This window comes from Sporolituus thermophilus DSM 23256 (genome assembly GCF_900102435.1).
In the GTDB taxonomy this organism is placed as follows: Bacteria; Bacillota; Negativicutes; order Sporomusales; family Thermosinaceae; genus Thermosinus; species Thermosinus thermophilus.
This window is the reverse complement of sequence record NZ_FNBU01000014.1, coordinates 1-56,813: the sequence shown is the minus strand read 5'-3', so window position 1 is coordinate 56,813 and position 56,813 is coordinate 1. Positions and strand designations below refer to the sequence as shown.

The window sequence follows — 56,813 nt, the reverse complement described above, 5'->3', positions numbered from 1 at the left end:
CATGGACTGCGTAAAGGTGTGTACCAGCGGGGCTCTAAAAGAGCTACCGAAAGAGCAAGTGCGGATGGGACTTGCGGAAATAAATAAGGATACCTGCCTGGCGTGGCAGGGCGATGAATGCAAGGTGTGCTACACAAGCTGCCCCTTTTATAACCGAGCTATCAGGCTGGAAGAGCACAAACGCCCGGTCATTGACCACGCTGTATGCGTTGGCTGCGGGATTTGCGAGCATGTCTGCATCGTAAATCCGCCGGCGGTCACGGTGAAAGCGAGGCGGTAGCCCTTGCGTTTAGACATTAAAATATTGCGAAAGCTCATCCAATTTTCCGCCGTGGGGATATTGACCCTGCCGCTATGGTGGCCGGGAAATCCCATATGGTTGGGCACTTATCTTTCTTCCCGCTTTTTCGGCGTTGCTTTCACCGATCCGCTCGCCGCGCTGGAAGTTATGCTGGCGAGCCGCGAGTTTATCTGGCCGCTTTTCTGGTCGGTCCTCCCGCTGGTTGCCGTGGCGATTGTTCTCGGACGGATATTTTGCAGCTGGATTTGTCCGCTAAATACTGTCTTTGAACTGGCGGCCGCAATCAGAAAGCCGGCTCGCAAGTTGGAAAACGGTTGGCAACCGTACTTACTGCTGGGAGGATTTGTTCTGTTAGCAGGAGCGGTAAGTCTGCCGGTTTTTACCATGATGTCGCCGATTGGCATTTTAAGCAGAGCCTTGGTTTTGGGGACGGGCCTGGAAATAATCGTGCCGATTTTGCTTGTCGCCTTGGAGCTGGTGTATGCCCAAAAGACCTGGTGCAAAAAAGCCTGCCCGGTTGGCGCGTTGTACGGAATCCTCAGCCGGTTTAGAATTCTCCGGTTAAAAATGGACGATGCAAAGTGCAACAACTGCGGAGCCTGTTACTCAACCTGCAGCATGGGGGTCGATGTCGGCAGTGCAAAACCGCTTGACATCATGAACTGTACCAACTGCGGCGACTGCATCGGCGTTTGCCCGAACGATGCTATAAATTATTGTTGGTTCGCCAGACAGAAAGGAGGTGCGATTAAGGATGAATCTTTTACGAGCGATAGCAGGTAAAGAAAAGCTGACAGGTCAACATCTCGTCATTTTAGGCTGCGCAGTCGTTTTTTTCCTCATCTTTACCGCCTGGTCGGTCGGTTATACGTCGCGTTCCGAATTCTGCGCATCCTGCCATGAAATGACGCCTATGCATCAGACCTGGCAAACTTCATCCCACAAGAATGTAGCTTGTTTCGACTGCCATTCTGAACCCGGGGCCATGGGGGTAGTGAAAGCCAAGGCCAAGGGCTTAAAAGAAGTTTGGCTGCACATAACCAGCGCTACCATGGACATTAAAGCCGATGAACGGGACATCAACTGTTTCAGCTGCCATCAGGACAAGGTTAAAACCAACGTCGAGCGGGCCCTGGCAGCCAAAGACCCGCATACCAAAAAGCATTTTGATAACGGCATGACCTGTATCTCCTGCCATACCGGAATAGTACATAACGCTAAAATCAATAACGTCGGATTGAATCGTGACAATTGCGCGAATTGCCATCTCGACCAAATGAGAAAATAGAATAGATTTTTCCAGGAGGGAAAAAGATGAAGTTTTCACGCCGGGAGTTCTTGAAATCGCTCGCCGTCGCCACGGCAGTTGCGAGTTCTGGCTGTTCTTTAGAATCCGGCGGCACAAGAATGCAGGGCCCCACGTCCCAGCAAGATGTAGAAAAATGGGTGAAAGGCGTTTGCCGCTATTGCGGTACTGGCTGCGGCGTCCTGGCAGGTGTAAACAAAGGAAAAATTGTAGCGGTTAAAGGGGATCCTGACTGTGCCGTAAATAAAGGGAAGTTGTGTGTAAAAGGCATTCTGCTGCCAAAAATCATGGATGCAAAAGACCGCCTGCTTCATCCTCTAATTAAAAAGAACGGCCAGTTTGTCCGCGCCAGCTGGGACGAGGCGCTTGATTTGGTCGCCGCCAAATTTAAAGAGGCAATTGCTCAGTATGGGCCGGATTCGGTCGGCTATTACGGGTCCGGACAAAATACGGCCGAGGAAGCGTATATAGCCAATAAGCTTTTCAAAGGCTGCATCGGCACCAACAACATTGACGGCAATCCCCGAACCTGCATGGCCAGCGCAGTTGCAGGTTACGTAAGCACTTTCGGCAAGGATGAACCTATGGGTACATACGCAGATATCGAAAAAGCGGATGTATTTTTCATTATTGGTTCTAACATGGCCGAAGCCCACCCCATTATTTACTCCCGGATTGTGGACCGGAAGAACAGCGACCCGAACGTAAAAGTGATTGTCGCCGACCCGCGCCGCACCCGCACTGCCGACATTGCCGACATCCTGCTCCAGTTTATTCCGGGGACTGACTTAGCGCTGTTAAACAGTATGGCCTATGTGCTGATTGAGGAAGATCTTATCGATAAAGATTTTGTAGCCAAACACACCAACTTCATGCAAGGTGAGAAGAAGATTACTTTTGAAGAATACAAGGCCTTTCTCGCCGATTATTCGCCCGAAAAAGTGGCCGAAATCACCGGGCTTGCCGCCGACCAAATCAGGACAGTGGCACGCCTTTTTGGCGCCAAAGGCAAAAATACAATGTCGCTCTGGACAATGGGGCTAAACCAGCGAATCCGGGGCACTTGGGCCAATAACCTTGTGCATAACCTCCACCTGCTTACAGGAAAAATATGCAAGCCCGGCAATACGCCCTTTTCACTCACTGGTCAGCCAAGCGCCTGTGGCAGTATTCGCGAAGTTGGCGCCTTGTCGCACTTGCTTCCTGCCCACCGGGTGGTAACCAACCCTCAGCACAGGGAAGAAGTCGCCAAAGTTTGGGGGGTAGACCCCGCAAAAATGAGCCCTAAACCGGGGTATCATACGATCGAGCTTTTCCGAGCTGCTGCTGACGGCAAACTCAAGGTGCTTTGGGTTATCTGCACCAATCCCGGTCAGTCCATTCCCAACCTTGAACTTTACCGCAAAGGAATGGAAAAAACGTTCCTCGTGGTTTCCGAGGCTTACCATCCCACACGGACAAGTGAACTGGCCGACGTTGTCCTTCCCTCCGCTCTTTGGATGGAGAAAGAAGGCATTTACGGCAACGGCGAAAGACGAACCCAGCATATTGCCAAAGCCGTTGAGCCCCCAGGCGAAGCCAAACCTGACGTGTGGCACCTGATGGAAGTGGCCAAACGGCTAGGTTTCGGCAATCTTTTCGCCTACAAGGATAATGAGGAAATCTGGGAAGAATACCGGAAACTGACCATCGGAACCAAGATGGACCTGCCACCGTACGCACGGCTGCGAAAAGAGCATGGCCTGACCTGGCCTGTGCCGGATCCGAACGGGCCCGATACCTATATTCGCTATGCCGCGCCATGGGATCCGTTCGTTAAGAAGGAAGAAGGCATAAAATTCTACGGTAAACCTGATGGCCGGGCTGTCATCTTTGCCAGGCCGCACGCCAATCCGCAGGAAATGCCTGACAGCGAATACCCGTTCTTCTTGTCCACCGGGCGGATTTTAGAGCATTGGCATACAACGACAATGACGATGAATGTACCGGAAATTAAGCGGGCCATGCCGGAAATGTATGTTGAAATCAATGCTGCCGATGCTGAAAAACTTGGCATAAAGGACGGTGACTATGTTAAAGTCGTCTCCCGCCGCGGTCAGTGCCGGCTGAAGGCCAAAATAAACGGCCGCGGTCAACCGCGGCCCGGAATGGTCTGGGTTCCTTTCCACGATACGGAAATATCGCGGATGATCAATTTTGTAACTATTGATGCTTTCGACGATACTTCCAAACAGCCTGAATATAAGATTTGCGCCGTAAGAATTGAAAAAGCCTAGTCATCCTCTGCATAAACACAGGTTGGGAAAACTCCGGCAACTCCGGGAATTGACTCCATGGTCTTGGCAAGAAAGTTCACGTCATCCAGATTCGGCGCTTCAACAACAACAATGATCTGGTTGTTCGGGGTGGTAGTATGGACCGTGACGCCGGAAATATCGGTCAGTTCTGCTATCACCCTGTCCACCGCATCGTTAGCCGGCTGTACAATCATGCTTGCGATTGCCATCAACTCGCCCTCCTCTCGTTTACGGCTCTAAGTATAAAACTGCCACAGCGAGCGTGCAACAAGGGAAGTATTAATGAATTATTAAGAAAGTATTACAAAATTGCGGCTTACAGGGCTCCAGCAAATTCCTGGCGAATTTTACCAGATAAACAATTAGAAGGAGCATGGCAATGAACGTAAGGGTGAATGTAGAGCTGATTAATGTGGGGAAACGTTTTAAGGACAAGGAACTTTTTACCGGGATCACCCAGGCGGTCCGGCCCGGCCAGTGCTTGGCCATTACCGGCAAAAACGGCTCCGGTAAATCTACCTTGCTGAAAATTATTGCCGGAATAATGCGCCCTACCACCGGCGCCGTACAGATAACCGCGGGTGGACAGGTGCTGGGAAAAGGCGAACGTCTGCAGCATATCGGGATGGTATCGCCGGAAATCATTCTATACAATAACCTGACAGGGTGTGAAAACATTAAATTTTTGGCAGGGGCGCGCGGCGCAGCCTGCGGTGAGGCCCAAGCCCGGCGATTATGCGGTATGGTAGGTTTGGCTAGTCATGGGGATAAGCTGGTCGGGACTTATTCAACAGGGATGAAGCAACGGCTGAAGTTTGCCCTGCTGCTGGCGGTAAACCCCGGTCTTTGGCTACTCGACGAACCATCGTCCAATCTTGACAGCGATGGCAAGGCCTTGGTTGACGAACTAATCCATACAGCGCTAGCGCAGGAGAAAACGCTTATTGTTGCGACCAACGAAGCCATGGAGGTGCGGCATGCAGAAGCAGCCATCAGCTTGGGTTAGATCGGTAGCTGCGATTATTGCCAAGGACGCGGTCAGTGAGTTTCGCTCCCGTTACGCCGCCGGCGTATTGAGCATGTTTGCGCTTGTTACCCTCGCCAGCATTAGCATGACTGTAGGCGGCATCGGGCTATCGCCGACGCTACTTGCCGCCCTGCTTTGGGTGATAATATTTTTTTCGGCCATGGCCGGTCTGTGCCGGGTTTTTGTTCAGGAGCAAGAGGCAGGAACTCTGTTCACGCTGCGAATGTTTGCCAAGCCTCAGGCCGTCTTATTTGGCAAACTTATTTTTAACATTATTCTCTTAACTGGTTTAACGCTGCTGATTGCCCCCTTGTTTATCATTTTTTTCAATGTCGAAGCCTTCAGCTGGCAAAGCCTGTGCGGCATCCTGCTCCTGGGCGATATTGGCATCGCTGCTGTCGCTACATTGACGGCAGCGATGGTGGCCCATACCGAGGGGAAAGGATCCCTGTTTACCGTACTCTCCTTTCCGCTCCTGCTTCCACAATTTTTGACGGCCATTCAAACGACGGAAAAAGTTTTTTCCGGTGCTTTGCCTGTCTGGAACCAGCTTGTTTTTATGGCCGGATATGACGCGACCGTCATTATTGCCGCATCCATATTGTTTGATTATCTATGGAACGATTAGAGGAGGATACATATGTGGACGTATGTATTGGCAATTTGGACCACTGGCGTTGTCTTAGCCGTCTTCTTCATCGTCCCTCCGGCCGAAGGGCTTGGCAATCTTGTACGCATCGCTTTTTTCCATATCCCTATGGCCTGGGTTTCGGTACTTGCCTTTTTGCTTGCCGCGTGGTGGGCAGTCCAATATCTCCGGACACGCGACATCGCTTTTGACCGGAAAAGCTCAGCCTCAGCCGTTCTCGGCCTTGTCTTCTGCCTGCTGGCCACAATAAGCGGGGCGGTTTTTGCCAAACTCACCTGGGGCGCTTATTGGAACTGGGATCCACGGCAAACAACGATTTTTGTCCTCCTGTTAATTTACGGCGCCTACCTTGTGCTTCGCTCGACTATCGAAGACGAAGAGCAGCGGGCGAAAATTTCCTCGGTATACGCGCTGTTTTCCTCGCTAACAGTACCGTTTCTCGTTTTCATCATTCCCCGCTACTACTTTTCGCTTCATCCGGAACCAGTGATTAACAGTGCCGGTAAGATCCACATGGATTCCGTCATGCTCTATGTTCTTCTGGCCGCTGCCATCGCCTGCACCGGGATTTTTTGGCGGCTGCTGGCTTACAGCATCAGGCAAAAGGACCACAAGATAATGCAAAGATTAGGCATGAAAGGAGCTGAGTAGCGGTATGAAACGGCGTCACTTGCTTGGGATCGCGGCTATAGTTATTTTTATTGCCTATAGCGCCATTACTTTTAGCAACTCGCTTACCCCTTATGTAACTTTTGCCCAGGCCAAGGCCGCTAAAGGCAGCGTACAAGTCCGGGGCGTGCTTGTAAATGACAAAATTGCGGTGTCCACAGACGGAAGAAAAGTTCAATTTGTCCTACGCGATGAAGCCGGTGAAGAAGCAATAGTTACTTACAACGGGGTTAAGCCTGACGGCCTCGAGCAGGCAAGCAGCATCGTTGCCGTGGGAAAATACAGCGACGGACAATTTCAGGCGGAGAAACTGCTCGTAAAATGTCCTTCCAAATACCAAGGGAGCGTGAAAAAATAATGGTTGGCTTTGCCGCCTTATTCCTTGCCTTAATTGCAACAGGCATCTCCGTTTTCTCCTACTTTAACGCGCACTTTGCCCAGGTTAACAGGCCCACGGGCAAAGTCGGACCGCGTGGCAACTGCGCGCTTTATTATCTCGTCTCGGCAGTTTTTATCGGCATAGCGGCGATTTACCTGCTGATCCTGATTTTGTCCAACCAGTTCCAGTATGCGTACGTTTTTAGCTATTCGGCCAAAGACCTCCCTCTTGCTTATAAAATATCCGCCTTCTGGGCGGGACAGGAAGGTTCATTCCTGTTGTGGCTGGTATTCCACGCGCTGTTCGGTATAATTCTGTCCCGGCAGCAAGCAGTTGCGGCGGGGACGATGGCCGCATACGGCCTTGTCCAGCTGGTGTTGCTGACCATTTTGCTTGCCAAGAACCCTTTCATGATGCTGGTCGAACCAAGAGCCGACGGCGCAGGTCTAAACCCCCTGTTGCAGGACCCGTGGATGGCGATTCACCCGCCGCTAATTTTCTTGGGATATGCCGGGCTTACTATTCCCTTCGCCTATGCCATGGGGGGACTGTTAGCCAATGAACACCGGCGCTGGATTGAGCAGGCCCTGCCCTGGACATTGTTTGCCTGGTCGGTTTTAGGAGCGGGGATCTTTATCGGCGGTTTTTGGGCTTATAAGGTATTGGGCTGGGGCGGATACTGGGCATGGGACCCGGTTGAAAACTCATCCCTGGTTCCGTGGCTGACCGCTGGCGCGCTTGTCCATTTCCTGTTAATCGCCAAAGTCCGGCCGGCAGCAGTCAAACCGTCTTGCCTGGCGTCGGTTTTCACCTTTGTTCTTGTTCTCTACGGCACCTTTTTGACGCGCAGCGGCATCTTAAGCGATTTTTCCACCCACTCTTTTACTGACGAGGGGGTCGGCGGCCTCCTTGCCGGGATGGTCATGCTCGTAACCGCCGCCGCGCTGGTGCTCCTGATCATTCGCTGGCCTGGCCTGCCCGCGGGCGATATTTACCCGGCGGTAAAAAGCCGCGAGTTTATGATGGCCGCCGGAGCGTTAACCCTCGCCGCCCTCGCCGCGCTGGTGCTTGTCGGCATGTCGACGCCGCTCATCACAATGCTGCTCGGCAACCCGCAGAACGTCAGCGCCGCTTTCTACAACACCTCGTCGCTGCCGCTCGCCGCTCTGCTTCTCCTGTTTTTGACGATTGCTCCTTTAGTAGCCTGGGGGGAAAACCGCACCAGTCTTTTAAAAAAATATTGGTGGCTTCTAGCGATTGGTCTTGCCGGACTACTACTTAGCATATGGTTCGGAATCCGCGACGTTATTATTATGACTGTGCTGAGTCTAGCCCTCACCGCCCTTTTAATCAATCTTGGCGGCAACAGAAGAGGGTTGACCTGGGCCGGTGCTATTACTCACGCCGGGGTTGCCGTGATGATTATCGGGATTATTGCTTCTTCCACGCATAGCCGGACAGAAGTATTAGACTTTGCGCCGGGACAAACCCATTCTGTTTTTGGCAAGAAAATTACCTATGCCGGGATTGAGCCTGCCGCTGACGGAAAAGGCTTTTTTCAAAGCTTTCAGCTTGAAACTCAGGACATGGTGCGGGTATTGACCAAATTAAACTGGGAAGGCAGGCCTGCCGTCCGGGAACCTGGCATTCACCGGGAATTGGGCGCCGATTTGTATTTTGCGCCAGTAATGAAAGACGAACGTGTTGACGGCAAGGAAATTACCCTCGCCAAAGGGGAAGAGAAAAGCGAAGAAGGGCTAACGATAAAATTCAGCCGTTTCGGCATGACCGGCCATGACGCGCAAACAATGCGGGTTTATGCCCTGCTGGAAGTAGCAAAGGAAGGCCGTACCGAAGAAGTAAAACCCGAACTCGCTTACGTCAATGGCCAGTTTAAGCCCTTGCCGGCCAAAGCCTTTGGCGACTACGAACTCGCTCTCTATGCCGTGAACACGGCTGAAGGAAAGATCCGGGTGGCAGTGCGAAACCTTGCGGCCGCGGCCAAGCCCGATGCAATTACCGTGGAAATCAGCCATAAACCGCTAATAAATCTGGTTTGGCTGGGAGCAGCCGTTATCGCTTTTGGAACGCTTTGGGCCGGTTGGAACCGTGCCAGGCATATCATTCCCCAACGAGAAGCCGACCCGTCCGGACCCAATCTTGCCGTTCGTTAAAAATGCTTAAATTAAGGGAGAGATCAGGAAATGATAGGTTGCACCAAACTTTTGTGCGGCACGGCAACGGTATCAGCTATTGTAAAATACGGACGCGACTCTCGCAATTTACCCCCGCACATGCTGCAGTTTTCCTCAGATGCTACGCCTATTGTCGTCTGGAACAGCACTAACCGGTGCAATCTGTCCTGCCGCCATTGCTACATCGACGCTCACGACCGGACGACCGGGCGTATGCCGGCGAACTGTCTACTGCGGAAGCGAAATATTTTATTGAACGATTTGGCCCAAATGAAAGTTCCCGTTCTGCTTTTCTCCGGCGGGGAGCCTCTCGTCCGCCCCGACTTGTTTGAACTTGGCGCCTACGCGCAGAAGCAATATCCGGCGACATTTGGGGCGAGGACCCGGCTTGCTACCTTGCCGACTGGAAGGAGGGAAAAGGGTGATTATAATCCAGAGCAAATTTGCTGAAGTTTGCGGTGGATGCAGGGCGCGAGCTTACTACTACTCCTACGGTGATTACATGGCAGAGGAGCCGTGGTGTGCGTATGGGCGCTGAAAAAACTGTGGAACTGAATGAATTTGAATGTAAGCTGCTGCACATTCTCCAGTACGATTTCCCGCTGGCGCCAAGACCGTATAAGGAGATTGCCGACAGGCTGCAAGTAACTGAAGAAACAGTTCTTGCCCGGGTAAAACAATTATTTGCCAAAGGTCTGATCCGGCGCCTGGGGGCAAGCATAAACAGCAGGCAGGTGGGTTATTCCAGCGTGTTGGTGGCGCTTAAGGTAGCGTCAAACTATATCCCTGACGTCGCAAGGGTAGTTAACAGCTTCCCAGGCGTAACTCACAACTATTTGCGCGAGGGCGAGTACAATATGTGGTTTACCGCGATCGCACCTGATCAAGATAGTTTGGACACTATTTTAAATACTATCGGCAGCACATGCGGAGTTGAAGCCATGATCCGGTTACCCGCCAAGCGAGTATTTAAAGTTAGCGTCAAATTTCCGTTAGTTGCGGGGTGCAATTATGACCGACCTTGAGCGCAAGATAATCCGGGAGCTTCAGAACGATCTTCCTGTTACCGCTCGCCCGTACAGCTTAGTGGCAAGCAAAGTCGGTATTTCTGAGCAGGAGTTGCTCGACAGGGTGCGCAGCATGCTGCAGCGGGGCATTATCCGCAAAATCGGCGCGATTCTGCGTCACAGGCGCGTCGGATACAAAGCGAATGCCTTATGCGTCTGGATGGTCCCCGCCGAGAGAGTGGCGGAAGTGGGCGAAATGTTTGCTGGTCTGCCGGTAGTAACGCACTGCTATGAACGGCATACTTGCCGGGATTGGCCTTTCAACCTTTATACCATGGTTCATGCCATGTCGAGGGAAGAATGCGAAGCTCATATCTGTTTAATGAGCCAGATGAGCGGTATTTCCCATTACCAGGTATTTTACAGCACTAAAGAACTTAAAAAAACGAGCATGCGCTATTTCTGACTTACTTTTTTATTCTTTGCTTTGGGGTCGGGTCCTGCTGCCGGGACTGCATAGTTATGCCCAATAAAAAAGGAGAGGAGGGATAGTTTGGATACTGGTCAATTCTTAAACCGTAATGCGCTTAAGCTGATTGCCATAGGTTTTGCCATTGCGGTTTTGGTGATGGCCGTGACAGCCGGAGGTTATGCATACGCGGAAACACCGTCCTTCTGCGGTACTTGCCATTCCATGGAGTATGCCTACTCCAGCTGGCAGGCGTCAAACCATAAACAAATCGCCTGCACTGACTGCCATCTGCCAAACAGTAATGTGGCGACGAAATTGATCGCCAAAATGCGGACCGGTATTAACGATGTGTATCATGAAACAATACGAGATTACCCGGCAACAATTAAGATAACGACCCAAGGAAAGCAATATTTGGCAGACAACTGTCTCCGCTGCCACCGCTCAACGGTGGAGAACACCAAGATGCTGGCCGGTGGGCAGGACTGCACCAAATGCCATCGTGGCTTGGTCCACGGCGCTAACAAAAGCAAAGGAGGGATAAAGGTTGAATAAAACGCAAAAGGCTTTGGTTGCTTTGTTAAGTGCGCTGCTGCTGTTCTTTGGGTTTGTTATTATCCGCGTCGGGGTTGCCAAGCCCACCTCCACCGTCAAGTTGAATAAAATTCCGGCAGGGGAATATGACCCGGCGGTGTGGGGGCAGTATTATCCCTTACAGTATGCAAGCTTTAAAAAGAATGCTGAAATGGCGCCCTCACCGGGCGGTTTTGGCGGTAGCGCAAAAGTCCAAAATTCTGAGCGTCAGCCGGAAATTCTCACTAACTTCAAAGGCATGCCGTTCAGCATCGACTACACGGAAGACCGCGGCCACATTTATTCCCTTGAAGACCTCCGGGAAACCAAACGGATCAATGCCAAGTCTCCGGGCGCCTGCATTACCTGTAAAACGCCCTATCTCGAAAAGTTTTATCAGGAAGCGGGCTGGGGATATGCCAAGACCCCTCTGGCCGAGCTCCTGGCCAAGACGCCTAATCACGGTTCGATTAGCTGCGCCAACTGCCACGACCCGGCGACAATGAATCTTAGGGTTATCAACCCCGCATTTATTGAAGCGCAGCAGCGCCGCGGCATCGACGTCAGCAAGGCCACGCGGGAAGAAATGCGCAGTTATGTTTGCGCCCAATGCCATGTTGAGTACTACTTTGAACCTGGCACAACCAAGGTCGTATTCCCGTGGGATAAAGGGCTCAAGCCTGATCAGATGTATGAATACTACGCCGAAAAACCCAGCAACTTTATTCAGGACTGGCAACATCCCGATTCCAAGGCGGCAATGCTGAAAGCCCAGCATCCGGACTTTGAAACCTGGTCGACCGGCGTGCACGGCAAAGCCGGCGTTTCCTGCGCCGACTGCCATATGCCGTATATGCGCCAAGACGGCCAAAAATACACCTCTCACTGGGTGACCAGTCCGCTTAAGCACCTCGATGCTTCCTGCTCTACCTGCCACGATCAGGGGACGGCATGGCTTAAGGAGCAGGTACAGACGATCCAGAATCACAGCTGGCAACTGCAGCACTCTGCCGGGCTGGCGGTAGCGAAGGCTCACGAGGCAATCAAGAAAGCTGGCGAAGTTCCGAACGTTGATCAGGCCGAACTGGCTAAGGCCCGCGAGCTTGTGCGCAAAGCCCAATGGTACTGGGATTTTGTGGCTGCCGAAAACAGCATGGGATTCCATAATCCCGACCAAGTCCTCAATACCTGCGGCCAGGCTATTGAAATGAGCTATAAAGCCATTGAAGCTGCTAACAAAGCCGCTGGAGTAGGAATACTGTAAAAAAGAGAAACCCTGCATGGTTAGGTTTAACCAGGCAGGGTTTTTCCTTGTTCAATCCATTACTTGGTATCAAAAACGCCCGTCACCATAACATCCGCTTCATTAACAAACAATCATTTACCTTTCCTTTGCGCCGCCTGAATGACGATTTCGGCCACTGCCCTTGCGGCCTGGGGCCGCGCCAGCCGCCGGCAGCTCTCCTGCATCTTGGCGCGGCACATGCTGTCATTCAGAATGGTTTCGGTACAGCGCGCGGCGGTCTCGGCATCGTGAGCCCACAGCGCGGCGCCAGTGGCGGTGAGAAACCGGGCGTTATCCTCTTCCTGGCCACCAATGGCATCGACCAGCACCATTGGCAGGCCGGCCGCCAGTGCTTCGCTGGCCGTAAGTCCCCCTGGCTTGGTAATGAGAACTTCAGCGGCGGCCATCAATTGCGGTACCAGACTGGTATATTGATACAGATGAAGACGAGGGTTAGTACTAACCATTGCCTGCAACGACCGGTACAGGCGGACATTTTTCCCGCACACCACATGGATGGCGGTGACGCCCTTGGCATCCATCAGGGCCTGAACCACTTCCTGTGCCGGCCCCAGTCCCACCCCGCCGCCCATGACCAGCACATGCCCCGGCCGCCGCGCCGTGCCGTCCAGCTCGGCAAAAACCGGCCGGATAGGAACGCCGACGCCGTGAACGCGGCTTAGGTCATACCCTTTGCGGACAAGATGGCTCACCAGTCCGTCGCTGGCCACACAATAATCGTCAACCTCGGGATATTCCCATAGGCGATGGACAGCAAAATCGGTAACAACGGCCACCAGCGGCACATTGATCAGGTCGGCCCGTTTCAAACCGGCTGCTGCGCCACAAGGAAAAGGATGGGTAAAGACAAGGACATCCGGCCGGTACCGACGGATAAGCCTGCGGATATAGCGGCGCGACAAGCGGTCCAAGAGTCCTTTGATACTTTCGCCGTACCGCGACGCATCGGTGTAATGATAGAGATAATCATATATTTCCGGAAACAGGCGGAGCAGGCGAAAATAGGCCGCCTTTATCAGTTTGCCGGCATAGCGGTGCTCACCGCCAAAAAAGTCAACAACATCCACCCGGCAGCAGCGGCTAAGCAAAGCCTGGCGCAGCGCCTGCGCCGCCTGGTGGTGGCCGCTGCCCACCGAAGCGGAAATGATAAGAATACGATAGGTGTTTGTCATAGCCCACCCCCCTCTCTGTTCGTATTATCTCCGTCATTGGCAGGAAAAAAACCGGACCCTAAAACATATCATATCTACCTGGAAAATGGCAATTGGAAAGTAGAAAGTGGAGAGTGGCGAAACGTCTTGCTTTCCGTTGCTTTGTGGTGACATTTATGTCATGAACATCTTTGCGTCCTTCGTGGTTATATCTTTTAGAGTAGGACGCGGAGAAAATTGATTTATATGATATTCTTCGCGTGATGGATATCACGCGCTCTGTGTCCTCCGTGGTTAGACTTCGATAGTATCATGTTTTGTAATGACATTTTTGTTATGATCCTCTCCGCGTATCAAACCGCAAAAAAAGCCTCTTCCCCACGGAAGAAGCTTTACTGTGCCCCAGACTGCCATTGAGAAAATACCAGCAGTTATTTTCTTTTCGGAATGCGCAGATTTATCGTAATAAAATCGTCATCCTGGCTCTGGCTGATCTTGACCGGCAAGCCCGTTTTCTTCAGTTCATTGACAACGTTATTGATGGTATTAAGAAAAATGCGTACATCTTTAATAACCTTGACAACATTTTGCTTTGGCGCTTTTTTCGCCATTTCCCGGGAAATATCGTCAAGGATTTCCTCGATAAATTCCTCGGTCTGCCGCACATTGAGCCCTTTTTGACGAACAGCGTCAAGAACTTGCATCTGCAGGGCAGGATCGTCTAGTTTGAGGAGGGCCCGCGCATGGCGCTCCGTCAGATTTTCGGCGACAATTACCGCCTGCACTTCGGGCGCAAGACGCAATAGCCGCAGCTTATTGGCGATGGTCGATTGGTTTTTGCCAAGCCGCTTGGCCAGTTCCTCCTGGGTTAGGCCGAAATTAGCGATGAGCTGTTGAAAACCTAGCGCCTCCTCCAAAAAATGCAGGTCTTCGCGCTGTAGGTTTTCAATCATGGCCAGTTCGGCCATTTCTTTATCGGTCAGCTCTTTGACAATGACCGGCACAGTCGTCAGCCCGGCCAGCTTGGATGCCCGCAACCGGCGCTCCCCGGCCACCAGTTCATACCCGGACGGCGCCCGCCGCACCAGCAGCGGCTGGATGACGCCGTGCTCTTTGATTGACGCGGCCAGTTCCTGCAGCGACTCGTCGCTGAATGTTTTCCGGGGTTGAAAGGGATTAGGAACAATCTCGGCCACGTCGACCTGGACGACATCATATATATTATCATCTTCGCTGTTTTCCGTTACGGTCGTCAAAGCGGGATTCTGCTGCGGGACAGGCTGTGTATCCGTCTTGGCCGGCTGCGCCGTTTCCGGCTCATTGCCGCCTAACCTCAAGAATCTGGCTATGGTCTTCATCAGTCCACTCCCTCACCGTAAATCACCGTTTAGTGTCTATTCGTCATCGGCGAAGAAAGTTCCTCCAATTAAAGCGGCTTTTTTTCGGGCATGCCGGGGCGCCGCGGATAGGCGGGCGGCGTGGACGCCGTTTTTTTAATATAAATGACGGCCCGCTTGTCCGCTAATTGCGGCAGCCTGACTGGCCGGACAGCGGCAATTTCCCCGCCGAGCAGCCCGATTGCCCGGCCTGCCTCGGCCGCCTCTTCCTCGTACTGGGCGCCTTTGAGGGCCACAAAATGGCCACCTACCGCTACCAAGGGCAGGCACAGTTCGGCCAAAACATTAAGCCGGGCAACCGCCCGCGACACCGCCACCTGGTAGTATTCGCGCCGCCCCTTGGCCCGCCCGGCTTCTTCGGCCCGGGCGTGAACTACCTCTACGTCGGCAAGGCCAAGTTGGTTCACCACTTCCCGCAGAAACAGCAAGCGCTTATTTAGGGAATCAAGGAGCGTCAATTTGATATCCGGACGGTAAATCTTCAGCGGAATACCGGGAAAACCGGCGCCGGTACCTACATCAATAACCGAACATCCCGGCGCAAATACGCCGGCATCATAACAGGACAGCGAATCAATCATATGTTTGACGGCCACCTCCCGGGCGTCGGTGATCGCCGTAAGATTCATTTTTTCGTTCCACGCGATCAGAAGGTGAAAATAACGGTCAAACGCGGCCACCTGCGCCGGCGACAGCACCAGGCCGTAGCTACTGGCCGCCTCGGTCAGATATTCAGCGAAGCTCATCTTATTCCCCCTTGCGCCGCCGCCACTGTTCCAAGTAAACCATGAGGATGGAAATATCGGCCGGCGATACGCCGGAAATCCGCGCCGCCTGTCCTACCGATAGCGGCCGGATTTTGTTCAGTTTCTGCCGCGCTTCCCGCGACAGGCCGGCAATCTGTTCATAATCGATATCGTCCGGCAGGCGGTTGGCCTCCAGTTTGGCCGCCCGTTCCACCTGCTCAATCTGTTTCTTGATATATCCTTCATACTTGACGGCGATTTCCACCTGCTCACGCACCGCCGCCGGAAGTTCCGGCACGACAAAGTGCTCACCGAGTAATTCGTAGGTAATCTCGGTGCGCTTTAAGAGGTCGTATAAAGTAGCGCCGGTACGCAGTTCGGCCGAACCCATGGCCGCCAGTTTCGCCTGCACCTGGGGGCTGGGGGTGACAGGCGTGTTTTTCAGGTAAGTGAGGGTGCGCTCGATAGCGTCCCGCTTTTCGCAAAAGCGTTTGTAGCGCTCATCGGTGACCAGACCGATCTGCCGCCCCTTTTCGGTAAGACGCAAATCGGCGTTGTCCTGACGCAAGATTAAGCGGTACTCGGCCCGGGAGGTCATAATGCGGTACGGCTCATTGGTGCCTTTCGTCACCAGGTCGTCGATGAGCACGCCAATATAGGCTTCCGCCCGGGTCAATACGAAGGGAGGTCTCGCCTGCACGGCCAAAGCGGCGTTAATCCCGGCGATAATGCCCTGGGCGGCCGCTTCCTCATACCCGGAGGTACCGTTAGCCTGGCCGGCCGAATATAGCCCCTTAATTTCTTTAAACTCCAGCGTCGGCAACAGTTGGGTCGGGTCGATGCAGTCATACTCGATGGCATAGCCGGGCCGCATAATCTGGACATTTTCCAAGCCAGGAATAGTGCGCAAAAAGGCATACTGGACATCGACCGGCAGACTGGTAGACATGCCCTGCACATACATCTCGTTAGTGTGCAGACCCTCGGGCTCGATAAACAACTGATGAGCCGGCTTCTCCGCAAACCGAACCACCTTGTCCTCAATCGAAGGGCAGTAGCGGGGACCGGTCCCTTCAATCAAACCGGTGTAGAGCGGTGCCCGGTGGAGGTTGGCGCGGATGATTTCATGGGTCTTTTCATTGGTATAAGTCAGCCAGCACGGCACTTGCGCCCGCGTGGCAATGTCGCTCATAAACGAAAAGTTATGGACTTCCTCGTCGCCGGGCTGAATAATCATTTTGCTAAAATCGAGCGAACGGCGGTCAACGCGGGCCGGAGTGCCGGTTTTAAACCGCATCAGCCGGATGCCCAGCGCGCTTAAACTTTCGGTTAGTTTTTCCGCCGGCCGCTGCCCGTTGGGCCCGCCAGGATAAGCCACTTCGCCGATAATGATTTTGCCGCGCAAATAGGTGCCGGTAGCGATAATGGCGCATTGACAGGCATAGACTTCGCCGGTCTCGGTCGCCACCCCGGTCACCCGTCCGCCTTCAACCAGGATTTTCTCAATAAGCAGCTGCTTGACATCGAGATTGGGTTGGTTTTCCAGCGTCTCTTTCATCAACGTCTGATACAGCCGCTTGTCGGCCTGGGCCCGCAAGGCATGGACCGCCGGCCCCTTGCCGGTGTTAAGCATGCGCATCTGGATCGCCGTCTTGTCGGTATTAATCCCCATCTCGCCGCCCAAGGCGTCAATCTCTCTCACCAGGTGGCCTTTCGCTGGCCCCCCTACGGCGGGATTGCAGGGCATCATGGCAATATTGTCCAGATTAAGGGTAGTCAGCAGCGTGCGGCAGCCCATCCGGGCTGCCGCCAGCGCCGCCTCACAGCCGGCATGGCCGGCGCCGATTACGATAACATCATAGGAGCCTGCCGTAAACAAATCCTTCACCCCCTATTTACCGATGCAGAACCGGGCGAAGATCTGGTCGATGATATCGTCACCCACCGTCTCCCCGGTGATTTCACCCAGTTTCTCCCAGGCGGCCCGCAGATCAATGACGACAAAGTCAGGCGGCATACCGGCGCTAGTGGTAGCCAGCGCATCGGCCAGGTGCTGGCGCGCCTGGCGCAAGGCAGCGGCGTGACGCACATTGCTGACAAAGGCGCTGTCCGACGGTGCCGCTTTGCCGGCGTAAACCATATCCACGATCGCCTGCTCCAGTTCGTCCAGACCGGTTCCCTCCAGGACGGAAATGCGCAGCACCCGGCGCCCGGCCATGCGCGCCGTCACTTCGTCCAGTTCCAGCCGCACCGGCAAATCGGTTTTATTGATTAGGACAATAACTTGCTGCTGCTGAAGCATGTCCAGCACCTGCCGGTCTTCTGCCGACAGCGGCGCAGACGCGTCAAGAACCAAGAGGACCAGATCGGCGCGCCGCATGATTTCCTGCGCCCGCTCGACGCCGATTTTCTCGACCAAATCGGTGGTCTCACGGATGCCGGCCGTGTCGACAATCTTCAGCGGCACGCCGCGGATATTGACATACTCTTCGATAATATCGCGGGTAGTACCCGGGATGTCGGTTACGATCGCCCGTTTTTCCCGGAGTAGCGCGTTTAAAAGACTCGACTTTCCGACATTGGGCTTGCCGATAATGACCGTCTCCAGCCCTTCCCGCAGGATGCGGCCCGTCTGAGCGGTGGCCAAGAGTTTATCAATGGCCGCCAGCAAACCGTTAATCCCGGCCGCGGCCTGCTCGGCGGCCAATTCCTCAATATCTTCCTCGGGAAAATCAATGGCCGCTTCCAAATGGGCGATCATCGCCAGAATATCGTCCCGCAAGGTGCGGATTTGGGCCGACAGGCCACCGGCGAGATGATTCACCGCCATGCGCAGCGACGCGTCGGTTTTGGCCCGGATGATATCGATGACCGCCTCGGCCTGGGCCAAATCCAGCCGGCCGTTTAAAAACGCGCGTTTGGTAAACTCCCCGGGCTCGGCCAAGCGAGCGCCATGGGCCAGGGTTAGGTCCAGAATTTTCCGCAGCGGCGCCGGCCCGCCGTGGCAGTGAATTTCCACCACATCCTCGCGCGTATAGGAACGGGGCGCCCGCATAACCAGCAGCAGCACTTCGTCGACTACCGTCTCCGTTGCCGGGTCGACGATCCGCCCATAGGCCACGGTATGGCTGGCCACATCGCTCGCCCGCCGCCCTCGGACGCCGCGAAACAGCGCATCAGCTACCTTCAGGGCCTGGGGTCCGCTGAGGCGGATAATACCGATCCCGCCTTCTCCGACGGCCGTGGCGACCGCACTTATAGTGTCCTCCTGATACATCGTTGCCACCTCAACATTAAAACCCAGTAAATTCCTTACTGGGCTTTATCATGCACCAAAATCTACTTTTTTAACGCAATCACGACTTTGCGATACGGCTCTTCGCCTTCGCTGTAAGTAACAATGCGGTGATCATGCTGCAGCGCCATGTGGATAATCTTGCGTTCATGCGGTGTCATGGGCTCCAGCGTCACCCGCTCGCCGCGGCGTTTAACCCGTTCGGCCACCCGTTTCGCCAAATTGGTCAGCGTCTCGGCCCGACGCTTGCGATAGTCTTCGACGTCGAGGATAATGCGGACCTTCTCCTCGGCATCCTTATTGGCGGCCAAATTGGTCAGATATTGCAGCGCATCCAGCGTCTGGCCGTGCTTACCGATTAGCACGCCTAAATCTTCGCCGCGCATATTAAGAATGACCTGGCCATCCTGGGTCATCTTCTCAATACATACCTCAAGCCGCATGGCTTTGAACACATTTTGCAGAAAATCCCTGGCGACCGCGACCGGGTCAATTTTCTTCAGCCATACCCGCACGCGCGCCGGTCTGCCGCCAATGAAGCCAAATAACCCTTTGCTCGGCTGTTCCAACACCTCAAATTCGATACGGTCAGGTCCAACGCCAAGTTCGGCTCGGGCGAGCTCTATCGCTTCTTCGATTGTTTTGCCCGATTTTTCTACCGCAGTCATAGATTAGCGAGCCTCCCCTTGTACTGTCGCCGGTTTCCGGTACATCCACCATTGCTGGATAATCTGCACAATATTGCTGACCACCCAATACAATACCAGGCCGCCTGGAAACGATAAGCTAATATAGCCAATAAACAGCGGCATAAAAATCATCATCATCTTGTTCTGCTGCGTCGCATCCGTCATGGTCTGTTTCTGCTGAATCCAGGTTGTCGCCGCCGCCAGAACAGGCAGAATATAGGTCGGATCGGGCTGGGCCAGGTCTTTCATCCACAAAAAACCAGGTTGGTGAAGATATTTGTAATCCCGGATGGCGAAAAAGATGGCGATGAGGATTGGCATTTGCACCAAGAGCGGCAGGCAGCCGGAAAAAGGATTGACCCCCGATTCCTTATACAGGACGGCCAATTCTTTATTCAGTTTTTCCGGATTGCCTTTATACTTCTCCTGGAGTTCCTTAATCTTCGGCTGCAATTCCTGCATAGCCTTCATGGATGTTACTTGTTTGGCCGTGAGCGGATACAGGGCAATCTTAATCACTATGGTCAGCAGAATAATCGCCACACCATAATTGGCAACCCCCAGAGCCGCCGTAAGGTTATAGGCGTATGTAAGGGCTGTCTGCATGATATTGCTCAAAAAATCCAAAGTAAAGTCACTCCTCATTCACACGCAAAGTATGGATCAGACAGGATCATACCCTCCGGGATGGAAAGGATGACAGCGCAAGAGGCGCCGCACGGCCTTCCAGCCACCTTTAACGAGTCCGTATTTTGCGATCGCCTGGGCAGCGTATTCCGAACAGGTGGGTACAAACCGGCAAGACGGAGGTTTTAGCGGTGATAGAAATTTCTGGTAAAGGCGGATTAAAAAAATAAATAAGCGTTTTAACATCGTAAGACTACTTATTAAATAACTGAGCTTTACCGCATAACTCAAGCAGGGCTTTGCTCACTGCGGCAAAATCGGCTTTGACAATCGGCTGGCGGGCAATAAACACCATATCGACACCGGTGGTCAGCTGATGCTGATTTAAGCGGTAAGCTTCCTTCATCAACCGTCGCGCCCGGTTGCGGACGACCGCACCGCCCAGGCGTTTGCCGGTAACAAAGCCGGCCCGGCGCAGCCCTTCCCGGTTAGGCTTGACGTACAGCACGAGCAGCCGGTTGGCATATGACTTGCCTAGCTTGTACACGGTCTGAAAATTTTTATTCTTGCGCAGGATGCCGCCCTTACTTAGTTTATACATCACATTTAATCATCTCTGCTGCTCTAAACTGTCCATATGGAAAAAATAGGCCACATATGGCGGCCTACTATGCAGATAATCTCTTTCTGCCTCTGGCACGTCTTCTCTTTAAAACGAGACGACCGCCTCTGGTTTTCATGCGGGCCCGAAACCCATGGGTTCTTTTTCGCCACAGCGTGTTGGGTTGGTAAGTGCGCTTCATCTATTACACCTCCTTAAGAGACTGAACTGCTGCCGAATAAGCAGAATGAGCCATGCTACATCATGAGAGTACAACTATTTAGATTATAGAATAGACCAGGGTCAGTGTCAAGAAAATTGCCGTGTCGCCCTGTGGATAAATTTGTCGGCAAATGGGCAGACTTTGGTGAATAGGGAAAATAATTGTTGATAACTCCCCGCGCATTTGTTAATATAAAAAGTGTGTACTTATCCACATTTTTAGCTTACTCTTGCAGTTATATACATATTTTTCGATTTTATTCACATATTCCCCAAGTTATTAACAGAGTTATCCACAACAGTGAATATCTTCACCAACCCTGTAAACATAACGACTGTGGAGCGCTTTTTCTCCGCTGCCGTCTTTTTTTTCGGCTAAATGGGCCGGTTTTGTTCAAGTTATCAACATTTGTGTATAACTATGTGGATAAGTTATGTTGCGCGGATAATTTCTTTGTTAATTTTTTCAGTAGTGCGGCGGTCAATAGTCCGTATTTATAAAGAAAGGGTTGAGGCTAATGAATCCATCGCAACTGGCGGCTCTCTGGGAACAGGTGCTATCCATGGTGCAAAAAGAGATTGCCAGGCCGATTTTTGACAATTGGGTCAAGTCATCGATGCTGCCGTTAGGATTAGTCGATTCGACCCTTGAAATCGGCGTGCCCAAACAGTTTGTCAAAGAATGGGTAGAAACACGCTACGCCGGCCTCATCAGCCGAACTGTATCAACCATTTTGCAGCGGCCGATTGACGTCCGTTTTATCAACATGGACGAAAACGCCGATACTCTGGAAGAAGCAATTGCCACGGAAACAGCCGTTACCCGTACCGACGATGCGCCAAAAGATACTTCCCTCCCGCCTGCCGCCCCATCGCCCGCTCCGGCCGCCAAGCCGGAGACAACTCCGCTGCGCATTACCGTCAACGAGGACCCGCCGACCAATCTTAATCCGAAATATGTTTTTGAAACGTTTGTTATCGGCAATTCCAACCGCTTTGCCCACGCAGCCGCCTTGGCCGTGGCCGAAGTGCCGGCGCAAGTGTACAACCCCTTATTTCTCTATGGCGGCGTCGGTTTGGGCAAGACTCATCTCATGCATGCCATTGGCCATCGCATCCGGCAAAACCACCCGCACCTGAAAGTGCTCTACATTTCCAGTGAGAAATTTACCAACGAATTGATCAGTTCCATCCGCGACGGTAATCCGGAGTTGTTCCGGCAAAAATACCGCAACATCGACGTGCTGCTGGTAGACGACATTCAATTCCTCTCTAATAAGGAACGGACCCAGGAGGAGTTTTTCCATACTTTCAACACCCTCCATGAAGCCAGCAAACAGATTATTATTTCCAGCGACCGGCCGCCGCGGGAGATTCAAACCTTGGAGGACCGGCTGCGCTCGCGCTTTGAGTGGGGCCTCATCACCGACATTCAGCCGCCCGACCTGGAAACGCGCATTGCTATTCTGCGCAAAAAGGCGATGCTGGAAAACCTTAATATACCCAATGATGTCATGGTCTACATCGCCAGCCGCATCGACAACAACATCCGCGAACTGGAAGGCGCCCTCATCCGGGTAATGGCCTACGCTTCGCTGACCAATCAGCCCATCGATATCAACCTGGCTACCGAAGCCCTTAAGGACATTTTTCCCCACGGCAAACCCAAGCAAATCACGCCCGAACTGGTCCTCGACGTGGTGTGCTCCTATTTCAAAATCAAAAAAGAAGACCTGTTGGCGAAGAAACGGACCCGCAATGTGGCCTATCCCCGCCAAATCGCCATGTATCTCTGCCGCGAGCTGACCGACACGTCGTTGCCGCGCATCGGCGAAGTCTTTGGCGGCCGGGATCATACTACCGTCATTCATGCCAACGAAAAAATCAGCCGCGAACGCAATGAGGACCCTAAGCTTAATAATACCATCAAAGAACTTATTAAACGCATCGAAAGTGCATAAAGCTGTGCATAAGTAGGTGCGTAAGCTGTCAACGGTTTGTGAATAAATTTTTCCCCAGCTAAAAATGTGAATTTGTGGATACAGGCTTTGTACTTTATCGACATTTTATTAACACACACTATCCTTTTTCGACAAGCATTTACCCTCTTTTTCAACATATCGACAGCGCCTACTACGAATACGGCTATTCTATGATTCTATGATTTAAACCGTATTCTTATACCAACATTTTAGGAGGCCGAACAATGAAAATAACCTGTCGGAAAGACCTGCTTAACCATGCGGTACAAACGGTGCAAAAAGCGGTCGCCACCAAAAACCCCCTGCCCATTCTCACCGGCATTTACCTTGCCGCCCAGGACAACCGCCTGCAGCTGCAAGCAACCGACTATGAAATCGGCATCAGCTGCTCGATTGAAGCCCAGGTGGAAAAACCGGGCGCCATTGTTTTGTCGGGCCGTTATTTTCAGGAACTGGTCCGGCGTCTTCCCGGCGAAACGGTCGAAATTGCCTCAAATACGGAAGACCGGACCATTCGGATTGCCTCCGCTTCGGCCCAGTTCAACCTTCTCAGTCTGCCGGCCGAAGAATTTCCGGTCTTAAAACCGCTGAGCAGCGATCAGTCGTTTACGGTAAAAGACAATATTCTGCGCGAACTGATCAAAAAGACGGTTTTCGCCTGTGCTACCGACGAAGCCCGGCCGATTTTTACCGGCGGACTGTTGGAAGCCGACGAGCTTGGCATCCGCATGGTCGCGACCAATACGCACCGGTTGGCCCTGAAGAAAGACGTGCTCGACGCTTTTGGCCAGCCTGGCATAAACAGCAAAGTCAAAATGATTATTCCCGCGAAATTTCTGGCTGAGGTCGCCCGTCTGCTGGTTTCCGAAGTGCCAATGGATGTAAAAGTATCGTGGCATAAAAATCAGGTTTCCTTTGAATTTGATAATGTCTATATCATTGCCCGCATTATCGAAGGCCAGTTCCCTGACTATAACAAGGTTATTCCTACCAATTTCGCGACGGTTGCGGAAATTAACACCGACCAGTTTGGGGCGGCCGTCGAACGGGTGGCGCTCTTGGCTAAAGACGGTGATTACAATATTATCAAGTTTTCGTTTAAGCCCGACCATATTATCATTACCTCGAACAATCCCGACGTGGGCAAAGCTTGCGAGATGGTGGGCGCAACGATGACCGGCAACGAAATTGACATTGCCTTCAACGCCCGGTATGTTCTTGACATTATCAAAAACATCGACAGTGAACTGCTAAGGTTCTCCCTTAATACTCCGCTCAGCCCGGCTTGCATAAAACCGGTGGACGATGAAAATTATACCTATGTAATAACCCCGGTGCGGACAAGCTAGGAGGATTTTCATGGAAGAAATTTCCATAAAACCACCCGCCATTCAGCTTGATCAACTCCTTAAATGGCAGGGAGTAATTGAAACAGGCGGTCAGGCGAAATTTTGGGTTGAAGCGGGAAAGATACGCGTAAACGGCACAGTGGTAAGCGAACGGCGCAAAAAAATCCACCCCGGCGATGTGGTGGAAATTGAAGGTGTGGCGGTATGGAAAGTGGTCGCTGGCTCCGACAGGTGACATTATGCGGGTAACCCGGCTAGTTTTGAGGAATTTTCGCAATTACGCCGGTTTAACCTTAGAATTTGCCCGCAACATTAATATTTTTATCGGCCGCAATGCCCAAGGCAAAACCAATATTCTCGAAGCTTTATATCTTGGTGCGATGGGACGTTCCCATCGCACCGCCGTTGATAACGAGCTGGTACGGTGGGGGCAAGGGGCCGCGCTAGTGGAAATTGCTTTTACCAAGCAAGAAGTAGAGCACAAATTGGCCATCCGTCTTATACCCAGCCAAAATAAGGAAATACTACATAATGGGCACCCCATCAAACAGCGGGAACTGGTCGGTACGCTCAACGCCGTTTTGTTTTCGCCCGAGGATTTGCAGCTGGTCAAAGGGGCGCCGGCGCTGCGCCGCCGCTTTTTGGACGGCGAGATTTCCCAGGTCAGCCGCGCCTACTACCGCGCGCTTATCCAATATAACCGGGTTGTGCAGCAACGCAACAGCTTATTAAAAAAAGTGCGCGAAAGGGAGGCCAAGGCCGACCTAATTGACGCCTGGGACGAACAGCTGGCCGCCGGCGCCGCGTTTTTGGTCGGCAAACGTTTTGAGGCGGTGCGGAAGCTGGCCATGTTGGCCAACTTGATGCATCGCCGCATTACCGCCAGTAAAGAAAATTTGTCGCTTAGCTACTACCAGCCTTATCTGCATCCGGATGACGAGGCCCCAAAGCCGCTTTCCAGTGAGTGGTACCGCCGGCAGCTCACGGCGCGGCGGGCTGAGGATATTGCCCGCGGTACGACAACGATCGGCCCCCACCGCGATGATTTGCTGCTGGCCGTCAATGGCCATGACCTGCGCGTCTTTGGCTCCCAGGGCCAGCAGCGGACCGGGGCGCTGGCGCTTAAGCTCGCGGAATTGGAATTCATTAAATCCGAAACCGGCGAATACCCGCTGCTTTTACTCGACGACGTCATGAGCGAACTGGACGAGGAGCGGCGCAGTCACCTGCTCTATTTCATCCGTGAACGGATTCAGACTTTTATCACGGCCACCGACGCCAAGTATTTTCCGGATGATCTGTCCGGGCAATACTATCAGGTCGCCGGTGGCGCCGTAAGGGAAGTGACGCCATGATAAGGCTTGGGGAGACCATTGGGCCTACCTTGGAAAAACTAGGTTTGGCGAAGAAATTCAAAGCCCAGTCGGTCATTTATCACTGGCGCGAAATCGTGGGCGACGATATTGCCGCCCATGCCCGGCCGGCCGCGGTGGAACGCGGCACCCTTATTCTGGTAGTGACTAGTTCGGTCTGGAGCCACCATCTCTCCACCATGAAGCAGGTTTTGCTTGACAAAATCAATGCCTTTCTCGGCGACAAAGTCATCGTCGCCATTCGCTTTCAGGCAGGATATTTCAAAGATTGCCCGAATTATGATGAAAACGGCGAAATTCAGGAAGAACCGCCCTTGGCTTATAAACTGCGGGCCATCCGCCTGGAGGCCGACGAAGTAAAGAAGGCGCAGGAAATGGTGACGGCGATCGCGGACGAACAGTTGCGCAGCTGCCTGCTCAGGCTACTCTTAAAAGATTTTGCCTATACCAAACTCAAGCGGCTCAGCGGTTGGCGTCCCTGCGCCGGGTGCGGCGTGCTTTGCCGGCCGGAGCATAAATATTGCGTCGCCTGCGGCATTGCCGAGAAGGATCGCCGGCAGCGGGAGATTACCGGCATTTTACAGGAAGCGCCTTGGCTGACGTATACCGAACTAAAAGAGTATTTTCCCTGTTCGGCTTACGAATACTACCAGGCGAAAAAACATCTTATCAATAAACTGCTGGCTAATGTCAAGTCCGGGCAAGCAGACAAACTGACGGCGGCTACGGTGGTCATGCTGGCCACCGGCCAGCGACCGCAGGATCTTGATCAAGGAATGATTGCCCGCGAAATAGAGAAAATCGGGAGGAACCAGTATGTTTTTACACCTGGGGGGTGACACGGTAATCCCCCTAAAAAGCGTTATCGCCATCGGTGACCTTAAATTTTCCCGCTCGCCGGTGAATGACGAGTTTCTTCGCACCATGCGCGAGGAAAATATGATTGTCGATATATCCGAGGGCAGTCCGAAAAGTTTTGTCGTAACCGATAAGGTCGTCTACTTGTCGGCTATTTCCTCGCTGACGCTAAAAAAACGGGCCGGTTACCTCTTTGACGTGGACGAAGAGGAAGAATAAATTGGTGATGACCCGGTCGAGGCTGTTGAAAAAGTCTCTGCTTTTTGAACAACCTCTTTTTGTTTTTTTCATTGACCGGTCAGCCTGGCTAAGAGGAGGTAAGAAATGAATACAAACGGCACAACGGTTAACGGCAACTACGGAGCCCAGCAGATACAGGTGCTAGAAGGGCTGGAGGCGGTCCGCAAGCGTCCGGGCATGTATATAGGCAGTACCTCGGCGCGCGGTCTGCACCATTTGGTTTATGAAGTAGTGGATAACAGCATTGACGAAGCGCTGGCCGGTTACTGCACCAAAGTAGACGTCATCATCCATAAAGACAACAGTATTACCGTCATCGACAACGGCCGCGGCATCCCGGTGGAAATGCATGAGGTGGGCAAGCCGGCGGTAGAAGTCGTGTTAACCGTCCTCCATGCCGGCGGCAAATTTGGTGGCGAGGGGTATAAAGTTTCGGGTGGTCTTCATGGCGTGGGCGTTTCGGTCGTCAATGCCCTCAGTGAATGGCTGGAAGTGGAGGTCAAGCGGGACGGTAAAATCCACCACATGCGGTTTGAACGGGGCCGTACCGTCTCAGGTCTCAAGGTTATTGGCGCCACCAATGAAACCGGCACGACAGTAAGGTTTAAGCCGGACGGGGAAATTTTTGAGGACACGGTCTTTAATTTTGATACCCTAAAGCAGCGTTTGCGCGAACTGGCGTTTTTGAATCGCGGCATCAGTATTACCCTTACCGATGAGCGGACGGATACGCGCAAGGAATTTCAGTATGAGGGCGGTATTGTTTCGTTTGTCGAGCACTTAAATAAAAATAAAGACGTTCTCCATCCCGAACCGGTATATTTGAGCGGCAGCCGCGACACGACCGTGGTCGAAATCGCTTTTCAGTATAATGACGGTTATGTGGAGAATATCTTTTCGTTTGTCAATAACATCAATACCCAGGAAGGCGGCACCCATCTCAGCGGCTTTAAAATCGCCCTTACCCGGGCCATCAACGATTTTGCCCGTAAATTAAACATGCTGAAAGAGAATGAGGAAAATTTAAGCGGCGATGATGTGCGCGAAGGCTTGACGGCCGTCATCAGCGTCAAAATCCGCGAACCGCAGTTTGAAGGCCAGACCAAAACCAAACTGGGCAACAGCGAAGTGCGCGGCATTGTCGACGCCATCGTCAGCGAAGGTTTGAGCGAATTTTTTGAGGAAAACCCAGGCATCACCCGCAAAATCATCGAAAAGGCGCTGCTGGCCTCCCGGGCCCGCGAGGCGGCGCGCAAGGCGCGCGAACTCACCCGCCGCAAAAACGCCCTGGAAGTGAGCTCCTTGCCCGGAAAACTCGCCGACTGCACAGTCAAAGATCCGGCGCAGGCCGAGATTTACCTGGTGGAAGGCGACAGCGCCGGCGGTAGTGCCAAGCAGGGGCGCGACCGGCGGTTCCAGGCCATTCTCCCCTTGCGCGGCAAAATCCTTAACGTGGAAAAGGCCAGACTGGATAAAATTCTGAACAACGAAGAAATCCGGGCGATCGTTACCGCCGTTGGCAGCGGGATTGGCGAAGACTTTGACATTGAGAAGGCCCGCTACGGCAAAATCATCATCATGACCGACGCCGACGTGGACGGCGCCCATATCCGTACCCTGCTGCTCACCTTTTTCTACCGCTATATGCAGCCCTTAATCACCGCCGGCCATGTCTACATCGCCCAACCGCCGCTCTACTTGGTGAAAAAAGGGCGCGAACACTGGTACTTATATAGCGATGATGAACTTAACCGCCTGCTGACCCGCATCGGTCGCGACGGTATTACCGTACAGCGGTATAAGGGCCTGGGGGAAATGAATCCCGACCAGCTATGGGAAACAACCATGAACCCCGAAAACCGCACCATTCTCCAGGTTACCCTGGAAGATGCCATGGCCGCCGACGAGATTTTCTCCATCCTCATGGGCGACAAAGTAGAACCGCGGCGCAAGTTTATTGAGGAGCACGCCAAGGAAGTAAGAAACTTGGATATATAGGGAATAATAAAACAGCCCGGAAAGGGCTGTTTTATTATTCCCTATATTTAAATTAGGGGCGATGGAGCTTGCCATAAGTCCGCGTAAGCGGTGATGACTCCTACCAGGAGATAGAGTTGGTAGGATTTTTTTGCTTTTATACGGCGGTGAACACCGTCCTTAAATTCTTTTAATTACAAGATGGAGAAATCGGCGTGCTGCCCGCCACCAGGATATTCCGGTACCGTAGTAGAACAGGTATTTATACCACCCTGCTGATGAGTACCGGGCTAACGTTCGGCACGATTTCCGCTCTTTACGGCCTATCTAATAATTATATCGACGTTAATCAGTATAGTGTGCTGGTGGCGGCAGTCATCCTAAGCGCCGTGATACCGACGGTAATTGCCCAAAAGTTTTTCTTTCCTGTTCCTGGTGACGCAGAAGATACTGCTCAGCCAGAGCATATACCTGTTATAAGAGGGCAATTGGAAAGGAGCGCGGAAGATGGACGTTAAGAAAATCGTTGTCGCTTATGACGGCTCGAAGCAGAGCCAGAAAGGGTTAGAATGGGCGGTAGCCATGTCGGCCAAGTTTGGCGCTGAGGTTATCGCCGTCACCGTCGTCAAGCCACCGGAGTTTAGTCCGACCATCAGTGAAATCGACGAATTTTACGCCTATGCCGAGAAGCACTACCAACCAATGCTGGAAAAAGTCCGCAAATATGGGGAAGAATATGGCGTACCGGTAAAGACGGAACTTTTAAGAGGTCATCCCGCGGAAAGCATCGTCAAGTACGCTTTTGAAAAGAAGGCTGACCTCATTGTCACGGGAACGCGGGGGATGGGGGGCTTCAAAAACCTGGTTATCGGCAGTGTGGCGCAAAAAGTAGTTTCTTACTCGCAAGTACCGGTGCTGGTCGTTAAGTAGTAAAATATATTTAAACGGAATATAAAACGGAGGTTAGCGTCATGCCGAAAATCACTGGACAGGCAAAACGGCTTCGCATTTATATCGGCGAAACCGACCGGTATAACGGAAAGTCTTTGTATCATGCCATTGTTTTAAAAGCTAAGGAATTGGATCTGGCAGGAGCGACGGTATTTCGAGGCATAATGGGCTATGGCGCCAACAGCAGGATTCACACGGCACGCATCGTCGATTTATCGGACGACTTGCCTATCCTTATCGAAATCGTCGATAGTGAGGAATACATCAATAAAATTCTACCGTTTCTTGATGAAGTCGTTACGGAAGGGCTTGTTACGCTTGATGACGTAGAGATAATAAAATACGGGCATAAAGAGCTGAAAAGATGATCATGCCAACAAATGAAACGCCGATTTTTAGGATAGATAATAGTAAGAAGCTAATTTTAGGCTTAACGTAGCAAAAGAGGTGTAATAGATGCTGAAAATATTCTTAGTTGCGCTCGGTGGAAGCATCGGAGCAACTATGCGCTACCTTGTTTCCGACTGGACCGCCCAAAGATGGGGGGCGGATTTTCCTTATGGCACTTTGATCGTAAATGTTGTCGGCTGTTTTATTATCGGCCTGTTCATGTCACTGGTGACGGAACGCATCATCGTAAGCCCATATTGGCGGCTGCTCGTGACGGTCGGCTTTATCGGGGGGCTTACGACTTTTTCGTCTTTTAGTTATGAGACAATTAAGCTGATCAATAATGGTCAAATGACCTTTGCCCTGTATAATATCATTGCTAATTTCGTGCTGGGTTTCTTTGCCACCTGGACAGGCATCAGCCTGGCGAAATTATTTTAAGACAGAAGCCTGATTGCTTTCAGGTATCTTTTTTTATATAATATATATGAACATATATTCATATATTGGGGGTATAACGATGAAGCCATGCGAGTGCGATGTATGTGAGGAGTTGTGTGAGCATCCCCAGGTCATATGTCTGGCGAAAGCGGAGATCATTGCCGATGAGGACGCCCAGCGGGTGGCCGACCTGTTTAAAATTTTAGGGGATACGACCCGGGTAAAAATTTTACAGATTCTAGCAAAACGGGAACTGTGCGTGTGCGATATCGCCGCGGTCGTTGGCATGGGGCAGTCGGCCGTCTCCCATCAGCTGCGGCTGCTCAGAAACGCCCGGTTGGTCAAATTTCGCAAAGAAGGCAAAATGGCCTGGTATTCGCTCAACGATGAGCATATTGCTACCCTCTTGGCGCAGGGTATTGAGCATGTCAAACACGAATAAATGACAAAAAGAGAGGATGATAACGGTGACGCAGGCAGCGGGCGCGGCGCAAGCCGGGACAATGGTGTTTCAAGTCACGGGCTTTACCTGACTGGATTGCGCCGTGAAGTTTGAAAAAGACGTAGCGGCTCTCCCTGGTGTAACCAGGGCGAAAGTTAATTTCATGACCAATAAACTCGTTGTTGAAGGGGCTAGCGACATAGAAGCCATTCGGCAACTGGCAGTCAAACACAATTATACTGTCCACCCCGTTTTCGACCAAAAACCGCAGGCAGCCGTTCGGCCTAAAATTCACTGGGAGCGCCGCCGGGCTGTAGCTTCCGGTTTAACGCTGGCCATAGCCTATGGCGTAGAGAAGCTGGGCGGTTCGGCCATGGTTTTTATTCCGCTGTATATAGCGGCCATGGTGCTGGGCGGCTGGGGCAATTTCCAGAAGGCGGCCCGCTCGCTGCCGCGCGGCAGTTTTAACATGAGCGTCCTCATGAGCCTGGCCGCTATCGGCGCTTTGGCGATCGGCCAGTATGAAGAAGGCGCCTCGGTCGCCTTTCTGTACGCCATCTCGGAAATGCTCGAAGCCTGGACAATGGAAAGTGCCCGCCGCTCCATCCGCGACCTGATGGATATTATGCCGAAAGCGGCCCGGATCCGGCGCGGCGCGGCCGAAGTGGAAATACCGGTTGAAGAAATTACGGTCGGCGACATCATGATTATCCGTCCGGGCGAGAAAATCGCCATGGACGGAGTGATTATCAAAGGTCAATCCGCGGTCAACCAGGCGGCAATCACCGGCGAATCCATCCCGGTCGAAAAAGGCCCCGGCGCCGAGGTCTTCGCCGGCACGCTCAATATACACGGCTCGCTGGAAGTCCGGGTCACCAAACTGGTCCAGGACACGACCATTGCCAAAATTATTAACATGGTGGAGGAGGCCCAGGGACAGCGGGCGCCGTCCCAGGCCTTTGTCGATAAGTTTGCCGCCGTCTATACACCCATCGTCATGGCGCTGGCTGTAGGTATCGTTTTTATTCCTCCCCTGTTTTTCGGCTACGAATGGATGTCATGGATTTATCGGGGACTGGCGCTCATGGTAGTTTCTTGTCCCTGTGCCCTGGTCGTGTCTACACCGGTGGCGATTGTCAGCGCCATCGCCAACGCGGCGAAAAACGGCGTTCTCATTAAAGGCGGCATATACTTGGAAGCAATGGGAACACTTTCGGCCATCGCCTTCGACAAGACAGGAACACTGACCAAGGGCGAGCCGGTCGTCACCGATATTGTTTCCGTCGGGGGACGGCCGGAAGATAACCTGTTGAAACTGGCTGCTGACATAGAGGCCCGGTCGGAGCATCCTCTGGCTGTCGCCATCATGCGGGCGGCAGAGGCCAAAGGATTACCCATTCAGCCGGTAGAAGATTTCGTAGCCATTACCGGCAGCGGCGCCCGCGGCACGGTCGACGGGCAGGCGGTTTATATCGGCAACCCGCGCCTGTTTGCCGAATTGGGTCTGTCCATAGCCCCGATGGCCGAGGCCGTCAAGCGTTTGCAGGGTGAAGGTAAAACGGTTATGATCATGGGGACCCAAGATACTATCTTAGGCGTTATCGCCGTGGCTGACGCGGTGCGCGACAATAGCGCCGCTACAATCGCCGCGCTAAAACAGGCGGGTATCCGGCATACCATCATGTTGACTGGTGATAACACCTTGGCTGCGCAAGCGATGGCCGCGCGGGTAGGCGTGGACGAATTCCGGGCCGAACTATTACCGCAGGAGAAAATGACGGCCGTGCAGGAACTGCTTAATAAATACGGCCAAGTAGCCATGGTTGGCGACGGCATTAACGATGCCCCGGCGCTAGCCTTGTCCACGGTAGGCGTTGCGATGGGCGGCGCCGGCACGGATACGGCTCTTGAAACGGCGGATATCGTCCTTATGGCCGACGATCTGAGCAAACTGCCTTTTCTTATTCGTTTAAGCCGCAAAGCGTTGGCGGTCATTCGGCAGAACATCACCTTTTCCCTTGTAATTAAAGCGATAGCGGTGCTGGCCGTATTTCCCGGCTGGCTGACGCTATGGCTGGCGATTCTGGCCGATATGGGCGCATCCATCCTGGTCACACTTAACAGTCTGCGGCTCTTGCAGGTAAAACCACAGCAGAGGGCTGGACAGCAAAGTTCCTAATTTGTTCCGAATTTGTCCCTATTTTGGCCATAAATGCTGAATATAATAAAAGCAAACAAAATTCAAGGAGGCTGAGAATATGAAAAAAGTCGTTCTATTTACCCTGGTGGCCCTGCTGGTTGTCGCCTTTGCCGGGTCGGTTCTCGCCGCGCCGGGGCAAGGTCCGGGTCCGGCTGGGTGGTACTGCCCCTGGTATGGCGCCAATGCTGCTAACCTGACCGATGAACAAAAAGCGCAGATCGCCGACTGGGGTAAACAAATGCTGGAGCTCAGAAAGCAAATGCTGGCCAAACAGGTCGAGTGGGGCTGGATTACCCAGGCCCAGGCCGATCAGATGATTGCCGCCATGGAGCAGCATATTACTGACGGTGCGTATCCCGGCTGCGGCATGGGAATGCGCGGCATGATGGGGCCCGGCATGGGAATGCGCGGTGGCATGATGGCCCCGATTGCCCCTGCGCAACGTTAATATGACAATAAGCAAAAACTAACCTAAGGTAAAAAGAGTCTGTCGCCGGTAGCGCGGTCAGACTCTTTTGCCATAATGACAGCTATGGTATAGTGAAAGTAAACGGTCGCGGGAGGGGGGAGTTTGTGACCGGGAAAACGGTATTGATTGTCGACGACGAGAAACAAATCCGGGAGCTCTTAGCTATCTATTTTACGCAGGCAGGATTTACGGTCGCCGAAGCCGCCAATGGGGCCGAGGCCCTGATTAAAGTAGAACAGGTTAAGCCGGATATCGTTATTCTTGATATTATGATGCCGGTTCTTGATGGCTTTGAGGTTTGCCAGCAAATCCGTAAATATTCGACTGTACCAATTATCATGTTAACCTCCCGGACGGAGGACGATGACCGGATCATGGGACTGGAAATCGGCGCTGACGACTATGTGACAAAACCTTTCAATCCCAAAGAAGTGGTCGCCCGCGTCAAAGCCATTCTCCGCCGTACTGCCGCCCCGCAGCAGTATACGCAGGCAGATATTCTCCGTTTTCCGGAACTGGAAATAAACATGGCCGAGCACACGGTCATTGCGTTTGGTAAGCCGGTTGCGTTGGCCAATAAAGAAAGGGAAGTATTATGGCAGCTTGCCTCCCATGCCGGCAAGGTATTGTCACGGGAGCAGCTTTTGGAATTAGTATGGGATTATAGCTACTGCGGCGATACCCGTACGGTAGACACGCATGTGAAGCGCTTGCGCAAGAAGCTGGGGGTTGGCCCGCATTCGCCGTGGGATATTAAAACAGTATGGGGCATTGGTTACAAGTTTGAGGTGCGAAAATGAAATTTTCCCTGAAATATAAACTGCTGATTAGCTTTATGGCCGTTGTTATCGTGGTATTGACGGGCGTGACCGTAGGTGGGTCGGTGCTGATTCGCGATTATTTTGTTAACGCGAAGCGGCGCGAATTGACGGACAAAGCCTATGAAATGGCCCGGGTGGTCAACAATTACTTTGACGGGCGCATCACGCACAGTCAACTGCACGATTTCGTCAACAGCGCCGATAGCTTTTTGGATGCCCGGATATGGGTGGTGGACAATGACCTCAATCTGGTGACAGTGTCCGAAGAACGGCCCAGTGACGGCTATGGCAAGCGTAGGCCAGCGGCAGGAATAAAGCCCAGCCCGATGCGGATGAGGGAAAATAGTGACCTCCCTGGCATTCTCCGGCAGCGGATGGGTCCGCTATGGCAATTACGGCAGCCAAGCCAGCAGCGAGAGCAACAACCAGACCAGGAAAACCTTGCCGGTAAACTGTCGGCCGGTGCGCAAAGTCAACCCAGGTGGGACGGCGAAGAAAATTGTGGCCCAAGCAGCATGGAAATGGGCAACTGGCAGCAGGCCAGTTCTGGCATGGGTATGCGGGGGCGGCTTGCTGCGTCTGGCAATAGCCAGGCGCAAACGATCCAGCCGCCGGCAAGCCAACCGTCAGCGTCTACTGACGCGAGTCTCCAGGCCGGGAAAAATGCGGACAATCCCATCGTACTCGATGTGGGGAAGGGGCGGCAGCAAAGTAGCACCGCGGCTGTCAGCCTTGCCGACATAAAGGGGATGGCGGGGCTTATCCAGGAGATAAAAGAAAATAGCGGCAAAACCTGGGCCAAAACTTACTATCACCCTTACTATGAAGAAAACATGCTGATGGTTGCCGTGCCGCTTAAACGAACAGACGGGACAATTAGCGGCACAGTCATGGTTAATGCTCCGCTTGACGATATCAACGGGTTTTTGCAAAAAATCTATTATTACATTGGTATCGCCGGTCTGGCGGCCATCTTGTTAGCTGCCTTGCTGTCCGGCTATCTGGCAGGCGGCATCGTACAGCCATTACGGGCCATGCAGCAAACGGCGGCGGCGATGGCGCGCGGCGATTATACCACCAGGATCCGAGTAACCAGCCGGGATGAAGTTGGCGATTTGGGGCAGTCATTGAACGCTCTGGCCCAAGATATGGAAGAATATGTGCGCCGGATGGAGCAGCTGGATAAAATGCGGCGGGACTTTGTAGCCAACGTGTCGCATGAACTGCGGACGCCGCTCACGATCATGCACGGCTACAATCAGGCGCTCCAGGACGGCACCATCACCGATCCGGCGCTGGTAAAGAAATACCACCGGGTTATGGGCGAAGAAATTTTGCGCCTGGAAAAGCTTATCGCCGATCTGCTTGATTTAAGCCGGCTGCAGGCGAATGGCCTTACGCTTGATATTGAAGAGGTATCGTTGGCCGAAATTGTCGATAATGTCGTTACCCTGCTAAAACCGCGCAGCGAGGAAAAAGGGGTGGCACTGGCCGCCTCCGTGGCACCCGGCGTACCGCCCATCCAGGGCGACGGCGACCGGCTGACCCAGCTGGCGCTCATTCTGGTGGACAATGCCCTTAAGTTTACGCCCCCAGGCGGCCGGATCAACATTGACCTTACGGTACAAGACGGGGAGGAAGTGCTGACCGTCGCCGACACCGGCACAGGCATTGCGCCGGAGGACTTGCCGTATATCTGGGAACGGTTCTATAAAGGGGATAAATCACGGGCCAGCAGCGGCACCGGTCTGGGCCTGGCTATTGCCAGACAGATCATCGAGCTGCACGGCGCTAAGGTAGACGTGACCAGCCGCCCTGGCGAAGGCACGGTGTTTACCATCCGGTTCCCGCTTGAAAAAAGGATTAATTAAAATAAATAATTAAGCGTCTGCCTGGGAAGGGTAGACGCTTTTTTTTGTGACGAGGCTTCTATATTGGCGGTAATAATCTTCCGGCCCTGGCGGCGTTTGGCGGCTTTAAAAGATTTGGCGAAAGGCAAAAAGATCCGTATTGGCGCTTACGCCCAGCCGGCGGCGGAAATAGGCGATGGTTGCCCTCAGGCCGTCATCGAGCGATACCGACGGTTGCCAGCCAAGTTTGCTCCTTGCCAGCGAAATGTCAGGCCGGCGCCGCTGAGGGTCGTCAGGTGGCAGCGGACGGAAAACAAGCCGGGAGCGGGCGTCTGTAAGCTGCAGCACTTTTTTGGCCAGTTCAAGGATGGTAAATTCGTCCGGATTGCCGAGATTAACCGGGCCAATAAACCCTTTTTCGGTAGCCATCATGCGCACGAGGCCGTCGACCAGATCGGTGATGTAACAGAACGATCGGGTTTGGTCGCCAGTTCCGTAGATGGTAAGATCTTCCTCTTTTAGCGCCTGCACGATAAAGTTACTTATTACCCGCCCGTCCTCGGGGTGCATATTCGGGCCATAGGTATTAAAAATGCGGACAATTTTTATATCCAGGCCATACTGGCGCTGATACTCGAAACACAGCGTTTCGGCGCAGCGCTTGCCTTCGTCGTAGCAACTGCGTTTACCGATGGGATTGACGTTTCCCCAGTAGTCCTCCCGCTGGGGGTGAACGAGCGGGTCGCCGTACACTTCCGACGTCGAGGCTTGCAGCATTTTCGCCTCCTGGGAAAGGGCGAGCCCCAGCATGTGCATTGTTCCCAGGATGTTGGTCTTAATCGTCCGGATCGGGTCAGTTTGGTAATGGGGCGGACTGGCCGGACAGGCCAGGTTGTAAATTTCGTCTATTTCAAGATTTAGGGGCGTAGCCACATCCTGGTTGATCAGCGTAAACCGGGGAATGTTAAAAAGGTCAGCTACGTTAGCTTCTGACCCGGTAGAAAAATTGTCCAGACAGATCACTTGGTGTCCTTGACTGAGCAGCCGCCTGCATAAATGGGAGCCGATGAAGCCGGCGCCGCCGGTGATCAGGATGCGTTTAGACACAATAGCCCCTCCCAATGCAGTAATACTCAAAGCCTAAGGCCGCCATCCCGACCGGGTCGTACTGGTTGCGGCCGTCAAATATAAGCGGTTGCCGTAGCCGGCGTTTCATTTCGGCAAAATCAGGCTGGGTAAACTCTTGCCATTCGGTGACGAGAATAAGGGCGTCAGCGTCGTCAAGGGCGGCCATCTTGTTTTCGGCGTAAAAAAGCCGGCCGCCGCAACCGGTCAACGCCACTTTAGCCTGCGGGATGGCCTGCGGATCATAGGCCGTTATGGTGGCCCCCCGGTGCACAAGCGACCTAATAATGGCCAGCGCCGGCGCTTCGCGGATATCGTCCGTTTCGGGCTTAAACGCCAAGCCCCAGAGAGCAAATTTTTTCTGCGCCAGATTGTCACCAAAATAGCGGCCAATCATCTCCGCCAGATAGTGTTTCTGGCGTTCATTTACCTGATCCACGGCCTGGATAATGGCCATTTCCAGGCCATATTTGCGCCCAGTATGAATGAGTTCTTTCACGTCTTTTGGAAAACACGATCCGCCGTAACCGGCGCCGGCATCCAGAAACTGCAGGCCGATCCGACCGTCGGCTCCCATTCCCTGCCTGACGCGGTTCACATCGGCGCCAACCTTATCGCACAAGCGGGCGATTTCGTTCATAAAGCTGATACGGGTGGCTAGCATGGCGTTGGCGGCATACTTTGTGAGTTCGGCGGATTTTATGTCCATTATCAATAGCGGGTGCTGGTCGCGCACAATAGGTTGATATAATTCCTTCATTATTTTCGCGGCCTCATTACTATCAGTGCCAATAACCACCCGGTCAGGACGCATAAAATCGTTGATCGCTCTGCCTTCTCGAAGAAACTCCGGGTTCGAAACTACCGCAAACGTTACGTTTTCCTGACCGCGCCGCTTTAGCTCCTGGGCAATAATGCTTCGTACTATCTCCGCCGTACCTACCGGTACCGTAGACTTATTGACCACAATCAGGTGATGGTCAAGCAGTTGTCCGATTTCCTGGGCGACGGTATAGACCTGGGACAAATCGGCCGCCCCATCGGCCCGCGGCGGTGTACCGACCGTAATGAAGCAGAGCTCTGCTTGTGCCAGCGCCGGCTGCAAGGCGGCTGAAAAATGAAGCCGGCCGTTGGCTACGTTTTTCGCTACCATTTCCGGCAGGCCCGGTTCATAGATCGGCAAAAGGCCGGCCTCCAAGTTAGTGATTTTCGCCTCATCCTTATCGACACACCACACTGTGTTGCCTATCTCAGCAAAGCAGGCGCCCGCCACCAACCCGACATATCCTGTTCCCACGACAGCAATCTTCATAATAACGCTCCTGACGGCAAAAATCTTTTTATCACTCAGTTCATCGTATTCACCAGGGTGGTGAAGGGTTACTCCGCTCACACCTGTGCAGCGGTTGAATAAGATGGTAGGAGGACTGAGGATTTGCCGGAGGTGCAGTATGGATGATTTTTCGTTAACAACGCCAGTGGCGTTTTTCATTTTCAACCGACCTGACACGACGACGCGGGTTTTTGAACAAATCCGTCAGGCCAAACCGGCGAAACTACTGGTAGTTGCCGACGGTCCGCGGGTTGGGCAGCCGGCCGACGGTGCAAAATGCGCCGCTACCCGGGCCATTATCGATCAAGTCGACTGGGACTGCGAGGTCCTGACCAATTATGCGGACGTGAACTTGGGCTGCAAGATCAGGATGGCAACCGGGCTGGACTGGGTTTTCAGCACGGTAGATGAAGCCATCATTCTCGAGCATGATACCTTGCCCCACCCGTCTTTCTTCCGGTATTGCCAGGAACTATTGGAGCATTACCGGGATGATAAACGCATTATGACAATTTCCGGCTGCAACTTTCAGTTTGGCCGGCGGCGGACCGGTTACAGCTACTACTTTTCCCGCTGTGTCCACTGTTGGGGTTGGGCAACGTGGCGGCGTGCCTGGCAGTATTACGATGTGGGCATGGTCCTCTGGCCCGAGGTGGCCGGCGGCGGCTGGCTGGCGTCCGTCCTGAGCGATAGGGCGGCTGCCGCTTATTGGTACCGCATTTTTGAACTAACCTACCGCGGCTATGTTAACACCTGGGATTACCAGTGGGTTTTTACCTGCTGGAGCCAAAACAGCCTTACCATCATTCCAAATGTTAACCTGGTGGCTAACATCGGTTTTGGTGCCGAGGGGATCCATACTACCAACTGCTGTTCCCGGGTTGCCAATCTACCGACCGAACCGATGAATTTTCCGCTGCGTCATCCGCCGTTCATGCTGCGGGATACGGTGGCCGACGACTTTACCCAGCAGTTATACAATACCGGCGAAATGTAAAAAGACGAGGAGGAAAATGGGTATGCTAAAACATTTGCGTGTTGGCATTCCGGTCGTGGGCGGAAAAGGCTGGCTTGGCGGCGTTTCCCATATGGAGCTGCATGTTAAGGCGCTGGCATCCCTACCGCGCGAGGAGCGGCCCCAACTTTTTCTGGTAATTACTAACGATACGCTTGATGGCTTTGCTTGCTACCGCCCGTTTGCCGCCTTGTTCGACGGCCTTATCTACATAGGGGCTGATATTGGTGCAGCGTCCGCCGCTACTGATTTGCCGCTGATCCATTGCGTGGATTGGGACGATTTATTTACCCAGATCGATTTCTTGTTTCCCGTCAGCTTCAATGTGCTTCCCGGTAGGTGTGCGGCATCATGGATTCACGATTTTCAGCACAAATACTTGCCTGGTTTTTTTTCTAAGCAGGACATTGCGCTGCGGGATGAATTATGCCGCCGCATTGCCGACAAGGCGCGCCTGGTTTTTTGCAGCAGCCGGGCGGTGGAACGCGACTTTTGGCGCTTTTTCCCCCACTCGAAGGCCGTGACCAGAGTGCTGCCTCTAAAGGTAGCGCCGGAAGCAGCGTGGTATGCCGGCGACCCGGCTGCGGTCCAGGCGAAATACTGCCTGCCGGACCGGTTTGTCCTCTGCTGCAACCAGTTCTGGGTCCACAAAAATCACCGGCTATTGTTTGCGGCAATCGCCCTTTTGCGCCAGGCCGGGCAGGAGGTTCATCTGGTTTGCACCGGATTGACCGACGATTTTCGCCATCCCGGCTATATGGAAGAATTAAACCAGTATATAAAAGAACTGGGCGTCCCCGATTTGGTCCACATTTTGGGGCAAATACCCCGGCACGAGCAAATTCAGCTTATCCGGCGCAGCCTGTTTGTCGTGCAGCCTTCGCTGTTTGAGGGGTTAAGCCTTATCGTGCAGGAGTGCCGGGCCTTAGGCAAGCCCCTTATCCTTTCCGACCTGGATGTCCATCTGGAGCATGAATACGGCATTTATTTTAAACGTACCGATGCCCATGACCTGGCTGCCAAAATGGCCGCACTGCTGGCAGTCTCCCGGCCTGGTCCGGACACTGCGCGGGAAACAGAGGCCAGGCTGCAGGCCGCCGGTTTAACCGCCGCCTACGGTCAAGCCTTCTGTCAGCTGGTTGAAGAGGCGATAGCGCTGTTTGGGAAAAAGGCGGCGCCGGCGAGATAAGCGCCACAGGCGTGGTACTCGCGCCGGCCGTTGCCTTATCCTCTGTATCCGCCGCCGGTACCGGCAAGGACAAGGCAATGCGGGCGATGGGAGGGGGCAATAACCAATGAAAAAAGCGCTCATTACCGGGATCACCGGCCAGGACGGGGCGTATTTGGCGGAATTTTTACTAAAAAAAGGTTACGAGGTCCACGGCGTCAAACGGCGGGCCTCGCTGTTCAATACCGGGCGGATTGAACACTTGTACCGGGACCCGCACGAAACTAATGTGAATTTTTTCCTGCATTACGGCGATTTGACCGATGCTGCCAATCTCATCCGGATTATGCAGGAGGTGCAGCCCGACGAAGTCTATAATCTGGCGGCCCAAAGTCATGTAAAAGTTTCCTTTGAAACGCCGGAATATACGGCCAGCTGCGATGCGATCGGGACGTTGCGGCTTTTAGAAGCTATCCGCATCTTGGGACTGACGGAAAAAGTGCGCTTTTATCAGGCCTCGACCAGTGAACTGTTCGGCAAAGTCCAGGAAGTGCCGCAGCGGGAAACCACTCCCTTTTACCCCCGCAGCCCTTACGCCGCCGCCAAGCTGTATGCCTACTGGATTACCGTCAATTACCGGGAAGCCTATAACATCTTTGCCTGTAACGGCATTCTGTTTAATCACGAATCGCCGCTTAGGGGCGAAACCTTCGTTACCCGCAAAATTACCAGGGGCGTGGCCCGCATCAAGTTGGGACTAGAGGACACGTTGTATTTGGGCAATTTAAACGCCAAGCGCGACTGGGGGTTTGCCGGCGATTACGTGGAAGCCATGTGGCTGATGCTGCAGCAAGACCGCCCCGACGACTACGTCATTGCCACCGGCGAAAGCCATTCCATCCGCGAATTCGTCGAGCTGGCGTTTGCCAATGTCGGCACCAAGATTGACTGGCGCGGCGCCGGTCTTGACGAAGTAGGCGTGGACAGCGCTACCGGCCAGGTGCTGGTCAGAGTCGATCCCCGCTATTTCCGGCCCACGGAAGTTGACCTATTGCTTGGTGACGCGGCCAAAGCCAGGGCCAAGCTAGGATGGACGCCGAAAGTTACCTTTCCCGAACTGGTAAAAATGATGGTGCAGGCCGACCTGGAGCAAGCCAGACGGGACGTCTTATGCCAGAAACATGGTTTTCCGGTTAGCAGTTATGCCGAATAACATAAAAAAGGCGGCTGCCGCCGTATTTTCCGCGGCTGTAGCCGCCTTTTCCGATGGCATCCCGCCTTTAATTTAAACAGTCTTTAAACCAACGGTATGTTTTCTCAATCCCCTCGCGCAGGCCGGTTTTCGCCTGCCAGCCCAGTCGGTTAATTTTCGTTACGTCGAGCAGTTTCTGAAAGGTGCCGTCCGGTTTCGTCCGGTCGTAAACGATATCGCCGTTAAAACCGACGATTTCCCGGATAAGTTCGGCCAATTCGCGAATGGTGATGTCCGTCCCGGTTCCCACATTGATAATTTCTTCGTCGTTATAATTTTGCATCAAAAAACAGCACGCTTCGGCCAAATCATCGACATAGAGAAACTCGCGCCGCGGGTTGCCGCTGCCCCAGACGGTAACAGCGCTCATGCCGGCGGCTTTGGCCTCATGGAATTTGCGCAGCAGGGCCGGCAGCACATGCGAAGTCTCTAAATCAAAGTTATCGTTTATACCGTATAGGTTGGCCGGCATGACCGCAATAAAGTTAGCGCCGTATTGCCGGCGGTAGGCCTGACATAACTTAACCCCGGCAATTTTCGCCACCGCATACCATTCATTGGTCGGTTCAAGTTCGCCGGTAAGCAAATATTCCTCTTTTAACGGCTGGCGGGCGTATTTGGGATAGATGCAGGAACTGCCTAAGAAAAGCAGTTTTTTCACACCGTAGCAATAGGCGGCATGAATGACATTCGTCGCGATTGCCAGGTTATCATAAATAAACTCGGCGGGATGGCGATTATTAGCCAAAATCCCGCCGACCTTGGCGGCGGCGAGAAAGACGTATTCCGGGCGGGAGGCGCGGAAAAACGCGTCGACGACGGCCTGGTAGCGCAGATCCAGTTCGGCGCTGGTGCGGGTAATGAGGTTATCATAGCCTTGGCTACGCAGCTCGCGGACAATGGCCGAGCCTACCAGGCCGCGGTGGCCGGCTACATAGATCTTTGCGTCTTTGCGCATAGCGACACCTCCCTCTTCTTTAGCCCCGGCTGGCTTTTGCCGCTTTGGGCTACCGTATTGTATGCGGCGCCGGTTAAGGCTGCTACGGTTTTTTCTTGTCGTCAGCCAAATCTGTCCTCTAGTTGCCAATTTTTAGTTTTTAAAAAAGGACTATGTTAGTGGTGTCTTGAAAGATATGAAGAAGACCTGTGCATTTCTGGGGTTAGGAGGAAAAATGGGTGGAACGGGTAATGTTGGGGGTTGCCGTAGGGTTTTGCTGGTTTTCCTTGTATACATATGTGGCGATTTTGCCGGGCTATGCGCTGTCGCTCGGCGCTTCCTACAAAATGGTGGGACTTATCACCGGTGCTTACGGTTTCACCCAGATGGCACTCCGGCTCCCCTTGGGAGTAGTATCCGACTTTTTTGGCCGCCGGAAAATATTTATTATCTGGGGGCTGGTATTCTGCGCCGTTAGCGGGTTCGGCCTTTGGTATACCGATAGTGTGTGGGGATTATTGTTCTTTCGCGGTCTGGCCGGCATCGCGGCGACGGCGTGGGTACTGCATACCATTTTATTTGTGAGTTATTACCCGGCAGACCGGACGCCCCAAGCCATGGGGATCATTAACGCGGTCAGCAACGGCGGTCAGCTTTTGGCGCTTTTTCTGGGTGGCCTTATCGCCATGTATATCAGTGAACGGGCGACGTTTTTACTGGGAGCGGTTGGCGGCTCACTGGGGCTGCTGGTTGGCCTCTTTGTAAAAGACGCGCCGGTGGCAAAACCAGCGGCGGTACGCCTCGGTGATCTCTTTAAAATGGCGCAGGAGCCCATGCTGGCGCTAACTTCCCTGCTGGCCATGATTTTGCAGTTGTTAACCTATGGCGCAATTTACGGGTTTACTCCGGTAGTGGCCAGGAAGATCGGGGTTACCAATTTTGAGTTGGGGATGCTGCCAGCGCTCTTTACCGTGCCCGGGGTGTTCGCCTCGTTTTTCAGCGGCACTTTTTTTACCGAGCGGGTGGGCATCAGGCGGACGCTGCTTATCGGCTTTGTCCTCACGATTATTGCGTGCGTGGCCATCCCCTACTGCACCAGTATTTGGGAGCTGTATGCCACCCAGTTTGTCAGCGGTTTTGGCCGGGGCCTGCTCTTTCCTGTCCTGATGGCGTTGAGTCTCAAAAACATTGACCCGGCCAAGAAAACAACCGCGATGGGCTATTTTCAGACCGTTTATGGCGCCGGCATGTTTGTCGGACCGGTGGTGTGCGGCCTGATCGCCGACAGCTTTGGTCTTGTCTATAGTTTTTGGGCCATTGGCCTGATTTTAACGCTCGGCGCCGTCAGCGCCCAGTGGTTGTTCAACTTCGCTGCCGAAACTCATCATAGTACCTTTTCTAATATGGGCGAGCCGGCGGTAAACAAAGACAAAACCTTCTAGTAGACCTTTGGTTTCAGTTTGTCGGCATTAGGGGCGAAAGCAATAATGACGTCTTTATGGCTTTATAGCTGCTTGGCACGTCGGTATGGAAAAAGGCATTAGAGAAGTGTCTCTAATGCCTTTTAGCGCTATCTTGGAGCAAAGGTATGGCAGTTTGTCTCGTGACTTCTGTTTGCCGAGGCGCCGCCGCCGTCGACATTTACTTCGATGGACGGGGCAGAGCATCTGTAGCCATTGTTCCAGTATTTGCAGTTTTGAACCGTGCATTTAACGCCTGCTAGGGTATCAGCCATGGCGAATCCCTCCTTTCGCCATGTAGTATTTACACGGTATGCTCGTATCATGCACCCGAGGGGTTATTTTAAACGGGGATGGTATATTGACTGGGTGCATATGTTTCGGTATAATGTATTCAAAACAAATATTTGCAAGAAAGTGTATCTAGGGTTCCGCTGCCTGGCAGGACTGGACCAAGCGATACAAATGCGGCTTATGCCGCATACACCGTAGGGATAAAAGACCTCGCGGAAAGTTTCTTGCCTTCGGGTGAGAGGTTTTTCGCAGGGTCTTTTTGCTTTATGTTAATGGATACAATATACATTAATTTTATTTTGGGCTAGGAAAAGGAGGGGGAAGGATGGCGCAGCAGCCGGAACTAGTCAATGTTGGCGGTATTGCTGACGACCTGGGCGGCGTTGATCCCGATGTTGACGCCGAACTCATGCGGTTATTTCGATTGGTTTAAGTATCTAAGCTGCCTGTCGCCAGGACAGGGGCTTTTTTTCTTGTCCTACCATGGAAAGCGGTAAGCGAAAAAGTGGCGGGATAATGTTGCTTCCATTGTTTGTGGCGCCAATTATTGGCATGATTGTTTTTGCAGTTTTGTTATATTCTCGGGTCGGTATTCCTGATGGCGGCTCACTCATTACGGCAGGACGGCCGGCAACGCGGCCCGGTCAACGCCCGGGGCGCGCTGAGGCAGCGGCCGGTTTATAGATATGGGGAATGATGGCTGCCAGCGGCTGCTGGTACAGCATAGACGTAATAATCGGGATGGCGGCGGCGGGCGGGAAATAGGCGAGGGCCAGTACCAGGCCGGTCGAAATGTTGCGCATGCCGACATTGTAAATCATGGTCATGATCATTTCCGGGCTGCGTTCGCGCAAAGCGAAGGAGCCCAGATAGCCGATAAAATAGCCGGACGCCGATACGCCCAGCGTGACGAGCAACGCTTTAACCAGCGAGAGGTCGAAGGTTAGTTCGGATAAGACCAGCGAGGCGTTGATAAAAATAACGCCAAAAAAGGCCAGTTTCGATGTAAAACCGCCAATGCCTTTGGCAAAACCGGCCAGCCGGCCTTCCGACCAGTCGTGTAGCATCATGCCGATCAGGCTGGGTAGGGTGATCATGGCTAATAGTTCCAGCACCATCTTTAGATAGTCAATTTGTACCGTTTGCCCGATAAACGCCTTGAAGAACAGCGGTAGGAACACCGGAGTAATCAGCGTATCAAGCGTGATGGCGACCAGGGAAACGGAGGAGTTCCCTTTGACCAGCGACGTCCAGATCAGGGAGGTGACGCCGATCGGGATAGAGGCGCCGACCAGATACCCCATACGGATGTAGAGGTCAGCGGGGTAAAAGATTATTCCGGCCAGCCAGGCGACTAACGGGGTGACGCCGTGTACCAGCACAAGTATCCACAGCGGCGCCGCCGGCCGGCGCAGTACTTTCACAAACTGGCGAAAACTGGTAGACAAGGCGGTAATGAAGGTCATATAGGCGAAAAATGCGATCACCGCGGCCCGCAGCGTGGGCGTGTCAGGGGCTTTTAGGTAAAAGCCCATAGCCATGGCGGACAGGACAAGTAAGAACATTCGCTTGCCCAACCATTCATTCCAGCGGTAGAAGACAGCGGTCATGAACAGGTCCTCCTTTGCGAATTGGGGCAAAAAATCGTTAGTGCACTTTTTCCGCTTAATTCATTTTAACATTGTAATGTATCAGGGAAAAGCACCGAATGAATGGGCTAGCCCGCGCTATGACAAGAAAGGCAACAAAAAGAGAGCAGCGCCAAGCTTTGCGCTATTAAAGCGCAAGGAGTGGCGCTTTTGGTGTTGCCGCATAAAATAAAAGCAGGGCACCAGCGCCCTGCTTTGCGTTAAATCCCGCTATTTAGCCGGTGTTCGGCCGGTGACCATCCGCAGCGCCCAGAGTAAAATAACAGCGCCGATGGTACTCATGATAATGGAGCCGATGGTGCCGTAAGCGGTCAGGCCGAGCAGGCTAAAGAGAAAGCCGCCCAGATAGGCGCCGACAATGCCGACGACGAGGTTGCCAACCAGGCCGAAACTGCTGCCGCGGGAGATTTGGCTGGCCAGCCAGCCAGCAACAAGGCCGATAACTAAAAACCAAAGCATAGTGATGCCTCCACAAGAGTTAACGTTAGCTTTAGTATGCCTAACAGGGCAAAAGTTATGCTCTTTAAGAAATTTTGTTTTCGGGGGGAGAGAAATGTTCGGTTCCGTAGTTCTCGAAGTACTTATCGGCATTGCCTTCGTGTATGCGGTCCTCAGTCTGACTTGCACGGTCATCAATGAATATATCGCCGCCTTTCTGAAGCTAAGGCCGCGCATGATGGAAGCAGGGCTGCGCAGCATGCTGAAAAACGATCAATTGGTGGATGATTTGTATAATCACCCGCTCATAAACACGCTGTCAAATACAGAGTCGATGCGGGGTCTGTTTAGCGTTATGGCGGTCGATAAGCCGGCCTATATACCGGCGCAAAGCTTTTCCGTCGCCCTGCTGGACATTGTCAAAGCCCGTTGTCCGGAGCAGGATGCTGGCGAAATCAACGTTTTCGCCAGCGTGGTGGAGGGGGCGAAGGCGGTAGACTGTGATTTAAAAAATATGCTGGTTGCGTTTGCCGAGCAGGCCGAGGGAAACTTGGCGAAGCTGCAGGCTATGCTGGAAAAGTGGTTCATCAGTACAATGGAACAGCTGTCAGCCTGGTACCGCAAGCAAATGCAACTGGTCGTTTTTCTCGTCGCCTTGGGACTTGCGGCGGCGACGAACGCCGATACGTTGGAAATTGCCGGCCGCATCTACCACGATACGGCCATGCGCGGCACCATTGTCCTGTCCGCGGTGGAGGCGGCTAATGCCCGGCCCGATGACCTGGTAGCTGGCCGGCAGGTCGCCCGTACCTACGCTGCCAAGGTCACCGATCCGCAGCTGCCGCTGGGGTGGCGTGAATTTCCCCAGGGTTTTGGCCAGTGGCTGCAAAAACTGCTGGGACTTTTGCTAACGACCTTTGCCGTTTCGCTGGGAGCGCCGTTTTGGTTTGACATGCTCAACAAAATAATGAATTTCCGTTGGTCGGGGGTTAAGCCGCGGCCGGCGTCGGGCGATGGGAGTAAATAGACTTTGCCGGCCTGAGCGCCAGGTGGCATGGCTGATACGGGATGAACAAGGACAGAGAAGTAATTGACAAATTTATAGAAATAGCTGCCCGGAATAATTGACATCAATAGTTAATAAATGGTAAAATAAATTCGCAAAAAAGCATAATGGTGTTTAATTTTAGGAGGAGTCTGGCAAACAGGCTCCTCTATTTGCATTTTTTACTTGACATACTAAACGGGAGGGGGGAGGTACTGGCGAAGTAATGTTATTTTGCCAAAACATAAGATTTTTGCTAGGGAGGAAAAAATGACAACGCAAGCATCTATCGCCACGGCCATCTTTTTGGCCGTTTACGCCATGATCGTGGCGGAAAAAATTCACCGGACGGTAGTGGCGCTTATCGGCGCCGTCCTTGTCATCCTAACCGGTGTCCTCGCGCAGGAAGCAGCGATTGAAGTAGTAGATTTTAATACTATCGGCTTACTGATTGGCATGATGGTGATCGTCGGCATTACCCGCCACACGGGTATATTTGAATTTCTGGCCATTTGGTCAGCCAAACTGGTAAAAGGCGACCCGGCCTGGATCATGGTATCCCTGGCCACGGTCACGGCGGTGCTCTCTGCCCTGCTGGACAATGTTACTACCGTACTGCTTATCGTGCCGGTCACGTTTTCGATTGCCGAGCGGCTGCGGATAAGCCCGCTGCCGTTTTTGATGGCGGAAGTGCTGGCCAGCAATATTGGCGGCACGGCGACGCTGATCGGCGACCCGCCCAATATCATGATCGGCAGCGCTACCGGGCTGGGGTTCATGGATTTTGTCATTGCTCTTACGCCGGCTATCATTGTTATTCATATTCTGACCATGGCTTGGTTCCGCATTCTGTATAAACAGAGCCTGCGCTGCGACCCCCAGTGGCAGGCGGCGGTGCTGGCCATGGATGAAAGAGAGCAGATTAAAGATGCGGTGCTGTTAAAGAAATGCCTGGTTATCATTGGCCTAACTATCCTCGGTTTTGTGTTGCACCAGGCGCTGCACCTTGAATCGGCGACGGTGGCCATTGCCGGCGCAGCCCTATTATTGCTTTTAACCCGAATGGAGCCGGATCACGCCTTTGAGGCGGTCGAATGGGGCGTTATCTTCTTTTTCGTCGGCCTGTTCGTTATCGTCGGTGCGCTTGAGCACACCGGCGTTATTGAAATGGTCGCCAAAGCGGCGCTATCGGTTACCGGCAGCAATGTTCCGCTGGCCGGGTCGCTTATCCTCTGGTTGTCGGCCATTGCCTCCGCCTTTGTCGACAATATCCCCTTTACCGCGACCATGATCCCGCTTATTCAGGACATGGGTCGGCTGGGCGGCATTACCGACCTCAATCCGCTATGGTGGTCGCTTTCTTTGGGCGCCTGCCTTGGTGGCAACGGCACCCTTATTGGCGCCTCGGCCAATATTGTCGTGGCCAGTATGGCGGAAAAACGGGGCCTGAGCATTGGATTTCTAAGCTTTACCAAGATTGCTTTTCCCATGATGATTATGAGCATTATTGTCAGTCATATTTACCTATGGTTGAGATTTTTTTAATAGGCTGAGAAAACCGGGCGGCTGCCCGGTTTTAATTTTGGGGGAGTTACCCGTGCGTGAATGTGTAGAACCCGCGCCGGTCGCGCCCGGACGGTATTTGCTTCTTGTCACAGCAGGATATTTTCTCTTTTTTGCGAAATAAAGTGATTCTACAGAAAATGATTCTTTAAAGAATTTTCCGGAGGAAGCCGTGACGATACGCAAAAAGCTGCTTGCCTTGTTTCTGGCGATATTGATGGGGGCGGCCGCAGTTATGTATGCTGTTACCCACATGGTGCTGCTCCGTGGCCTCGCGGAACTGGAAAAATTGGAAGTAATGGAAGACTTGACCAGAGCGGCCAATGTAATTGCCTATGATATCGCCGTCCTGGATGACCAGGTTTTCGACTGGGCGGTGTGGGACGATACCTACCAGTTTGTGGTGGACGGCAACCGTGAGTATATTGCCAGTAATTTGGAGGAAACCATCTTTATAAGCCCTAAAATCAATTTTATTATCTTTTTTGACAATGAAGGTAAGCTGATTTTCGGCAAAGGGTATGACTTAGAGCGACGGCGGGAACTGCCGCTGCCACCGTCGCTATTGACGCTTGGCCAGGAAAAGCGGCCGGTCAAGGGTATTGTCATGCTGCCGGAAGGACCGCTCTTGGTGGTGGTCGAGCCGATTTTGGACTCGAGCGGCAACGGGCCGGCGCGGGGGATGCTGCTATTTGGCCGTTACCTGGACGATGACCGGATTAAGCGCTTGGCCGATACGGTCCAATTGTCGTTTACAGTCAAGCCGGTTGACGAACAGGGGCTGCCGGAAGATTTTCGCCAGGCCCGCACGGCATTGAAACAAGGAAATTCACCGTTCGTAACTTTGTTAGACAATAACACGATTGCCGGGTATCTTATCTTGCCTGATATTCACGGCAACCCGGCGGTGCTGCTCAAACTGGTGGATAGCAGGAAACTTTATTGGGGGGTCATGCCGGCCATCGGCTACTATCTGTTGGCGTTAATTCTTGTCGGCTTTGTGGTAATGGCCGCGGCGTTCTGGGTGGTGGAGCGCCAGGTGTTGGACCGACTGAAGGCTTTGGCCGGCGGCGTTGCCGAAATCGGAGCTGCCAGCAACCTGTCGCGACGGCTGGCGATAAAGGGAAAAGACGAGTTCGCCAATCTCGCGACGGCCATTAACGGCATGCTGGCGTCCCTGGAGCAGGCTGAGGCCCAGCTAAGGTATTTTAGCCTCCATGACGCGCTTACCGGCGTATACAATCGGGCCTTTATCGAGACGTGGCTGCAAGGACTCCAGGAATCCGGCCAGCGGGCTATCAACGTCGTTTTTTGCGACTTGGACGGGCTGAAACTTGTTAACGACATTTTTGGCCACAACTGCGGGGACGAGCTACTTAAGGCGTTTGCCGACCTGCTGCGGGCGTGCTGCCCCGAAAATGCCGCGGTTGCTCGCGTCGGCGGCGACGAATTTGTTCTGATAATCAATGACGACAGGCCGGAAATTGCCGAAGAGTTATGCACCGCGATCCGCGCCGCGGTGACTGAGTACAACCGATCCAACCGAACCGCGCCTTTGCCGCTGAGCATTTCCTTAGGTACGGCCACGGGCCTGGCGAGCAAAGAGGACATTTTATCCCTCCTTGGACAAGCTGATAACGCCATGTACCGGGAGAAATTTGAACGTAGTCGCAAACTGCGCCGTTCGCTCCTGCCGCTTTTGAAAAAAGCGCTGGTGGCGCGGGATGCATCCGCTAACGGCCACGCCAGGCGTTTGAAGAACAGGATTGTTGAGTTTGCCCTTGCTTGCGGTCTGACCGACTTTAATCAGCGCGATCTTAAGTTGTTTGCCTTGTTCCACGATATCGGCAAAGTCGGCTTGCCGCCTGACGTTCTTGCCAAACGGGGCGGTTTTACGCCGGACGAAGAGGAAACTAAACAACGCCATGTCGAAATCGGGTTTCGCATTGCGCTGGCCGTACCCGACCTCCTGCCCATTGCCGATTGGATCTTAAAGCACCATGAATGGTGGAACGGCGGCGGGTACCCGCTCGGGTTCAAGGGCGAGGAAATTCCGTTGCCATGCCGTTTATTGGCTATTTTAGACGCCTACGACAACATGACAAGCGGCGAGCCGGGCGGCCAGGCCTTAAGCCATGACGCCGCTGTTGAGGAAATAAAAAAATTGGCGGGGATACGGTTTGACCCTCGCTTGGTGGATATTTTTGTTAACTGGATGGACGGCGGTAAAAGTGCGGAAGCAAGTGGTGATGGCCGTGCCTGATGATGGGCCATTTTAAAGTAAGAAATCTTGCCCACGCCAATCACGGACAAATATATTATAATAGTTGTAGAAATGTAAGCTGCTTTTAAGGTCTTAATAGAGGTGACAAGAATGGTTCAGACCCATGCCGAATGGGAAGCGGCGCTCTTGGCGTGCAGCCAGTGCGCGCTTTGTCGGGAAGGCAACCGGGGGCCGACTTCGTATAATGGAACGCCGGACAGCCCCCTGATGCTGGTGGGAGAAGGCCCTGGCGGCGTCGAGGACGAGTACGGCGTACCGCTCGTGGGCCCTTCCGGACAACTCTTAGACCGGGCCCTCGCCAGTGTAGGCATTACCCGCGACCGCATTTACACTACCAATGTCGTCAAATGCCGGCCCCGCGGCAACCGGACGCCGACTGTCGAAGAGGGACAAGTTTGCGCCGGCCGGTGGCTGGATGCCGAAGTTGCCCTGGTAAAGCCGAAAGTTATCGTCGCGCTGGGTAGTGTCGCCCTTAAATACCTGTACCAGCCCAATGCCCGCATCACCAAAGACCGCGGCCGGTGGTTCACGACCAAGTACGGCATACCGGCCATCGCTACCTACCATCCTGCTTACCTGCTCCGCCTGACCGGCCAGGATTTGGTCCGCGCCAAATGGGAGGTCTACTATGATTTGAAGGCGGCGGTGGAAAGACTTGCCGAATTGGCTCCGGACTATTGTTTGCAATCAGATCCGCCGCCTGACCTGCTTGCCATCTATGCTAAGCGGCGGCGTGAGCGGCTGGACAGGGGGAGGGCGCAGGCTTAGCGGCAGCGCTGCTTTATGCGGGGAGGATAATGATGACTGCCTGTATCGCCGTGTTTGCTTTAGGAGAGACGACAGCCAAATCAATAGCCGGCCAATTGGCCGGCTTCTTTGCAAGCGATAATGTTATAATCCAGTCTTATTGCCTGGAACGTCCGCAAGCGCTCCCTACCGCCCCGGTTAAAGCCGATGTGGCGGTTATCTCCAGTAGCGCCGTGCTTCCCCTGGCCGCTCCCCATATTCATCCCGCTACCCGCACGTTGGTAGCTCGCCGATCCCTCGGGGTGGCCGCATTGGACGCGCTGCTGGCGCTGCCTAACGGGACAAAAGTTCTTGTCTGCCATAAATACCCCGCTGGCTGCCGGGAACTGGCCGCGTCCATCCGGGAATTGGGCATGTCGCACATTGAGTGCTATTCCCTGTACGATGACGACCACGAACTGTGCAAGACCATAACCACGGCAGTTGTGGCCGGCGACCGGGATGGACTTCCCCCCTGGATAAAAAAAGTCATCGACATCGGTTCGCGGGAAGTGGAATTGGCCAGCCTGGTTGAAATTGCGCATATTATCAATTATCCCCTGGACAATTCGGGTTTGCTTACTTTGCGTTATTCCCGGGAAATAGTGCGGCGGACCGAACGTCTCAAGCAGGCCGTCAAGCATATTGAGACGCTGCACAACCAGATTAGGACGGTGCTGAACACCGTCGAGGACGCCCTGATCGCGATTGATAATAATGGCAATATCCGGGTGCTTAACGATGTGGCCCGGCGGCTGGCGACCGGTGGTGACGATAGTCCGACCGGCAAATGGCTGCTTGACGTCTTTCCCGGATTGCGCGGTTGTCTTAGTAGTCAGTATGAGTTAATTGCCGGGAAAAACCTGGTACAAATGGCCGGGAAGACCTACCATGTAACCGTTTCGCCGGTCAAAGACAGCGGCGGGATGATTGACGGCTGTGTGGTTGCTCTGCGCGACGTAACCGATGTTATACGCATGGAAAGTGAGGTGCGCAGCGCGCTCAAAGCCCGTGGCCATTTGGCTCGCTATACGTTTGACGATATTTTGGGAATATCGCCGGCAATCCGCGCTACGATTCAGACGGCGCGGAAACTGGCGGCCAGCGACCTTAATGTGCTCATTCTCGGCGAGAACGGCACCGGTAAAGAGTTGTTCGCCCACTCCATCCACAACGCGTCAGGGCGGGCCGGCGGCCCGTTCGTAGCCGCCAACTGCGCTGCTCTGCCGGCTTCTTTAATCGAAAGCGAGCCGTCCCGGCTGCCGGTCAACCTCGACCGGCAGGAGTTGCCGCTGTATTTTGCCCTTTTGGATATTCTGCGGGAAGCAAAAACACTCGGCTGTGCGCTGGGCCGCGGCCAGCTGGCCGGGCGGATGGCCGAACGGGGCTTTTTCCTCAGTGAACAGGCCATTCGGCGCCGGCTTGAGCACCTCAAAGCCGCCGGGCTTTTGGCCAGCGGCCGGGGCCGGCAGGCCACCCGCATCACCCCGGCCGGAGAAGAGCTGTGGGCTGTCCTCCGGACAGAAATTGGTTTGAAAACAGGATAAGAACACCTATTAATCGACTTATTATTCAACCAACTATAATGTGTTTGAGTGAAAAAGACTGCATATTGCGGTCTTTTTTCTTTTGGCATGGAATTTGCAATGTAAAGTTGTAAACTTTTCAAAGGGAGGAAAGGTTATGAGCGAAGCAGCCAAAGACCATGACAAAGTCAGCCTTAAAGGCTGGATTGCCCTGGCGGTGTTCATCCTGATGTTTTCCGGCCTGTTCAAGGTGTTGGGTGATGCCTTGGGACTTAAGTGGTTGTCGGCGTTTGACTTTGTCGTCCTTAACGGCAAATTCGGCACCGACTTGGTCGGCAAAGGAGGTGTCGGCGCCAGGACGGGGTTCATGGAAGCCTTTGTCCTCTTCCCGACCGTAATGTTTGCGGTAGGTGTCGTCGAGGTCTGTGAGCACTTCGGCGCTTTGCGGGCAGCGGGCAAGTTGTTCACGCCGCTGCTCAGGCCCTTGCTGGGTATCCCTGGCATCTGCGGCCTTGCGTTCGTCGCCAGTCTTAACAGCTCGGACGTTGGCTCGGTTTTGACCCGCCAGCTTAAAGAAAACGGGCACATTACCGATGACGAGCGTACCACCTTTGTTGCATACCAATATGCCGCTTCGGCGCCCATTACCAACACACTGGCGGCCGACCTTTACCGGCGGGGCTTGCTGACGGCCCAGCAGGCTACCATCCTCTATCCCGGCGTCATTCTCATGGGGACGCTGATTGGCCACTATGTGCGGATTGTCATCGTTGCCGGCACTAACCCCAAGTATCATCCGCTGATGTTTGCCATCTGCCTGTTGGACGCCGCGATCGGCATGCTGCTGATGCGCCTGTTTATTTAAAATATATGGGGAGGTTGTCTTCATGGACAAGATTCTTGATGCAATTGCCGCCAAAGAGCAAACTATGCTGCGTTTTCTGGAAAGCCTGGTGAATATCGACTCGGGTATCGACAATCCGGAAGGCATTGACCAGGTGGCGCGCCTTGTCGGCGGCAAGCTGGCCGAGCTGGGTTTTGCTGTCGAATATCTCGAGTATCCTGGCGCCTGCACTCATGTGCTGGCCCGGAAAAAGGGCGCCGGCGACAAGCAGGTAATGATTATGGGCCATATGGATACCGTCTTCCCTAAAGGCACGGCCGCCGCCCGTCCCTTCACGGTCAAGGACGGCAAGGCCTATGGTCCGGGCGTCCTGGATATGAAAGGCGGTATCACGGCGGCGCTGTTTGCGCTGGAAGCCATGTATGAGCATGGCTGGAATGACAAAAATATCACCGTCTTCTTTTGTGGTGACGAGGAAACGGCCCATCCCAAGACTAACGCCGTGGAAATCTTCGAACGCGAAGCGCGGGGCAAGGATGCGGTGTTCAATATGGAATCGGGGCGCCCTGACGGCGGGGTCGTCATCGGCCGCAAAGGGGTGATTATTCCCGAACTAACGGTAAAAGGGCGGGCGGCCCATGCCGGCAATGAGCCGGAAAAGGGCGCCAGCGCCGTGCTTGAACTGGCCTATAAGACCATCGACCTTCACAACCTCACCAATCCGGAAACCGGGACGACGGTGAATGTCGGCGTGTTCCGGGGCGGAGTGGCCCAAAACGTTGTTCCGCCGGAAGCGTACGCAAAGGTCGACATCCGCTTTACCAAAGTCGAGGAAGCGGAAAAGGTGCTGCAGGCGGTGCGGGAAATCGCGGCCCGGACGTATGTCCCTGGTACGGAAACGGTGCTGACCGGCGACGAAATTGTGTTCATGCCGATGGAAACCACGGATAAGGTGCTCAGCCTGTTTAAACTGGTGCAGGAACAGGGACGCAAACTTGGCATTGAGGAGATTGGCGGCTTTGTCGTCGGCGGCGGCTCTGACGCGGCCTGGACGACCCGGGTAGGGGCGCCGACCGTGTGCTCCATGGGGCCGCGCGGCGGACTAAACCATAGTGAACGGGAATATATCGAAATTGACGGCCTTATAGAGCGGGCCAAACTGCTGGCGCTGTGCATTGATGCCGTCTGATAAGATTTAGTCGTTGGTAAGTTCTGTTGGGAACTTACCAACGACTATTGACGGTAGGCGATTGTTTTAGTATAATGTATACAAAATTACATATCGGCGATAAGAGAGTGCGCCTAGGGTTCCGCTGTGTAACGGGACTGGACCGAGCGGCGCAGGTGCGCGTACTATGCGCATCACACCGTGGGTATAAAAGACCCTGCGGAAGGTTTCTTATCTGGCTTAAAATAGCTTAGGATAGGGACTTTCGCGGGGTTTTGTATTTTGGTATGAAGTATGAGGTATGAAGTATGAGGTATGAGGTAGGGGAAATGAAACCGCAAAGATATTCATGCCAATAAATTGGCACCACAAAGCATGAAAAGTAAGTTTATGAACTAATCTCGCGCGACAACTGTCGCGCGCGTAGCCCTTTGCGTTCTTCGCGGCCTTTGCGGTTTTACGTTTTTCAGGGTAGTGCGCGAAGTTACGCGTAGGGTTTACGGCGCGGCATTTGCCGCGCTGGAACAGGGTAAATTCAAGCTAAAGAATTACGCGACAACTGTCGCGCGCATAGCCCTTTGCGTGTTTTGCGTCCTTCGCGGTTAATAAAAAAATAATGCAAAAGCGATGACTGGGAGCAGGCGACAAGCGGGCCGAGGCAGAGAGCCGGTGGG

General features: G+C 53.4%; 58 protein-coding genes and 1 riboswitch (1 of these 59 running past the window's edge). Of the genes, 41 read left to right on the top strand and 17 right to left on the bottom strand.

The annotated features are described in order from the left end of the window. The 4 genes in view from BLQ99_RS09455 to BLQ99_RS09440 are tightly spaced (at most 26 nt apart) and all read left to right on the top strand, a layout consistent with a single transcriptional unit that may run on beyond the window. On the top strand, positions 1–280 hold the 3' portion of the coding sequence (locus tag BLQ99_RS09455; RefSeq protein ID WP_093690382.1) for a 4Fe-4S dicluster domain-containing protein. 263 nt of this gene lie to the left of the window's left edge; only the last 280 of its 543 coding nucleotides appear in the window; its start codon lies off the left edge, out of view; the stop codon is at positions 278–280. Between the two features lie 3 nt (positions 281–283). After that, the gene (locus BLQ99_RS09450) at positions 284–1,084 is read left to right on the top strand and encodes a 4Fe-4S binding protein (RefSeq protein WP_093690380.1); all 801 of its coding nucleotides are present in this window, start codon (positions 284–286) and stop codon (positions 1,082–1,084) included. Continuing rightward, on the top strand, positions 1,056–1,589 hold the full coding sequence (locus tag BLQ99_RS09445) for a cytochrome c3 family protein (RefSeq protein WP_093690378.1): 534 nt from the start codon (positions 1,056–1,058) through the stop codon (positions 1,587–1,589). The genes BLQ99_RS09450 and BLQ99_RS09445 overlap by 29 nt, the downstream gene beginning before the upstream one ends. A gap of 26 nt (positions 1,590–1,615) precedes the next feature. Beyond that, positions 1,616–3,883, top strand: a complete 2,268-nt coding sequence (locus BLQ99_RS09440) for a molybdopterin-dependent oxidoreductase (RefSeq protein ID WP_093690376.1) — start codon at positions 1,616–1,618, stop codon at positions 3,881–3,883. On the opposite strand, the gene BLQ99_RS09435 is transcribed toward BLQ99_RS09440, so the two are convergent. Continuing rightward, positions 3,880–4,113 (bottom strand): chaperone NapD, encoded by a 234-nt coding sequence (locus BLQ99_RS09435; RefSeq protein ID WP_093690374.1) that lies wholly within the window; start codon positions 4,111–4,113, stop codon positions 3,880–3,882. The two genes, BLQ99_RS09440 and BLQ99_RS09435, sit on opposite strands and share 4 nt — an antisense overlap. A gap of 170 nt (positions 4,114–4,283) precedes the next feature. Here BLQ99_RS09435 and BLQ99_RS09430 point away from each other — a divergent pair, with 170 nt between their 5' ends. The 10 genes from BLQ99_RS09430 to BLQ99_RS09385 all read left to right on the top strand — a co-directional run bounded on the left by BLQ99_RS09430 (position 4,284) and on the right by BLQ99_RS09385 (position 12,139). Next, complete coding sequence (locus BLQ99_RS09430; protein WP_093690372.1) at positions 4,284–4,910, top strand: ABC transporter ATP-binding protein; 627 nt, start codon at positions 4,284–4,286, stop codon at positions 4,908–4,910. Then, complete coding sequence (locus BLQ99_RS09425; protein ID WP_093690370.1) at positions 4,882–5,559, top strand: heme exporter protein CcmB; 678 nt, start codon at positions 4,882–4,884, stop codon at positions 5,557–5,559. Before BLQ99_RS09430 ends, BLQ99_RS09425 begins: the two co-directional genes overlap by 29 nt. A gap of 12 nt (positions 5,560–5,571) precedes the next feature. Continuing rightward, on the top strand, positions 5,572–6,231 hold the full coding sequence (locus BLQ99_RS09420) for a cytochrome c biogenesis protein (RefSeq protein WP_093690368.1): 660 nt from the start codon (positions 5,572–5,574) through the stop codon (positions 6,229–6,231). Positions 6,232–6,235: 4 nt separating this feature from the next. Continuing rightward, positions 6,236–6,607, top strand: a complete 372-nt coding sequence (locus BLQ99_RS09415) for a cytochrome c maturation protein CcmE domain-containing protein (RefSeq protein ID WP_093690366.1) — start codon at positions 6,236–6,238, stop codon at positions 6,605–6,607. Further along, positions 6,607–8,802: a cytochrome c biogenesis protein CcsA gene (gene ccsA / locus BLQ99_RS09410; protein WP_093690364.1), complete on the top strand. Its 2,196-nt coding sequence runs from the start codon at positions 6,607–6,609 to the stop codon at positions 8,800–8,802. Before BLQ99_RS09415 ends, ccsA begins: the two co-directional genes overlap by 1 nt. Before the next feature lie 30 nt (positions 8,803–8,832). After that, entirely contained in the window at positions 8,833–9,273 is a 441-nt protein-coding gene (locus BLQ99_RS09405) for a radical SAM protein (protein ID WP_093690362.1), read from the top strand. A gap of 77 nt (positions 9,274–9,350) precedes the next feature. Then, positions 9,351–9,848, top strand: a complete 498-nt coding sequence (gene ahbA / locus BLQ99_RS09400; protein ID WP_093690360.1) for a siroheme decarboxylase subunit alpha — start codon at positions 9,351–9,353, stop codon at positions 9,846–9,848. Then, entirely contained in the window at positions 9,835–10,296 is a 462-nt protein-coding gene (gene ahbB / locus BLQ99_RS09395) for a siroheme decarboxylase subunit beta (RefSeq protein ID WP_093690358.1), read from the top strand. The genes ahbA and ahbB overlap by 14 nt, the downstream gene beginning before the upstream one ends. An 87-nt stretch (positions 10,297–10,383) precedes the next feature. Then, positions 10,384–10,857, top strand: coding sequence for a cytochrome c3 family protein (locus tag BLQ99_RS09390; protein WP_093690356.1), 474 nt, complete (start codon positions 10,384–10,386; stop codon positions 10,855–10,857). Next, on the top strand, positions 10,850–12,139 hold the full coding sequence (locus BLQ99_RS09385) for an ammonia-forming cytochrome c nitrite reductase subunit c552 (protein ID WP_093690354.1): 1,290 nt from the start codon (positions 10,850–10,852) through the stop codon (positions 12,137–12,139). Before BLQ99_RS09390 ends, BLQ99_RS09385 begins: the two co-directional genes overlap by 8 nt. Positions 12,140–12,252: 113 nt before the next feature. Here the strand turns inward: BLQ99_RS09385 and BLQ99_RS09380 are convergent, their stop codons facing one another. The 10 genes from BLQ99_RS09380 to rpmH all read right to left on the bottom strand — a co-directional run bounded on the left by BLQ99_RS09380 (position 12,253) and on the right by rpmH (position 20,889). Continuing rightward, positions 12,253–13,353 (bottom strand): MGDG synthase family glycosyltransferase, encoded by a 1,101-nt coding sequence (locus tag BLQ99_RS09380; RefSeq protein ID WP_093690352.1) that lies wholly within the window; start codon positions 13,351–13,353, stop codon positions 12,253–12,255. A 410-nt stretch (positions 13,354–13,763) separates the two neighbouring features. Beyond that, entirely contained in the window at positions 13,764–14,690 is a 927-nt protein-coding gene (gene noc, locus BLQ99_RS09375) for a nucleoid occlusion protein (RefSeq protein WP_093690350.1), read from the bottom strand. Between the two features lie 68 nt (positions 14,691–14,758). Next, on the bottom strand, positions 14,759–15,475 hold the full coding sequence (gene rsmG / locus BLQ99_RS09370; protein WP_093690348.1) for a 16S rRNA (guanine(527)-N(7))-methyltransferase RsmG: 717 nt from the start codon (positions 15,473–15,475) through the stop codon (positions 14,759–14,761). A gap of 1 nt (position 15,476) precedes the next feature. Then, positions 15,477–17,354 carry a tRNA uridine-5-carboxymethylaminomethyl(34) synthesis enzyme MnmG gene (gene mnmG, locus BLQ99_RS09365; RefSeq protein ID WP_093690346.1) on the bottom strand — a complete coding sequence of 626 codons (1,878 nt, stop codon included), beginning with the start codon at positions 17,352–17,354 and terminating at the stop codon, positions 15,477–15,479. Positions 17,355–17,366: 12 nt separating this feature from the next. Further along, on the bottom strand, positions 17,367–18,752 hold the full coding sequence (gene mnmE / locus BLQ99_RS09360; RefSeq protein ID WP_093690344.1) for a tRNA uridine-5-carboxymethylaminomethyl(34) synthesis GTPase MnmE: 1,386 nt from the start codon (positions 18,750–18,752) through the stop codon (positions 17,367–17,369). 62 nt (positions 18,753–18,814) lie between these two features. Beyond that, positions 18,815–19,438, bottom strand: coding sequence for an RNA-binding cell elongation regulator Jag/EloR (jag, locus tag BLQ99_RS09355; protein WP_093690342.1), 624 nt, complete (start codon positions 19,436–19,438; stop codon positions 18,815–18,817). A 3-nt stretch (positions 19,439–19,441) separates the two neighbouring features. After that, entirely contained in the window at positions 19,442–20,104 is a 663-nt protein-coding gene (locus BLQ99_RS09350; protein ID WP_093690340.1) for a YidC/Oxa1 family membrane protein insertase, read from the bottom strand. A gap of 18 nt (positions 20,105–20,122) precedes the next feature. Then, a complete protein-coding gene (yidD, locus tag BLQ99_RS09345; RefSeq protein ID WP_093690338.1) occupies positions 20,123–20,332 on the bottom strand; it encodes a membrane protein insertion efficiency factor YidD in 210 nt (69 codons plus the stop codon). A gap of 7 nt (positions 20,333–20,339) precedes the next feature. Beyond that, positions 20,340–20,687, bottom strand: coding sequence for a ribonuclease P protein component (gene rnpA, locus BLQ99_RS09340; RefSeq protein ID WP_245690400.1), 348 nt, complete (start codon positions 20,685–20,687; stop codon positions 20,340–20,342). Between the two features lie 67 nt (positions 20,688–20,754). Beyond that, positions 20,755–20,889, bottom strand: a complete 135-nt coding sequence (gene rpmH / locus BLQ99_RS09335) for a 50S ribosomal protein L34 (RefSeq protein ID WP_093690334.1) — start codon at positions 20,887–20,889, stop codon at positions 20,755–20,757. Positions 20,890–21,427: 538 nt separating this feature from the next. On the opposite strand from rpmH, the gene dnaA reads away from it, so the two are divergent. From dnaA to BLQ99_RS09255, 16 genes are all read left to right on the top strand, one after another. Continuing rightward, positions 21,428–22,870, top strand: a complete 1,443-nt coding sequence (dnaA, locus tag BLQ99_RS09330; RefSeq protein ID WP_093690332.1) for a chromosomal replication initiator protein DnaA — start codon at positions 21,428–21,430, stop codon at positions 22,868–22,870. A gap of 245 nt (positions 22,871–23,115) precedes the next feature. After that, positions 23,116–24,240: a DNA polymerase III subunit beta gene (dnaN, locus tag BLQ99_RS09325; protein ID WP_093690330.1), complete on the top strand. Its 1,125-nt coding sequence runs from the start codon at positions 23,116–23,118 to the stop codon at positions 24,238–24,240. 10 nt (positions 24,241–24,250) lie between these two features. Then, on the top strand, positions 24,251–24,475 hold the full coding sequence (locus BLQ99_RS09320; protein WP_093690328.1) for an RNA-binding S4 domain-containing protein: 225 nt from the start codon (positions 24,251–24,253) through the stop codon (positions 24,473–24,475). 4 nt (positions 24,476–24,479) lie between these two features. Next, a complete protein-coding gene (recF, locus tag BLQ99_RS09315) occupies positions 24,480–25,595 on the top strand; it encodes a DNA replication/repair protein RecF (protein ID WP_093690326.1) in 1,116 nt (371 codons plus the stop codon). Next, complete coding sequence (locus BLQ99_RS09310; RefSeq protein ID WP_093690324.1) at positions 25,592–26,452, top strand: DciA family protein; 861 nt, start codon at positions 25,592–25,594, stop codon at positions 26,450–26,452. The genes recF and BLQ99_RS09310 overlap by 4 nt, the downstream gene beginning before the upstream one ends. Continuing rightward, positions 26,430–26,690, top strand: coding sequence for an extracellular matrix regulator RemB (gene remB / locus BLQ99_RS09305; RefSeq protein ID WP_093690322.1), 261 nt, complete (start codon positions 26,430–26,432; stop codon positions 26,688–26,690). The genes BLQ99_RS09310 and remB overlap by 23 nt, the downstream gene beginning before the upstream one ends. Positions 26,691–26,795: 105 nt before the next feature. After that, positions 26,796–28,709: a DNA topoisomerase (ATP-hydrolyzing) subunit B gene (gene gyrB / locus BLQ99_RS09300; protein ID WP_093690320.1), complete on the top strand. Its 1,914-nt coding sequence runs from the start codon at positions 26,796–26,798 to the stop codon at positions 28,707–28,709. A 48-nt stretch (positions 28,710–28,757) separates the two neighbouring features. Then, positions 28,758–28,819, top strand: a riboswitch (Fluoride riboswitch). Between the two features lie 84 nt (positions 28,820–28,903). Continuing rightward, complete coding sequence (locus BLQ99_RS09295; RefSeq protein WP_216093654.1) at positions 28,904–29,206, top strand: hypothetical protein; 303 nt, start codon at positions 28,904–28,906, stop codon at positions 29,204–29,206. Beyond that, entirely contained in the window at positions 29,196–29,618 is a 423-nt protein-coding gene (locus BLQ99_RS09290; RefSeq protein ID WP_093690318.1) for a universal stress protein, read from the top strand. Before BLQ99_RS09295 ends, BLQ99_RS09290 begins: the two co-directional genes overlap by 11 nt. Before the next feature lie 41 nt (positions 29,619–29,659). Further along, positions 29,660–30,007, top strand: a complete 348-nt coding sequence (locus BLQ99_RS09285) for a DUF190 domain-containing protein (protein ID WP_093690316.1) — start codon at positions 29,660–29,662, stop codon at positions 30,005–30,007. An 88-nt stretch (positions 30,008–30,095) separates the two neighbouring features. After that, positions 30,096–30,470, top strand: coding sequence for a fluoride efflux transporter CrcB (crcB, locus tag BLQ99_RS09280; protein WP_093690314.1), 375 nt, complete (start codon positions 30,096–30,098; stop codon positions 30,468–30,470). A 79-nt stretch (positions 30,471–30,549) separates the two neighbouring features. Further along, complete coding sequence (locus BLQ99_RS09275; protein WP_093690312.1) at positions 30,550–30,912, top strand: ArsR/SmtB family transcription factor; 363 nt, start codon at positions 30,550–30,552, stop codon at positions 30,910–30,912. Between the two features lie 103 nt (positions 30,913–31,015). Then, a complete protein-coding gene (locus BLQ99_RS09270; protein WP_483880754.1) occupies positions 31,016–33,091 on the top strand; it encodes a heavy metal translocating P-type ATPase in 2,076 nt (691 codons plus the stop codon). 79 nt (positions 33,092–33,170) lie between these two features. Beyond that, positions 33,171–33,560, top strand: a complete 390-nt coding sequence (locus tag BLQ99_RS09265; protein WP_093690308.1) for a YckD family protein — start codon at positions 33,171–33,173, stop codon at positions 33,558–33,560. A gap of 125 nt (positions 33,561–33,685) precedes the next feature. Further along, a complete protein-coding gene (locus BLQ99_RS09260) occupies positions 33,686–34,381 on the top strand; it encodes a response regulator transcription factor (RefSeq protein WP_093690306.1) in 696 nt (231 codons plus the stop codon). Further along, a complete protein-coding gene (locus BLQ99_RS09255; protein WP_093690304.1) occupies positions 34,378–36,273 on the top strand; it encodes a sensor histidine kinase in 1,896 nt (631 codons plus the stop codon). The genes BLQ99_RS09260 and BLQ99_RS09255 overlap by 4 nt, the downstream gene beginning before the upstream one ends. Before the next feature lie 105 nt (positions 36,274–36,378). Here BLQ99_RS09255 and BLQ99_RS09250 read toward each other — a convergent pair whose 3' ends face one another. Together BLQ99_RS09250 and BLQ99_RS09245 are read right to left on the bottom strand one after the other, a co-directional pair. Continuing rightward, positions 36,379–37,359, bottom strand: coding sequence for a UDP-glucuronic acid decarboxylase family protein (locus BLQ99_RS09250; protein WP_093690302.1), 981 nt, complete (start codon positions 37,357–37,359; stop codon positions 36,379–36,381). After that, complete coding sequence (locus tag BLQ99_RS09245; RefSeq protein WP_245690396.1) at positions 37,352–38,869, bottom strand: UDP-glucose dehydrogenase family protein; 1,518 nt, start codon at positions 38,867–38,869, stop codon at positions 37,352–37,354. Before BLQ99_RS09245 ends, BLQ99_RS09250 begins: the two co-directional genes overlap by 8 nt. Between BLQ99_RS09245 and BLQ99_RS09240 the strand changes: the two genes are divergently transcribed. The 3 genes from BLQ99_RS09240 (at position 38,829) to gmd (ending at position 42,106) form a co-directional block, all read left to right on the top strand. Further along, positions 38,829–39,707: a hemolytic protein HlpA-like protein gene (locus tag BLQ99_RS09240; RefSeq protein ID WP_093690298.1), complete on the top strand. Its 879-nt coding sequence runs from the start codon at positions 38,829–38,831 to the stop codon at positions 39,705–39,707. The genes BLQ99_RS09245 and BLQ99_RS09240 overlap by 41 nt on opposite strands. Before the next feature lie 22 nt (positions 39,708–39,729). Beyond that, positions 39,730–40,914 (top strand): glycosyltransferase, encoded by a 1,185-nt coding sequence (locus BLQ99_RS09235; RefSeq protein ID WP_171904643.1) that lies wholly within the window; start codon positions 39,730–39,732, stop codon positions 40,912–40,914. A gap of 106 nt (positions 40,915–41,020) precedes the next feature. Beyond that, entirely contained in the window at positions 41,021–42,106 is a 1,086-nt protein-coding gene (gene gmd / locus BLQ99_RS09230) for a GDP-mannose 4,6-dehydratase (RefSeq protein WP_093690294.1), read from the top strand. 67 nt (positions 42,107–42,173) lie between these two features. Here gmd and fcl read toward each other — a convergent pair whose 3' ends face one another. Then, positions 42,174–43,103 (bottom strand): GDP-L-fucose synthase, encoded by a 930-nt coding sequence (fcl, locus tag BLQ99_RS09225; RefSeq protein ID WP_093690292.1) that lies wholly within the window; start codon positions 43,101–43,103, stop codon positions 42,174–42,176. 218 nt (positions 43,104–43,321) lie between these two features. On the opposite strand from fcl, the gene BLQ99_RS09220 reads away from it, so the two are divergent. Further along, positions 43,322–44,524 (top strand): MFS transporter, encoded by a 1,203-nt coding sequence (locus tag BLQ99_RS09220; RefSeq protein WP_093690290.1) that lies wholly within the window; start codon positions 43,322–43,324, stop codon positions 44,522–44,524. Between the two features lie 128 nt (positions 44,525–44,652). Here the strand turns inward: BLQ99_RS09220 and BLQ99_RS09215 are convergent, their stop codons facing one another. From BLQ99_RS09215 to BLQ99_RS09205, 3 genes are all read right to left on the bottom strand, one after another. After that, positions 44,653–44,817 carry a DUF1540 domain-containing protein gene (locus BLQ99_RS09215; RefSeq protein WP_093690288.1) on the bottom strand — a complete coding sequence of 55 codons (165 nt, stop codon included), beginning with the start codon at positions 44,815–44,817 and terminating at the stop codon, positions 44,653–44,655. Between the two features lie 663 nt (positions 44,818–45,480). Then, positions 45,481–46,446: a bile acid:sodium symporter family protein gene (locus BLQ99_RS09210; RefSeq protein ID WP_093690286.1), complete on the bottom strand. Its 966-nt coding sequence runs from the start codon at positions 46,444–46,446 to the stop codon at positions 45,481–45,483. A 249-nt stretch (positions 46,447–46,695) separates the two neighbouring features. Then, complete coding sequence (locus tag BLQ99_RS09205; RefSeq protein ID WP_093690284.1) at positions 46,696–46,944, bottom strand: GlsB/YeaQ/YmgE family stress response membrane protein; 249 nt, start codon at positions 46,942–46,944, stop codon at positions 46,696–46,698. 94 nt (positions 46,945–47,038) lie between these two features. Between BLQ99_RS09205 and BLQ99_RS09200 the strand changes: the two genes are divergently transcribed. From BLQ99_RS09200 to BLQ99_RS09170, 7 genes are all read left to right on the top strand, one after another. Continuing rightward, positions 47,039–47,950, top strand: coding sequence for a hypothetical protein (locus tag BLQ99_RS09200; protein WP_093690282.1), 912 nt, complete (start codon positions 47,039–47,041; stop codon positions 47,948–47,950). A gap of 288 nt (positions 47,951–48,238) precedes the next feature. Then, positions 48,239–49,513: an ArsB/NhaD family transporter gene (locus BLQ99_RS09195; RefSeq protein WP_093690280.1), complete on the top strand. Its 1,275-nt coding sequence runs from the start codon at positions 48,239–48,241 to the stop codon at positions 49,511–49,513. A 190-nt stretch (positions 49,514–49,703) separates the two neighbouring features. Beyond that, positions 49,704–51,794 carry a CHASE4 domain-containing protein gene (locus tag BLQ99_RS09190; RefSeq protein WP_093690278.1) on the top strand — a complete coding sequence of 697 codons (2,091 nt, stop codon included), beginning with the start codon at positions 49,704–49,706 and terminating at the stop codon, positions 51,792–51,794. Between the two features lie 111 nt (positions 51,795–51,905). Next, positions 51,906–52,583, top strand: coding sequence for a uracil-DNA glycosylase (locus tag BLQ99_RS09185; RefSeq protein ID WP_093690276.1), 678 nt, complete (start codon positions 51,906–51,908; stop codon positions 52,581–52,583). Between the two features lie 32 nt (positions 52,584–52,615). Beyond that, a complete protein-coding gene (locus BLQ99_RS09180) occupies positions 52,616–54,148 on the top strand; it encodes a sigma 54-interacting transcriptional regulator (RefSeq protein WP_216093653.1) in 1,533 nt (510 codons plus the stop codon). Positions 54,149–54,284: 136 nt separating this feature from the next. Beyond that, entirely contained in the window at positions 54,285–54,992 is a 708-nt protein-coding gene (locus BLQ99_RS15190) for a nucleoside recognition domain-containing protein (protein WP_093690272.1), read from the top strand. Between the two features lie 22 nt (positions 54,993–55,014). Then, positions 55,015–56,160, top strand: coding sequence for a M20 family metallopeptidase (locus tag BLQ99_RS09170; protein ID WP_093690270.1), 1,146 nt, complete (start codon positions 55,015–55,017; stop codon positions 56,158–56,160). The last annotated feature ends 653 nt before the right edge of the window (positions 56,161–56,813 follow it).

Coding starts and splice junctions, on each gene's coding strand:
- BLQ99_RS09445 (WP_093690378.1), top strand. CDS start 1,056: ATGAATCTTTTACGAGCGATAGCAGGTAAAGAAAAGCTGACAGGTCAA.
- BLQ99_RS09440 (WP_093690376.1), top strand. CDS start 1,616: ATGAAGTTTTCACGCCGGGAGTTCTTGAAATCGCTCGCCGTCGCCACG.
- BLQ99_RS09435 (WP_093690374.1), bottom strand. CDS start 4,113: ATGGCAATCGCAAGCATGATTGTACAGCCGGCTAACGATGCGGTGGAC.
- BLQ99_RS09430 (WP_093690372.1), top strand. CDS start 4,284: ATGAACGTAAGGGTGAATGTAGAGCTGATTAATGTGGGGAAACGTTTT.
- BLQ99_RS09425 (WP_093690370.1), top strand. CDS start 4,882: ATGCAGAAGCAGCCATCAGCTTGGGTTAGATCGGTAGCTGCGATTATT.
- BLQ99_RS09420 (WP_093690368.1), top strand. CDS start 5,572: ATGTGGACGTATGTATTGGCAATTTGGACCACTGGCGTTGTCTTAGCC.
- BLQ99_RS09415 (WP_093690366.1), top strand. CDS start 6,236: ATGAAACGGCGTCACTTGCTTGGGATCGCGGCTATAGTTATTTTTATT.
- ccsA (WP_093690364.1), top strand. CDS start 6,607: ATGGTTGGCTTTGCCGCCTTATTCCTTGCCTTAATTGCAACAGGCATC.
- BLQ99_RS09405 (WP_093690362.1), top strand. CDS start 8,833: ATGATAGGTTGCACCAAACTTTTGTGCGGCACGGCAACGGTATCAGCT.
- ahbA (WP_093690360.1), top strand. CDS start 9,351: ATGGGCGCTGAAAAAACTGTGGAACTGAATGAATTTGAATGTAAGCTG.
- ahbB (WP_093690358.1), top strand. CDS start 9,835: ATGACCGACCTTGAGCGCAAGATAATCCGGGAGCTTCAGAACGATCTT.
- BLQ99_RS09380 (WP_093690352.1), bottom strand. CDS start 13,353: ATGACAAACACCTATCGTATTCTTATCATTTCCGCTTCGGTGGGCAGC.
- noc (WP_093690350.1), bottom strand. CDS start 14,690: ATGAAGACCATAGCCAGATTCTTGAGGTTAGGCGGCAATGAGCCGGAA.
- rsmG (WP_093690348.1), bottom strand. CDS start 15,475: ATGAGCTTCGCTGAATATCTGACCGAGGCGGCCAGTAGCTACGGCCTG.
- mnmE (WP_093690344.1), bottom strand. CDS start 18,752: ATGTATCAGGAGGACACTATAAGTGCGGTCGCCACGGCCGTCGGAGAA.
- jag (WP_093690342.1), bottom strand. CDS start 19,438: ATGACTGCGGTAGAAAAATCGGGCAAAACAATCGAAGAAGCGATAGAG.
- BLQ99_RS09350 (WP_093690340.1), bottom strand. CDS start 20,104: ATGAGGAGTGACTTTACTTTGGATTTTTTGAGCAATATCATGCAGACA.
- yidD (WP_093690338.1), bottom strand. CDS start 20,332: ATGTTAAAACGCTTATTTATTTTTTTAATCCGCCTTTACCAGAAATTT.
- rnpA (WP_245690400.1), bottom strand. CDS start 20,687: ATGTATAAACTAAGTAAGGGCGGCATCCTGCGCAAGAATAAAAATTTT.
- rpmH (WP_093690334.1), bottom strand. CDS start 20,889: ATGAAGCGCACTTACCAACCCAACACGCTGTGGCGAAAAAGAACCCAT.
- dnaA (WP_093690332.1), top strand. CDS start 21,428: ATGAATCCATCGCAACTGGCGGCTCTCTGGGAACAGGTGCTATCCATG.
- dnaN (WP_093690330.1), top strand. CDS start 23,116: ATGAAAATAACCTGTCGGAAAGACCTGCTTAACCATGCGGTACAAACG.
- BLQ99_RS09320 (WP_093690328.1), top strand. CDS start 24,251: ATGGAAGAAATTTCCATAAAACCACCCGCCATTCAGCTTGATCAACTC.
- recF (WP_093690326.1), top strand. CDS start 24,480: ATGCGGGTAACCCGGCTAGTTTTGAGGAATTTTCGCAATTACGCCGGT.
- BLQ99_RS09310 (WP_093690324.1), top strand. CDS start 25,592: ATGATAAGGCTTGGGGAGACCATTGGGCCTACCTTGGAAAAACTAGGT.
- remB (WP_093690322.1), top strand. CDS start 26,430: ATGTTTTTACACCTGGGGGGTGACACGGTAATCCCCCTAAAAAGCGTT.
- gyrB (WP_093690320.1), top strand. CDS start 26,796: ATGAATACAAACGGCACAACGGTTAACGGCAACTACGGAGCCCAGCAG.
- BLQ99_RS09290 (WP_093690318.1), top strand. CDS start 29,196: ATGGACGTTAAGAAAATCGTTGTCGCTTATGACGGCTCGAAGCAGAGC.
- BLQ99_RS09285 (WP_093690316.1), top strand. CDS start 29,660: ATGCCGAAAATCACTGGACAGGCAAAACGGCTTCGCATTTATATCGGC.
- crcB (WP_093690314.1), top strand. CDS start 30,096: ATGCTGAAAATATTCTTAGTTGCGCTCGGTGGAAGCATCGGAGCAACT.
- BLQ99_RS09275 (WP_093690312.1), top strand. CDS start 30,550: ATGAAGCCATGCGAGTGCGATGTATGTGAGGAGTTGTGTGAGCATCCC.
- BLQ99_RS09265 (WP_093690308.1), top strand. CDS start 33,171: ATGAAAAAAGTCGTTCTATTTACCCTGGTGGCCCTGCTGGTTGTCGCC.
- BLQ99_RS09255 (WP_093690304.1), top strand. CDS start 34,378: ATGAAATTTTCCCTGAAATATAAACTGCTGATTAGCTTTATGGCCGTT.
- BLQ99_RS09240 (WP_093690298.1), top strand. CDS start 38,829: ATGGATGATTTTTCGTTAACAACGCCAGTGGCGTTTTTCATTTTCAAC.
- BLQ99_RS09245 (WP_245690396.1), bottom strand. CDS start 38,869: ATGAAAAACGCCACTGGCGTTGTTAACGAAAAATCATCCATACTGCAC.
- BLQ99_RS09235 (WP_171904643.1), top strand. CDS start 39,730: ATGCTAAAACATTTGCGTGTTGGCATTCCGGTCGTGGGCGGAAAAGGC.
- gmd (WP_093690294.1), top strand. CDS start 41,021: ATGAAAAAAGCGCTCATTACCGGGATCACCGGCCAGGACGGGGCGTAT.
- fcl (WP_093690292.1), bottom strand. CDS start 43,103: ATGCGCAAAGACGCAAAGATCTATGTAGCCGGCCACCGCGGCCTGGTA.
- BLQ99_RS09215 (WP_093690288.1), bottom strand. CDS start 44,817: ATGGCTGATACCCTAGCAGGCGTTAAATGCACGGTTCAAAACTGCAAA.
- BLQ99_RS09210 (WP_093690286.1), bottom strand. CDS start 46,446: ATGACCGCTGTCTTCTACCGCTGGAATGAATGGTTGGGCAAGCGAATG.
- BLQ99_RS09205 (WP_093690284.1), bottom strand. CDS start 46,944: ATGCTTTGGTTTTTAGTTATCGGCCTTGTTGCTGGCTGGCTGGCCAGC.
- BLQ99_RS09200 (WP_093690282.1), top strand. CDS start 47,039: ATGTTCGGTTCCGTAGTTCTCGAAGTACTTATCGGCATTGCCTTCGTG.
- BLQ99_RS09195 (WP_093690280.1), top strand. CDS start 48,239: ATGACAACGCAAGCATCTATCGCCACGGCCATCTTTTTGGCCGTTTAC.
- BLQ99_RS09185 (WP_093690276.1), top strand. CDS start 51,906: ATGGTTCAGACCCATGCCGAATGGGAAGCGGCGCTCTTGGCGTGCAGC.
- BLQ99_RS09180 (WP_216093653.1), top strand. CDS start 52,616: ATGACTGCCTGTATCGCCGTGTTTGCTTTAGGAGAGACGACAGCCAAA.
- BLQ99_RS15190 (WP_093690272.1), top strand. CDS start 54,285: ATGAGCGAAGCAGCCAAAGACCATGACAAAGTCAGCCTTAAAGGCTGG.
- BLQ99_RS09170 (WP_093690270.1), top strand. CDS start 55,015: ATGGACAAGATTCTTGATGCAATTGCCGCCAAAGAGCAAACTATGCTG.